This window comes from Ignavibacteriota bacterium, from assembly GCA_016218045.1.
Classification (GTDB): domain Bacteria; phylum Bacteroidota; class Ignavibacteria; order SZUA-365; family SZUA-365; genus JACRFB01.
Window position 1 is genome coordinate 1 of the sequence record JACRFB010000006.1, and the last position, 57,671, is coordinate 57,671.

General features: G+C 62.2%; 49 protein-coding genes and 1 tRNA gene (1 of these 50 running past the window's edge). 25 read left to right on the forward strand and 25 right to left on the reverse strand.

Translation table 11 applies throughout. The annotated features are described in order from the left end of the window. The coding region (locus HY962_01785; GenBank protein ID MBI5645636.1) for a transposase at positions 1–314 on the reverse strand (314 nt) is incomplete at its 3' end. Positions 315–441: 127 nt separating this feature from the next. Here HY962_01785 and HY962_01790 point away from each other — a divergent pair. Next, complete coding sequence (locus HY962_01790; protein ID MBI5645637.1) at positions 442–1,554, forward strand: DNA alkylation repair protein; 1,113 nt, start codon at positions 442–444, stop codon at positions 1,552–1,554. Between the two features lie 154 nt (positions 1,555–1,708). Here the strand turns inward: HY962_01790 and HY962_01795 are convergent, their stop codons facing one another. Next, positions 1,709–3,820, reverse strand: coding sequence for a S46 family peptidase (locus HY962_01795; GenBank protein ID MBI5645638.1), 2,112 nt, complete (start codon positions 3,818–3,820; stop codon positions 1,709–1,711). A gap of 135 nt (positions 3,821–3,955) precedes the next feature. Continuing rightward, positions 3,956–6,133 carry a S46 family peptidase gene (locus tag HY962_01800; protein MBI5645639.1) on the reverse strand — a complete coding sequence of 726 codons (2,178 nt, stop codon included), beginning with the start codon at positions 6,131–6,133 and terminating at the stop codon, positions 3,956–3,958. A gap of 177 nt (positions 6,134–6,310) precedes the next feature. Between HY962_01800 and HY962_01805 the strand changes: the two genes are divergently transcribed. From HY962_01805 to HY962_01830, 6 genes are all read left to right on the forward strand, one after another. Next, positions 6,311–6,748, forward strand: coding sequence for an archease (locus tag HY962_01805; GenBank protein ID MBI5645640.1), 438 nt, complete (start codon positions 6,311–6,313; stop codon positions 6,746–6,748). 90 nt (positions 6,749–6,838) lie between these two features. Then, positions 6,839–7,309 carry a hypothetical protein gene (locus HY962_01810; GenBank protein MBI5645641.1) on the forward strand — a complete coding sequence of 157 codons (471 nt, stop codon included), beginning with the start codon at positions 6,839–6,841 and terminating at the stop codon, positions 7,307–7,309. A gap of 82 nt (positions 7,310–7,391) precedes the next feature. Beyond that, entirely contained in the window at positions 7,392–7,775 is a 384-nt protein-coding gene (locus HY962_01815) for a hypothetical protein (GenBank protein ID MBI5645642.1), read from the forward strand. Positions 7,776–7,785: 10 nt separating this feature from the next. Then, positions 7,786–8,667, forward strand: a complete 882-nt coding sequence (locus HY962_01820) for an NHL repeat-containing protein (protein ID MBI5645643.1) — start codon at positions 7,786–7,788, stop codon at positions 8,665–8,667. 18 nt (positions 8,668–8,685) lie between these two features. Beyond that, a complete protein-coding gene (locus HY962_01825; GenBank protein MBI5645644.1) occupies positions 8,686–9,120 on the forward strand; it encodes a single-stranded DNA-binding protein in 435 nt (144 codons plus the stop codon). Positions 9,121–9,270: 150 nt separating this feature from the next. Continuing rightward, positions 9,271–9,348 (forward strand) — tRNA-Val (locus HY962_01830). A gap of 210 nt (positions 9,349–9,558) precedes the next feature. Here HY962_01830 and HY962_01835 read toward each other — a convergent pair. The 6 genes from HY962_01835 to HY962_01860 form a co-directional block, all read right to left on the reverse strand. Further along, on the reverse strand, positions 9,559–10,374 hold the full coding sequence (locus HY962_01835) for an NTP transferase domain-containing protein (GenBank protein ID MBI5645645.1): 816 nt from the start codon (positions 10,372–10,374) through the stop codon (positions 9,559–9,561). 350 nt (positions 10,375–10,724) lie between these two features. Continuing rightward, entirely contained in the window at positions 10,725–11,609 is an 885-nt protein-coding gene (locus HY962_01840; GenBank protein MBI5645646.1) for a carbon-nitrogen hydrolase family protein, read from the reverse strand. Beyond that, positions 11,609–12,613 carry a Gfo/Idh/MocA family oxidoreductase gene (locus HY962_01845; GenBank protein ID MBI5645647.1) on the reverse strand — a complete coding sequence of 335 codons (1,005 nt, stop codon included), beginning with the start codon at positions 12,611–12,613 and terminating at the stop codon, positions 11,609–11,611. Before HY962_01845 ends, HY962_01840 begins: the two co-directional genes overlap by 1 nt. A 14-nt stretch (positions 12,614–12,627) precedes the next feature. Beyond that, positions 12,628–14,157, reverse strand: a complete 1,530-nt coding sequence (gene xylB / locus HY962_01850; protein ID MBI5645648.1) for a xylulokinase — start codon at positions 14,155–14,157, stop codon at positions 12,628–12,630. A 42-nt stretch (positions 14,158–14,199) separates the two neighbouring features. Continuing rightward, positions 14,200–14,655, reverse strand: coding sequence for a ribonuclease HI (rnhA, locus tag HY962_01855; GenBank protein ID MBI5645649.1), 456 nt, complete (start codon positions 14,653–14,655; stop codon positions 14,200–14,202). A 188-nt stretch (positions 14,656–14,843) separates the two neighbouring features. Further along, on the reverse strand, positions 14,844–15,998 hold the full coding sequence (locus tag HY962_01860; protein ID MBI5645650.1) for a TIM barrel protein: 1,155 nt from the start codon (positions 15,996–15,998) through the stop codon (positions 14,844–14,846). 91 nt (positions 15,999–16,089) lie between these two features. Here HY962_01860 and rhaD point away from each other — a divergent pair, with 91 nt between their 5' ends. Together rhaD and HY962_01870 are read left to right on the forward strand one after the other, a co-directional pair. Next, on the forward strand, positions 16,090–16,866 hold the full coding sequence (gene rhaD / locus HY962_01865) for a rhamnulose-1-phosphate aldolase (protein ID MBI5645651.1): 777 nt from the start codon (positions 16,090–16,092) through the stop codon (positions 16,864–16,866). Positions 16,867–16,974: 108 nt separating this feature from the next. Beyond that, complete coding sequence (locus HY962_01870; protein ID MBI5645652.1) at positions 16,975–18,858, forward strand: hypothetical protein; 1,884 nt, start codon at positions 16,975–16,977, stop codon at positions 18,856–18,858. A 17-nt stretch (positions 18,859–18,875) separates the two neighbouring features. Here the strand turns inward: HY962_01870 and HY962_01875 are convergent, their stop codons facing one another. Together HY962_01875 and HY962_01880 are read right to left on the reverse strand one after the other, a co-directional pair. After that, the gene (locus HY962_01875) at positions 18,876–20,729 is read right to left on the reverse strand and encodes a tetratricopeptide repeat protein (protein MBI5645653.1); all 1,854 of its coding nucleotides are present in this window, start codon (positions 20,727–20,729) and stop codon (positions 18,876–18,878) included. Positions 20,730–20,830: 101 nt separating this feature from the next. Next, positions 20,831–21,175 (reverse strand): hypothetical protein, encoded by a 345-nt coding sequence (locus HY962_01880; GenBank protein MBI5645654.1) that lies wholly within the window; start codon positions 21,173–21,175, stop codon positions 20,831–20,833. A 200-nt stretch (positions 21,176–21,375) separates the two neighbouring features. Between HY962_01880 and HY962_01885 the strand changes: the two genes are divergently transcribed. Both HY962_01885 and HY962_01890 read left to right on the forward strand, forming a co-directional pair. Next, entirely contained in the window at positions 21,376–22,398 is a 1,023-nt protein-coding gene (locus HY962_01885; GenBank protein MBI5645655.1) for a phosphoribosylformylglycinamidine cyclo-ligase, read from the forward strand. Between the two features lie 119 nt (positions 22,399–22,517). Next, positions 22,518–25,484: a S8 family serine peptidase gene (locus HY962_01890; protein ID MBI5645656.1), complete on the forward strand. Its 2,967-nt coding sequence runs from the start codon at positions 22,518–22,520 to the stop codon at positions 25,482–25,484. Here HY962_01890 and HY962_01895 read toward each other — a convergent pair. The 12 genes from HY962_01895 to HY962_01950 all read right to left on the reverse strand — a co-directional run bounded on the left by HY962_01895 (position 25,471) and on the right by HY962_01950 (position 39,785). Then, complete coding sequence (locus HY962_01895; GenBank protein ID MBI5645657.1) at positions 25,471–26,415, reverse strand: hypothetical protein; 945 nt, start codon at positions 26,413–26,415, stop codon at positions 25,471–25,473. The two genes, HY962_01890 and HY962_01895, sit on opposite strands and share 14 nt — an antisense overlap. A gap of 130 nt (positions 26,416–26,545) precedes the next feature. Beyond that, the gene (locus HY962_01900) at positions 26,546–27,040 is read right to left on the reverse strand and encodes a thioredoxin family protein (GenBank protein ID MBI5645658.1); all 495 of its coding nucleotides are present in this window, start codon (positions 27,038–27,040) and stop codon (positions 26,546–26,548) included. Between the two features lie 220 nt (positions 27,041–27,260). Next, complete coding sequence (locus tag HY962_01905; GenBank protein ID MBI5645659.1) at positions 27,261–30,989, reverse strand: molybdopterin-dependent oxidoreductase; 3,729 nt, start codon at positions 30,987–30,989, stop codon at positions 27,261–27,263. Between the two features lie 8 nt (positions 30,990–30,997). Next, complete coding sequence (locus HY962_01910; GenBank protein ID MBI5645660.1) at positions 30,998–32,755, reverse strand: NADH-quinone oxidoreductase subunit NuoF; 1,758 nt, start codon at positions 32,753–32,755, stop codon at positions 30,998–31,000. A gap of 7 nt (positions 32,756–32,762) precedes the next feature. Then, positions 32,763–33,269 (reverse strand): NADH-quinone oxidoreductase subunit NuoE, encoded by a 507-nt coding sequence (gene nuoE, locus HY962_01915; GenBank protein MBI5645661.1) that lies wholly within the window; start codon positions 33,267–33,269, stop codon positions 32,763–32,765. A 15-nt stretch (positions 33,270–33,284) separates the two neighbouring features. Then, positions 33,285–33,779, reverse strand: coding sequence for a hypothetical protein (locus HY962_01920; GenBank protein MBI5645662.1), 495 nt, complete (start codon positions 33,777–33,779; stop codon positions 33,285–33,287). A gap of 576 nt (positions 33,780–34,355) precedes the next feature. Further along, entirely contained in the window at positions 34,356–35,738 is a 1,383-nt protein-coding gene (locus HY962_01925) for a C1 family peptidase (protein ID MBI5645663.1), read from the reverse strand. Positions 35,739–35,838: 100 nt separating this feature from the next. After that, positions 35,839–36,993, reverse strand: a complete 1,155-nt coding sequence (locus HY962_01930; GenBank protein ID MBI5645664.1) for a hypothetical protein — start codon at positions 36,991–36,993, stop codon at positions 35,839–35,841. A 164-nt stretch (positions 36,994–37,157) separates the two neighbouring features. After that, complete coding sequence (locus tag HY962_01935) at positions 37,158–37,862, reverse strand: DJ-1/PfpI family protein (GenBank protein ID MBI5645665.1); 705 nt, start codon at positions 37,860–37,862, stop codon at positions 37,158–37,160. A 28-nt stretch (positions 37,863–37,890) separates the two neighbouring features. Then, the gene (locus HY962_01940) at positions 37,891–38,565 is read right to left on the reverse strand and encodes a DNA-3-methyladenine glycosylase (protein MBI5645666.1); all 675 of its coding nucleotides are present in this window, start codon (positions 38,563–38,565) and stop codon (positions 37,891–37,893) included. Positions 38,566–38,574: 9 nt separating this feature from the next. Further along, complete coding sequence (locus HY962_01945; GenBank protein MBI5645667.1) at positions 38,575–39,378, reverse strand: cytochrome c; 804 nt, start codon at positions 39,376–39,378, stop codon at positions 38,575–38,577. Continuing rightward, positions 39,375–39,785 carry a hypothetical protein gene (locus tag HY962_01950; GenBank protein ID MBI5645668.1) on the reverse strand — a complete coding sequence of 137 codons (411 nt, stop codon included), beginning with the start codon at positions 39,783–39,785 and terminating at the stop codon, positions 39,375–39,377. Before HY962_01950 ends, HY962_01945 begins: the two co-directional genes overlap by 4 nt. Positions 39,786–39,892: 107 nt before the next feature. Between HY962_01950 and HY962_01955 the strand changes: the two genes are divergently transcribed. The 6 genes from HY962_01955 (at position 39,893) to HY962_01980 (ending at position 45,404) form a co-directional block, all read left to right on the forward strand. Beyond that, entirely contained in the window at positions 39,893–40,771 is an 879-nt protein-coding gene (locus HY962_01955; protein ID MBI5645669.1) for a DUF4905 domain-containing protein, read from the forward strand. Continuing rightward, positions 40,768–41,187, forward strand: a complete 420-nt coding sequence (locus HY962_01960) for a YjbQ family protein (GenBank protein ID MBI5645670.1) — start codon at positions 40,768–40,770, stop codon at positions 41,185–41,187. The genes HY962_01955 and HY962_01960 overlap by 4 nt, the downstream gene beginning before the upstream one ends. A 45-nt stretch (positions 41,188–41,232) precedes the next feature. Then, positions 41,233–42,207: a KpsF/GutQ family sugar-phosphate isomerase gene (locus tag HY962_01965; protein MBI5645671.1), complete on the forward strand. Its 975-nt coding sequence runs from the start codon at positions 41,233–41,235 to the stop codon at positions 42,205–42,207. Between the two features lie 4 nt (positions 42,208–42,211). Then, on the forward strand, positions 42,212–44,044 hold the full coding sequence (locus HY962_01970) for a bifunctional homocysteine S-methyltransferase/methylenetetrahydrofolate reductase (protein ID MBI5645672.1): 1,833 nt from the start codon (positions 42,212–42,214) through the stop codon (positions 44,042–44,044). Positions 44,045–44,106: 62 nt separating this feature from the next. Continuing rightward, positions 44,107–44,454: a septum formation initiator family protein gene (locus tag HY962_01975; GenBank protein MBI5645673.1), complete on the forward strand. Its 348-nt coding sequence runs from the start codon at positions 44,107–44,109 to the stop codon at positions 44,452–44,454. Further along, entirely contained in the window at positions 44,451–45,404 is a 954-nt protein-coding gene (locus HY962_01980) for an ROK family protein (GenBank protein MBI5645674.1), read from the forward strand. Before HY962_01975 ends, HY962_01980 begins: the two co-directional genes overlap by 4 nt. 6 nt (positions 45,405–45,410) lie before the next feature. Here HY962_01980 and ppk1 read toward each other — a convergent pair whose 3' ends face one another. Further along, positions 45,411–47,606 carry a polyphosphate kinase 1 gene (gene ppk1, locus HY962_01985; protein ID MBI5645675.1) on the reverse strand — a complete coding sequence of 732 codons (2,196 nt, stop codon included), beginning with the start codon at positions 47,604–47,606 and terminating at the stop codon, positions 45,411–45,413. Between the two features lie 362 nt (positions 47,607–47,968). Here ppk1 and HY962_01990 point away from each other — a divergent pair, with 362 nt between their 5' ends. The 5 genes from HY962_01990 (at position 47,969) to HY962_02010 (ending at position 53,215) form a co-directional block, all read left to right on the forward strand. Then, on the forward strand, positions 47,969–49,363 hold the full coding sequence (locus tag HY962_01990; GenBank protein ID MBI5645676.1) for a bifunctional UDP-3-O-[3-hydroxymyristoyl] N-acetylglucosamine deacetylase/3-hydroxyacyl-ACP dehydratase: 1,395 nt from the start codon (positions 47,969–47,971) through the stop codon (positions 49,361–49,363). Positions 49,364–49,424: 61 nt separating this feature from the next. Continuing rightward, positions 49,425–50,207 (forward strand): acyl-ACP--UDP-N-acetylglucosamine O-acyltransferase, encoded by a 783-nt coding sequence (lpxA, locus tag HY962_01995; protein MBI5645677.1) that lies wholly within the window; start codon positions 49,425–49,427, stop codon positions 50,205–50,207. A 23-nt stretch (positions 50,208–50,230) separates the two neighbouring features. Next, positions 50,231–51,226 carry a Gfo/Idh/MocA family oxidoreductase gene (locus HY962_02000; protein ID MBI5645678.1) on the forward strand — a complete coding sequence of 332 codons (996 nt, stop codon included), beginning with the start codon at positions 50,231–50,233 and terminating at the stop codon, positions 51,224–51,226. After that, positions 51,223–52,068 carry a 4-(cytidine 5'-diphospho)-2-C-methyl-D-erythritol kinase gene (ispE, locus tag HY962_02005; GenBank protein ID MBI5645679.1) on the forward strand — a complete coding sequence of 282 codons (846 nt, stop codon included), beginning with the start codon at positions 51,223–51,225 and terminating at the stop codon, positions 52,066–52,068. Before HY962_02000 ends, ispE begins: the two co-directional genes overlap by 4 nt. A 136-nt stretch (positions 52,069–52,204) precedes the next feature. After that, complete coding sequence (locus tag HY962_02010; protein MBI5645680.1) at positions 52,205–53,215, forward strand: hypothetical protein; 1,011 nt, start codon at positions 52,205–52,207, stop codon at positions 53,213–53,215. 8 nt (positions 53,216–53,223) lie between these two features. Here HY962_02010 and HY962_02015 read toward each other — a convergent pair whose 3' ends face one another. Continuing rightward, positions 53,224–55,593 (reverse strand): hypothetical protein, encoded by a 2,370-nt coding sequence (locus HY962_02015; protein MBI5645681.1) that lies wholly within the window; start codon positions 55,591–55,593, stop codon positions 53,224–53,226. 41 nt (positions 55,594–55,634) lie between these two features. Between HY962_02015 and HY962_02020 the strand changes: the two genes are divergently transcribed. From HY962_02020 to HY962_02030, 3 genes are all read left to right on the forward strand, one after another. Next, positions 55,635–56,024, forward strand: a complete 390-nt coding sequence (locus HY962_02020; protein MBI5645682.1) for a hypothetical protein — start codon at positions 55,635–55,637, stop codon at positions 56,022–56,024. 340 nt (positions 56,025–56,364) lie between these two features. Then, complete coding sequence (plsY, locus tag HY962_02025; GenBank protein ID MBI5645683.1) at positions 56,365–57,066, forward strand: glycerol-3-phosphate 1-O-acyltransferase PlsY; 702 nt, start codon at positions 56,365–56,367, stop codon at positions 57,064–57,066. A 78-nt stretch (positions 57,067–57,144) separates the two neighbouring features. After that, positions 57,145–57,671: the 5' portion of an NAD(P)-dependent glycerol-3-phosphate dehydrogenase gene (locus HY962_02030; protein ID MBI5645684.1), read on the forward strand. 475 nt of this gene lie beyond the right edge of the window; the window shows 527 of its 1,002 coding nt (coding positions 1–527); its start codon is at positions 57,145–57,147; its stop codon lies beyond the right edge, outside the window.

The following is a 57,671-nucleotide window of genomic DNA, read 5'->3' on the forward strand; positions in this document are numbered from 1 at the left end:
ACGCTGACCGTCGATTCGAGAACGAGAATGCGCAGATGTGCATCCGACAAGGCCGCCTGCAACTCCCGTATTTTCTTCTCCTGGGCCTTCACTTTATCCGATTCGCCTTTCATTTCTATCCTCACTATGCGCGTGGTACCATCGTGTTTTCCGAAAGATTTCAGCCACTTTCGGATCGTTGTATTGCCCGTAATGTCGTACAATCGCTTCGCTTCTGCCACCGTCAGTTTTCCGCGTTCGATTTCTCCCACCACCTTTTTCTTGAAGGCAATACTATATCGGAGGATGGGGCGAACCGCTGTAAGTTGCTGCATGGTTGTGCTCCTTGCTAGGGGTGAAACTGTCAACCCCGGCTAGGACGTGACACTAACTCCCAACTCCCAACTCCCAACTCCCGACTCCCGACTCCCGACTCCCCCGTCCCCCGTCCCTCGTCCTGCCATGCCCGAGCCACTCAAGAATCAATTCGGTTTCTCCGTCGCGGAACGTATCGCCAGCGCGGTGACAGCGGTGCATCCAGACTTCGACCGGCGGGCGTTCCTCGAGGATGTGCGTCACGGATACGACGCGCTGGAACTGATGCCGCGCGCGCGGCATATCGCGGACGCTCTTCGGAGGCATCTGCCTCGGGACTATCCGACTGCGCTGCGTCATCTGCTCGCCGCGGTGGCCGGCGGGAGCGTGCCGGCCGCGCACGAAGGTGCATTGACAGGATTTGTGTATCTGCCTGTCACGCTCTTCATCGGCGCCTATGGTCTCGAACATTTTTCCGAGTCGATGGATGCGCAGCGCACCATCACGAAGTTATTCTCGGCGGAGTTCAGCATTCGGCCGTACCTCGAGCGCTACCCCGAAGAATCGCTCGCCCTGTTGCGCCGCTGGGCAACCGATCCCGATCCGCGCGTGCGGCGCCTCGTCTCCGAAGGCACGCGGCCGAGACTGCCGTGGGCGCCTCGCCTGAAGGAGTTTCAGCGCGACCCCGCACCCGTGCTGGCGCTGCTCGAATTGTTGAAGGACGATCCCGACCTCGTCGTGCGCCGTTCCGTCGCGAACAATCTCAACGACATCGGCAAGGACCATCCCGACGTGCTCGTGGAAACGGCCCGGAGATGGATGCGCGGGGCGGATCAGAACCGCGAGTGGATCGTGCGGCACGCGCTGCGCTCGGCCATCAAACGCGGTGATACCGACGCGCTCGCCCTGCTCGGCTTCGGCACAGGCGACGCGCTTGTTGTCCGGCATCCGCGCATCTCCCCGAAGCGCCTCCGCCTCGGCGACGAGGTGATATTCTCCGCCGAAGTGCACAACACCTCGCACGCCGCGGTAGAAGTTGCGGTGGACTTCCGCATCCACTACGTCAAGGCGAACGGCCGGACGAATCCCAAAGTGTTCAAGCTCACGCGCCTCTCGCTCGAGCCGGACGCCGTCTCTCGCATCTCGAAGCGCCTGCTCATCATCGACCTCAGCACGCGCCGTCACTACGCGGGCAGACACAGCATCGATCTCCTCCTCAACGGCACCGTCTTCCCGATCGGAGCGTTTCACCTGGAGTGAAATCCCTCGCTCTCCACGGACGGCCCTCCGGGCCGTCCCATCACATGCGACGCACGGATCACCTCCAAGGACGGCCCTCCGGGCCGTCCCATTTCCCTAATAACACAACGGGCGGAGACCCGCTCCGCCCGTCGTGTTTGAGAATGTCGCGTGATCAGTAAATGATCTTCCCCGCGGTCAATTCGTCCGCGAGACGTCCTGCTTTGTAGATATGGCGCGCCGCCTCGACCATGCCGCGTGAATCCACAGATACGGTGCGGTTGTTGGCATCCTCGGCGAAAATAAATTCGCCGGGCAGGCTTTCAATGTTGCCGTCGAACACGAGTCCGACAACTTCCTTGTTGCGGTTGATGATCGGGCTGCCGGAATTGCCGCCGATGATGTCATTCGTCGAAACGAAGTTCACGGGTGTCGCGAGATTGAACTCCGCGGGCGGTTTCAGCCAGCGCTCGGGAAGTGCCCAATCCTTTTCGCCCGGGAACGAGTAGTGACGGTCGTACATGCCGTAGTACGTCGTGTGTGTCGGGGCCTTGGTGCCGTTGTATTCGTAGCCCTTCACCACGCCATCGGCGATACGCAGGGTGAACGTGGCATCGGGCGGGATGGTGGTGCCGTACACGTCGAACAGGGCGCGGCCGAGAAGGGTCGCGTTGACCTGGTCGCGGCTGCGGCCTTCGTCCGACACCTTCTGCGCGGCTTCCTGACGGGGCAGCGCGAGACGCGCGAGTGCGAGGAACGGATCCTTCGACGCGGCGATCGCGTCGGGACCCTGCGCAACCAGAGCCGCGACTGCGGCGGAATCACCGAGTACGGTTTCACGCAGCATACGCGCCGCTGCGGCGCGATGGTCGGCGCTGGAACCGAACGCGGCCTTGATCACGGGATCGTCGGCGCCGAGAATGTCACGCATCATGCGCAACTGCGCGGCGAGTGCGAGTTCTTCCATGTCCTTGTCCGGCGCTACGGCCTTCGACAGCGTGCGCTTGGTCAGGTCCAGCGTGCGGGCCTGATACGACTTCGCGCGCTGATCCTCGGGCTTGCCCAGTTCCGACGCATACTTGGCGAGATTCGCCGCCTTCGCGAGATGCTCCGACGAACTGCCGCCGCCCATGCCTGCAAAACGGAGCGCGAGCAGATCCTTCGCCACGGCGCGGACGCGCGCGCGGGAAGCCGCGATTTCATCCCAGATGTGTCCGTACTTCGCCTTGAGTTCGGGACGCTTCTCGACTGCCGAGCGGAACTGGCGGTCGAAGTCGCGGCGGCGCTGCATCAGCTTATCGTCGCGCAGTCCGGCCAACTGGCCGTTGTAGGCCTTCTGGCTGTTCGATATGCCGAAGATCTGGTTCATCATCTCTTCCTGCTTCTCGGGATGACGCGCCGCGTATTCGCCCAACACGTCCACCATGTTGTTCAAGATCGAAGCGATGTACGGGAACTGTATGTCGCGGTCGAACTCGAGTTGCGCCGACGTCTTCAGGCGTCCGGTGCTGCCCGGATTTCCGACAACAAACACGGGCTCGCCCGCGGGCGCGCCGGCCTTGCTCCACTTAAAGAAATGCGCGGTCTTCAGCGGCTTGCCTTCCTCGTCGTACACGCGGAAGAACGAGCAATCGAGATCGTAGCGCGGGAACGTGAAGTTGTCCCAGTCGCCGCCGTACCAGCCGAGCTGTGTTTCCGGCGCAAACACGAGGCGCACGTCGGAGTAGCGTTTGAAGATGTAGAGCGAGTACTTGCCGCCGTTGTACAGTGTCACGAAGTCCGCGCGGAGCTTGGTCTCCTTCGACACCTGACCGGTCAGCAGCGTCTTCATGCTGTCGCGGGCCTTGATCTTGTCCTTGTCGTCGGCCTGCAGATCCATCGCGCCGATCACCGCGGTGGTGACGTCGCGGATCTCCACGAGCTGATCGACAAAGAGACTCGGCACCTTGCGCTCATCGGCGAGCGTCGGTGCCCAGAAGCCGTTCTCGAGAAGGTGCTCGCCTTCTTTCGACACTTCTTCCACGCTGTTGCGCGCGCAATGGTGATTGGTCATCACCAGACCGTCGGCGCTCACGAACGAGGCCGAGCAGTACGACGCAAAACGGAGGGCCGACATGCGCACGTCGTCGAACCACTGCTGGTCGACTTTAAAGCCGTACGTCGTGTCGAAGTGCTTTGTGGGGGGAAAGTCGAACGTCCACATGCGGCCGCCGTCGAACGGCCCCGCCTTGACTGCGGCGAGCTCGGCCTGGCGGACCTTTTCGTACGAGGACGATGTGTCGGACATCTGCTGGCTGCCGCCGCATCCCATGGCGATGATGCCCAGGAGCAGCGCGGCACATGCAGCAGCAAAACGAGGTGATCTGCGCATACGTGAATCCTTGATCTATTCGGGTGGTTGAGTGTCGTCAGTGCGGCTGCGTCAGCGGGCGCGCTTGCCGGATTCGAGTTCCTTCACGAGGTTGCTCATCTTGTACAGATGGCGCAACGCCTCCATGATCGCCGACGAATGCACCGAAACGGTGCGGTTGCCGGCATCCTCCGCGAAGATGAAATCGCCCGGCAGGCTTTCCATGTTGCCGTCGAAGATCAGGCCCACGATTTCGCTGTTCTTGTTGATCATCGGACTGCCGGAGTTGCCGCCGATGATGTCGTTGGTGGACGAGAAATTGCAGCGGGTCGAGAGTTTGAACTCGGGCGGCGGATTCTGCCAGTGGGCCGCGAGTTTCCACTCGTCCTTCGAAGGATACGAGAAATGACGGTCGTACAGGCCGTGGAAGGTCGTGAACGGCGGTGCGATGGTGCCGTTGTAGTCGTACCCCTTCACAACACCGTCGGCGATGCGCAGGGTGAAGGTCGCGTCGGGGGGAATGCTCGTGCCGTACACGTCGAACTGCGCGCGGCCCAGCAAGGTCGCGTTCACCTGCGTCTTCGCGTTTACTTCACGCGCGATGGCTCCCGCCTTCTCGACGCGCGGCAGCGCCATGCGCGCCATCACGATGAAGGGATCCTGTGAGGCGGCCGTTGCGGCTGCATGGTCGGCCACCAGGCCCGCGAACGCGGTCGAATCGTTCAGCACGGTCTGGCCGAGCAGACGCTTGGCGGCCTGCTCCTCGGTCTGCCCCTGCAGTGCAAACTGGACTATCGGATCCGAAGCTCCGAGATATTTTTTCATGTACGAAAGCTGCAGCGCGAGTGTGAGAGCGTCCAGTTCCGTGTCGACCTTGCTGAACCTGCCCGCTGCCGCGAAGGTGCGGATGCCGCGCTCACCCTTGTACGCGTCGAGACGGTCGGCCTCGGCTTTCCGCATTTCGCGGTGCAACTGCACGAGCGAAAAACCGCGCGCGAAAATTTCCGATACACCGAGCCCGCCGGCGCGAAGGCCGAGGTTTTCGGGCGCGATTTCACGCAGGGTCTGCATCGACTGGGCGATCTCGCCCCAGATGTGTCCGTATTTCGCCTTGAGTTCGGGACGCTTCTCGACCTCGGCGCGGAAGCTGCGGTCGAAGTCGCGGCGGCGCTGCACGAGCACGTCGTCGCGGAGTCCGGCCAGGCGGCCCTGATACGATTTCATGCCGTTGGCGACGCCCAGCAGTCCGGCGTACAGGTCGGCCTTCTTTTCGGGATGCGTCTTGATGTACGAGGTCAGCATGTCCACGCGCTCGCGCAGCAATTGATATGTAAACGGATACTGCACGTCGCGGTTGTACTCGAGCTGCTCGGCGGTGCTGAGACGGCTGGTGCGCCCGGGATTGCCGATCACAAACACGAGTTCGTCCTCCTGCGCGCCGTCCTTGCTCCACGCGAAGAAGTTTTTGGATTCGTACGGCGCGTCGTTCTCGTACACGCGGACGAACGAGCAGTCGAACGCGTAACGCGGGTAGGTGAAGTTGTCGTATTCGCCGCCGAAATGCGCCGCCTGCAGCTCGGGAGCAAACACGAGACGCAGATCCGTAAAACGCTTGTACAGATACAGCGAAAACTTGCCGCCGTTGTACAGGGTCACAACCTGCGCGCGCAGCTTGCTCTGATCCGACGCCTGCTTCTCGATCTGCGAAATGACCTTGCCGCGGGCTTCGATTTTTTCCTGATCGGTGTTGGCCGCGTCCATGGCCGCCAGCACGTCCTTTGTCACGTCGCGGATCTCCACAAGCTGCTCGAGAGCGGCGTTCGGGATTTTACGCTCTGCCGCGAGGTCGGCGGCGGAGAAGCCGTTCTCGAGGAGATTCTCACCCGGCTTCTGCACGGACGCCAGGAAGCCGCGCACGCAGTGGTGATTCGTCATCACAAGACCGTCGCCACTGACAAACGAGGCGCTGCAGCCGGACGTCAGACGCAGCGACGAAAGACGCGCGTCATCGAGCCATTCCTTCGAGGGACGGAAGCCGTACGCTTCGCCGAAATATGCGACGGGCGGATCGTCGAAGGTCCACATCTTGCCGCCGTCGAAACGGCCGGCCTTCACCTGCTCGAGCTGGGCTTTTTTCGCCGCGTCGTACGACGAGGTCGAAACGCCGGAGCTGCCCGCGCAGCCGGCAAGAATCACCGCCGCCATAAAAACCGGCAGCGCGAATGAGAGGAGTTGTCGCATTTGCTTCATGGGTCGATCCGCTTATGTGAGGAAGAAATCGGGAGAACAAGCAGAGTTGGGCAAAATACGGAAATTCCCCGTTGTGCAGAAACCCGCGTGGAAGCGGGTACGGGGAAACGTTCTGTGTACGCGATTTGAAGGGAAAGGTTTCAGCGATAGCTTGATCCCTGCATCCGGGCATTATCCATGACTGGCTTTTTTGAAGAACTCGATCATACGGCCGACATCGGCTTCCGCGTTCATGCCGAAACGCTGGCGGACCTCTTCGCCGTCTCCGCGCGCGCGCTCTTTCATTTCATCCTCGCCGAAGGCGACCGCGGCGACGAGGAACTCACGCGCGAGGCATCCGTGATCGCCATCGATATACAGGCCGCGGGTCCGGATCTCCTCCTTCGCGAATGGCTGGGCGAGCTGCTCTATCTCCACACGACACGGCGGCTCTTCTTCGACCGCTTCGATACCGATACGTGTGATTCCGTAACGATCCATGCACACGTGTCCGGCCATATGCTGTCGGCCGAACTCGCGGCGCGTGCGACGGAAATCAAGGCCGTCACGTATCACGGATTGACACTTCAGGCCACATCACACGGCTTCGACGCGGTGGTGGTGCTCGACACCTGACCAGTGCACCGGCTTGTATTAATCCGCCCGTTGCCTATATTGCGCACTCGAACACATCCCACCTTCGACTCACAGACCGCACAACGCCACATGACCCGCATCCGTCTCTCCCTCGGCATCCTGCTCGTCTCCGCACTCATAGTCGGCGGCTGTTCGCAGGATCCCACCACGGACCAACTCAGTATCCAGTACAGTTCGGCCGGCGTTTCGCTGGAGAAGCGCGACGGGAAGACGTACGCATCGGTGAATGCGATGGTAAAGCTCATCAATCGCACCGAGCAGGCGATGAGTGTGGCGTTCCTCGAAGGCACGGTGATCGATGCCTCCACCAAGCTGGCGCTGCTCCGCTTCCGTCCCATTATTCCCCAGTCGTACGGCACGATTTCGAGCGCGCAGCTTGTGCCGAAACAGGTGAAGGAAGTCCAGGTCATCGCGCCGCCAGAACTCGACGGTTTTGACGCGGGCAAGTCGCCCTCCGTCATCGTGAAAATCGCGTTCCAAACCACGAAGGGCTATCGCACGGAGGTGGCCACTGGTCCGATTTCCGTCGCTGTTAAATAGAACGCTGTTCCTGCTGCTGCTCGGCGCGGCGCTTGCCTCGTGCGCGCCCGCGGCGGATACTCTGCGCAGCGATGAACTGCGCGTGACGGTTCACGAAACCAGCATCTGGAACAATGTGATGCCCGGTTCCGCGCCGGTGAGCCATGCGCTTGCCACCATCACAATCCGCAACGAGACCGATGCGCCCATACGGCTGTCCGCCGCGGAGGGTCTGGTCAGCGAGGTATATTCCGGCGCGCCTCTGCGCCGCTTCGATGCCGCGCTGCTGACGGACGACGTGGAGCGTGCGGAGGTTGTGATAGACGCGGGCAAGGACCTGCGTCTCACGGCACGGTCGAGGCGCGGACTCGCTCCCCTCGATCCCGTGCGGCATCGCTCGCTGCATCTCTCTTTCCGTATCTCCACCTCTCTCGGCCGCGACCTGGTCTTCCGTTCCGGCCCGGTGGACCTCCTCATCGCGCAGTAACGCTCTGATCATGCGACGGAGTTGTATCATCGGCGCCCTCGCGGCCTTTCTCGGTCTGTCCGGCAGAGTGCACGCGCAGAACGCGGCGGTGCTTGTCGAGGACTACCGCTTCGGATCTTTCATCGCCGCCTCGAACATCGAGATCGATCCGTTCGGCGCGGTGTATGTGACTGATGCGGGCGCGCATTCTCTGGTGAAGTTCGGGGCCGACGGCGCGCCACTCGGTATCGCCGGCGGACGCGGCTGGGCGCTGAGCGAGTTCGATCATCCCTGCGGCATCGATGCGCGGCTCGGCATTGTGTTATACGTGGCTGATCGCGAGAACCATCGCGTCGTGCGCCTTGACAAGGACATCCACGCACTCGGCGCGTTCAGCACCAAGGACAAGCCCGGCGCCGAAAACAGCTTCGGCCTGCCGCGCGATGTGGTGATGACATCGATGGGCGAACTGCTCGTACTCGACGGCGAGAACAGGCGCATCGTCTCGACCAGCGGCTTCGCGGCCGTGGAGCGCAGCTTCGGCGGCGTGGAATCGGGCGAGGGACGGCTGCAGAATCCCATCGCGATGGCGCGCTTCGACGACGATCGTCTTGTCGTGCTGGAATCAAACCGCATCAGTTTCTTCGACGCCTTCGGGAACTATATTTTTTCCGGCGCGTATAATACCTTCGAGGACGCGAAGGGAATCGCCTGCAGCAAGGACCGCGTCGCCGTTGTCGGATCGAACACGCTGCACCTGTTCAAAACCGACGGAACCCTCGAACACACGATATCACGCGAACGCATCGTCTTCGCCGGCGAGACGGGCGCATTTCAGGACGTGGCTCTCGGCGGCGGGCGCATTTTCATTCTCACAGCGAATTCTGTTGTTGTTTTCACACTTTCACAATAATTCTTCAGAGGAGGCAGCATGGCCTACGGTTTGAACAAAGTGATGCTCATCGGACGGCTCGGGAAGGATCCCGAACTCAAGTACACCGCCAACAGCGTGCCGGTGTGCAACTTCACAATGGCGACCAACGAGTCGTATAAAAACCAGGAAGGGGCGCTTGTCGAGCGCACCGAGTGGCACAACATTGTCGTCTACCGCAAGGCGGCTGAAATCATCTCGCAGTACGTCCGGAAGGGCAGCCAGCTCTACATCGAGGGCAAACTCCAGACGCGCAACTGGGAAGACAAGACCCACGCGGGAGTGAAACACTACATCACGGAAATCGTTGTCGACGACTTCATGTTCCTCGACTCGAAGGGCGGCCAGCAGGGCGGAGCGCCGCAGGCCCCCGGTCTGCCCCCCGAACCGGCTTCAGAGCCGAAGGGTGATGTCGGATCGGATCTGCCCTTCTGAGTATCCGACGCAGATCCGGCTTTGAACAGCCGGACACACGGGAAAACGAAGCGGCCGTCCTGAAAAGGCGGCCGTTTCCCTTTCCACCCCCGGCCAAAACGGTGTCCAGATTTTGATTTTTCGAGCCCGTTTTGTATGTTTGGATCGCTTGGACGTTTAGCTCAGCTGGTCTAGAGCGCACGCTTCACACGCGTGAGGTCGCAGGTTCAAATCCCGCAACGTCCACCAAGCCCGCCTCGTGCGGGCTTTTTTTTTCCACCAGCGGGAACGGGAGAGCGGGACAGCGGGACAGCGGGAGAGCGGGACAGCGGGAGTACGGGACAGCGGGAGAGCGGGACGGCGGCACGGAAGGGCAAGAGCCAACACGACTCCTGTCTCCTTCCTCCTGCCTCCTCACACTCCTTGAAAAGATCGATCTACCCATCTACCAACTACCATCTACGCGCCCCACAACGGAACACCGTAATTCTCCCGCAAAAACTCCTCGACCGCAGGAAAATCGCTTGAGCTGGTGAGATCCGGAACATGTTCAGACCAGGGCACCGCCTGCATAGATCGCGGATGATCACGCACCATTGCCGCAATGGCCACGGGCAGTTCCTTTTCGTTACGGCCGGGAGACACCGGGCATGAAAGGAGATACGGGGCGATTCTGCCCGGCTCGACACGCCAGAGGTTCATGCTGACTGCGACGGAGCCCCGGTCCGGCGTCATGGCGGAGATCTGCTCCGGCGTCGGTTTCTCGATGATGTCTGTGAGATAGCCGTCGGCATCTTTGATGGTGACACCAAACTGTGCGATTCTCGCGGTGTCGAAGAGGAGTCCGTCCCTCGCGTAATCGATCCACGCGCCGCAGGATCGTTTGCGGCACAGGGCGGCGATCGCGGAAGTCGAGTAGAGATTGTCGCTGTTGCACACGAGCACGGCGTCCCTGCCCCGCGCTGCGTCCGTATTCAGCGCCCGTTCCAGCGCATCGGCCGTGCCCCAGGGTTTGCTGCGCCCTTCGGGGATGGGTTGAAATGCGTATGTAATACGCAGACCGTGGTAGAGGTTGCCCGCGGGATTTTCGCCGTACACGTCGCGCACCGTATCGTCCCCTTCTCCCACGAGCAGGACAACCTCGCGTATTCCTGCCTCACGGGCATTACACAGCAGATAGTCGAGGAAGGGTCTGCGCTCCGGACCCAGGCGCAGCAAGCCCTTGTTCACGGCCATGCCCTGTCCGCCCATCGACGCGCGCATCCTCGATGCCACACCGCCCGCTAAAATTATCAGAGTCTCCGTATCCACCATCAATCACCTGACCATCTACTGATCTACTTCCCACCAATCTACCATCTACCATCCACTTCCTCCTCATACCCGCGTAAGCATACAGGAGATGGGAGATAATCGTTCCAAGCCGTGTCTCCTTCCTCCAGACTCCTAACGCGAGCGTGAGGAAACAGGAGACAGGAGACACCCGGCAAAATCAACTCCTGTCTCCTGTATCCTGTCTCCTTACACGACCAGAGTAGATCGATCTACCCATCCACCAACTACCATCTACCATCTACCAACTACCATCTACCATCAACCATCTACCATCTACCAACTACCAACTACTAACTCCCCCCTATCCCCTGCAACTCCCGGATATACAACTCCCTCCGATACAACGAGAGCAAATCCTCGCGCATGTGATCCGGCTCGCGCAACAACACACACTGCGATGTGAGACGTATCTCGTCGAGATTCACGTCGGCGATGGCCAGACCATGCCTGCGACCGCTCTGCGCAAGGATATCCCCGTTATGATCGATAATGCGCGCATTGCCCGGCAGGTGCCGGCCGGCGTACGGCGCATAGGGCGGCGCGCCGGCGTAATTCGCCTCGACCAGACACAGCGAGTTGTCGAGCGCGCGCGCACGCGCCTGCACGAGCAGCGACTCCTGCGTCGGACCGTGTGTCATGGTCGGCCAGAAAAGGATTTCCGCACCCTTTAATGCATATATGCGCGCGATTTCCGGGAAGTGGATATCCATACAGAGCATCACCGCGACACGGCCGAAATCCAGCTCGAAGACGGGCAGTGTATCTCCGGGAGTGATGGTGTGCAGTTCGTGGCCGTTGGGCTGCACCTTGTCGTAGCATCCCGCGATGCCGCCGTCGCGCTGGAACAGCGTTGCGCGGCTGTACAGCGTTTTCCCCTCGCGCGTCAGGAACGGCGCGATGATGTGCATTTCATGCCGAAGGGCCAGCGCCGAGAAATGAGTAAACACGGGACCGCCCGCACGCTCCTCGTGCGCCGGATCCAGACCTGCCGAAATAACGGCTTCGGGGAAACAGAGCACGTCCGCGCCCGCTGTGGCGGCATCCGCGGCGTATGCCGTGCAGCGCTCGAGGCGTTGTTCCACGCCGGATACCGCGTCGTCGAGCAGGAATGCCGCGCTCGCGATGCGCACACGACGGCCGTTGGAGGGACCGGTGTTCGGTGAAACGTCCTTCATCACTGTCCCCCTCGTGTGGAAGTATCGTCCGGCAAATCGTCAAGCGGCTGCGCCGTGCCTGTGCGCGCCGCATACAGCGCGCGCAGTAAAATGGCTGTGGCGCGGCGGCCCTCGGCGAAGCCGGTGCGGAACGGCTCGCCGCGCAGGATACCACGGATAAAATGGGCGTTGATGTCCGTAAAAGAGATGTCGGTGTCCGATTTTTGTGTCAGTGTCGACCGCTCGCGGTGCAGGGTCACCGAGGCGAAACGGTCGTGCACGTGCGCGCTGGTGCTGCCGCCCATGAGCTGCAGCGACCACTTCGACACCAGCGGCGAGGTGCCGCCGTCGGCGATAGCGAGCGTGGCGACGCCGCCGTTCGCGAAAAGCAGCGTTGCCGTGAGTGTGTCGATGATATCGAGCCCCGGATGGCGCAGATTGCCGGCCTCGGCCTGCACACGCACGGGCGGGGCGGCGTGCAGCATGCAGACGAGATCGACCAGATGGCACCCCTGCGACAGCACGTTGCCGCCTCCCGCGGCCGGATCGTTCGCCCAGAAATCGTCGGGCCAGCGCTCGTCGCATACCTGCGCGATGACAAGCTGGGGTTCGGGCACATGCGCGGCGGCCGCGCGCACGGACGGGTGGAAACGGTGGTTGAAACCCGTCATCAGGCGCGAGGATGATCCGCGGAGCGCCGTGCCGATGCGATCACAATCCTCCATCGTCAGCGCCAGGGGTTTCTCGAGATAGATGTGTTTGCCGGCTTCCGCGGTGGCAACCGCAAGTGGCGCATGGCTGTCGTGACGGGTGCAGATGTACACCGCGTCAATGTCGCTCGCGCCCAGTATCTCGCCGGCATCACTGCTCCATCGCGCGCCGGGCAACGTCTCCGCGAGGGCTTGCGCCCGCGACGCGTCGCTGTCGCACACGGCGGCGATCCGCGCCTCAGGCATGCCGCGCAGCACGCCCGCGTGTGTGCGCGCAATGCTGCCGCAGCCGAGAATTCCGATGGACAGTCTCATGCGATCATCCGCGGCTATCCGGCAACGGCGTGCAGGGCCGCGAACTCTCCGCGTAAGGCGCGGTACAGCGCGCGGTATCGCGGGTACAGCGCAGCGTAGGCCGGGACGTCGGCGCCCGGAATGCTCGGTTCGCCCAGCACGACCGCGTGCTCCACGGCGGAAAACACAGTGGGGTGCAGGCCGGACGCAACCGCGCCCAGCAGCGCGGCGCCGTATGCGGCACCCTCGGCGACACCCACAGGCGCGACGGGCACGTCGAGCATGTCGGCGAGCATCTGCCGCCACAGTTCGCTGCGCGCGCCGCCGCCCGAGAGGCGCACCGTGTCGGGCGTATAGCCGAGATCGTTGATGCAGAGAAACGCATCCTTTAATCCGAAGCCGATCCCCTCCATGACGGCGCGTGTGAAGTGATGGCGCGTGTGCCGCAGGGTCATGCCGAAAAACACGCCGCGCGCGTACGGATCGGCGTGCGGCGTTCTTTCGCCGGTGAGATACGGAAGGAACAGAAGTCCGTCGCTCCCCGCACCGATGCGCGAGGCGAATTCCGTCATGAGGTCGTACGCGTCGATGCCCGCGGCCGCGGCTTTCTCGCGTTCCTCGGCGCAGAATGTGTCGCGGTGCCAGCGAAAACTGCCGCCCGCGGACAGCATCACACCCATCACGTGCCAGTGGCCGGGTATCGCGTGACAATACGAGTGCACGCGCCCGGCGGGATCCAGGCGGTAGTCGTCCATGCCCGCGAACACGACACCCGAGGTGCCGATGGTGACCGACACTTCGTCTCCGCCCAGCACGCCGCAGCCGACGGCCTCCGCGGCTTGATCTCCCGCGCCACCGGCGATTGGTGTGCCGGCACGCAGACCACACACACGCGCGGCATCCGCCGACACGAAGGCGCTCGCTTCGGTCGATTCGGTGACCTCCGGCAGCACACGGCGCGGAATGTCGAGCGCCGCAAGAACGTCCTCGGACCAGGTTCGCCGCGCGGTGTCGAACAGCAGCGTGCCTGATGCGTCCGATACGTCGCTCAGCAGCGCCCCGCTGAGTCTCCAGCGGATGTAGTCCTTCGGCAGAAGCACGGTGTGAATACGCATGAACAGCGCGGGCTCGTGTGCCTGCATCCACAGCAGTTTCGGCGCGGTGAAACTGGGCAGCGCGGGCTTGCCGCAGATGCGCAGCACACGGTCGGCGCCGATCCGCGTGTGGATCTCGTCGCATTCGGCGACGGTCCGCTGATCGTTCCAAAGGATACACGGTCGCAGCGGCTCGCCGTGTTCGTCGAGCGCGACGAGGCCGTGCATCTGCCCCGTGATGCCGATGCCGATGACGTCCGCTGCTGCTGCCCCAGCATCCTGCATTGCACGCGAGATGCTCGTCAGTGTCGCCTCCCACCAGTCGCGCGGATCCTGCTCGGTCCACAGCGGACGCGGGGTCGACAGGGGATACGGTGTGAATGCCTTCGCCATCACGGCGCCGTCATCACGCACGAGAACCGCCTTCGCGCCTCCTGTGCCGATGTCGATGCCGAGTGTGAGTGGTCGCATGCGATGTGTGCCGTGAGTGGAGGAGTGTGGAGCCGCGCGCCGTCAGCGTGTGTCTTCCGGGAGATCGTCGGCCCTCGAGGCCTCGACGGCAAGTTTGTCGCAACGCTCGTTTAACGGATCACCCGCGTGCCCCCGCGTCCATTCTATCGTGACGAGATGTTTGCCGAGCAACGCCAGCAGCCGTTCCCAGAGATCCGGATTCAGCGCTTCGTCGGTCTTGTTGCGCATCCACCTGTTGCGTTTCCACCGCGCCGCCCAGCCCTTGTTGATCGCGTCCACGATGTAGCGCGAATCGGTGTACAAGGTCACGCGGCAGCGCTCCTTGAGCGCCTCGAGCGCAACAATGGCCGCCGTCAATTCCATCCTGTTGTTCGTTGTCAGACGGAATCCCCCCGACAGTTCCCTTTCCACACCGTTGAACTGCAGAATCGCCGCATAGCCGCCCGGTCCGGGATTGCCGGAACACGCACCGTCGGTGTGGATTATTACATGTTTCACGCGGGGAACGAGGATTTAGGATTTAGGATCTAGGATCTAGGATGTAGGAGAGGTGGCGGAACTGGGAAGTAGGGACTGCGCTGAGTTCGATATTCTGAATTCTGAATTCTGGATTCTGAATTCGGAAATATACTCCGTCATCCTATGGCACAAAACACCGACCTCAACCCACTCCTAGATCCTAGTTCCTAGTTCCTGACTCCTAGCCCCGTCAGGGGAGGAAGCAGTTCCGGTCGCGAGGCCCGCGCGCGAAGGAGATACGCCTCGAGCCAGCCGCGCGAGGCGGCGGGGGACGTGGTGGCGCGGATGATGGATGCGTGGTCGAGACTGTTGATCCGGTCGGCCGCGGCCCGCGCGGCGTCGATGTTGATGCGTATGGCCGTCTCGACGGGCATACGCTCGGGATTGATGTCGATACCGAACCACCCGGAGTAGCTGTGCATTTTCAGGGTGTAGAGCAAGGCCTCGAATAATTCCGGATGAACCACTCCGATATTGAGGTCCTGGTCGTAATTGCCCGCGGGCTGGCTGTTGACGTGCAGATGCGCGAGGCGTCCTTCGGAGAGCGGCCAACTGTAGGCGTACGGCAGGTCCTCGTATCCCATCAGGACATGTCCGATCTCGGGATTCATGCAGCAGAGGTGATGGCCTTCCGCGAGCAGGGCGAGATTCGTTCCGTCGCGCAGCAGCGACTCGACCTGATGGCACAGCAGCATTCCCTCGGCAGTGGTCCCGAACAGGATGCGTCCGCGCGGCTCGTAGGGTTTGGGTTCGAAAGCCACACGCACGCCGGGCACGGCATCCATCGCCTCGGCGAGACCTTCCACAAAGCGCGCGCGCATCGACGCGAAGTCGATGCCGAAGGGATTTTCGTAGCCGTCGATACCGGGCCAGACCACGGCGAAATCCGTGTCCAATTCCCTGTTGAGGCGCAACGTCGCGATGGTCCTGTCGATGGCGGCGCGCCGGGGGATCGGATCGGGATTCGAGAGTGATCCCCATTCGAACTGCGCGTCGTGGAACAACAGGGGCACGACGGTGACGATGCGTATGCCTGTCTCGCGGGAGAAGGTTTTCCAAAGATCGAGATTCTCCTCGTTGATCTCGTTGGGATAATGCGCCTCCATGCCGCCGAGCCCGTACGGGGCGAGTGACGCCGCGACGTCGAGCCGCTCCACGATGCTCCTCTCGCGGCCGTACCGCGCATGGAAACGTCCGCCTCCCGGCGCGAAATACCAGATGCCCGCCGAAAACTTCGGGACGAGGGTAAAGGACTGCAGGTGCCGGACGAGTTCGTCGGGATCGCGGTGTGTCGCCTGGGGACGCAGATCTGCTAGGGGCATGGGACGTGTGTCGTGGAAGTGTGTGAGTAAATGAAGGTACAGAATAGTACCTTGGAGGAAAAGAACCGCCGGCAACGGCACGGAGAATACCATGCACCAACATCTCCTCGACGACGTTGCGCGCACCGCGGCCCTTCTCGATGCGCGCGGCTGGGCAGAGAGCAGCGCGGGCAACATCTCGGTCATGTACGACGGCCCTGCCCCGGGTATCGCCATGCCCGACGGACTGGTCCATCTGGGCCAACCGCTCGTGGAGCTGGCAGGACGGCACATGCTCATCACCGGCAGCGGCACACGCATGCGCGACACCGCGGCCGATCCGGCCTCCTGCCTCGCCGTCATGCATATCGCGGCCGACGGAACAACAGCGGCGCAATACTGCGCGGTCGAGGGCCAGCACAGTCGTCCGCCATCGTCGGAGTTCCACACGCACGCTGCGGTACACGCGTTCCTTGCGCGGAATGGCAGGGACGAGTCCTGCATCGTCCATACTCATGCCACAGAGATCGCCGCGATCACGCATCACGAGGATTTCCTGAACGAGGATGCGCTCAATCACCTCGTCTGGAGTATGCAGCCTGAAGCCGCGCTGTTCATCCCCGAGGGTCTGGGTCTTGTGCCCTACATGATTTCCGGCACGGCCACTATCGGCGAGGCAACGGTGGAGGCACTCGCCGCGCGCAGCGTCGTGGTCTGGGAGAAACACGGGATCCTTGCCGTGGGCCGCACCTGCGAGGCCGCCTTCGATCTCATCGATGTGGTTGCCAAATCGATACGCATCTACCTGCTCTGCAAGAGTGCCGGCTTTGTGCCCGAAGGTCTGTCGAAGGCCGATATCGACGCGCTGCGCAAACGCGCCGCCGGATGACGGCTGGAATCCGCCGATACACACCAACACAACGACCGTGTGATGCACTCATCTGCTGATGCGTTCAACTCCCGTTTCCCCTTTCCTCACACTTGCATGCGTGTCGTCATGTCTCGCACACTCGTGATGTTCCTGCTTCTGTCCGCTTCCGCGCTGGCCCAGGTGCCTGCGGAGTACGCCGAGAAACCGCTCACGCGATGGTGGTGGTTCGCATCGGTCATCGATACCGGCGCTGTGGCCGCGCAGCTCGACTGGCTGAAGTCGAACGGCTTCGGCGGTGTCGAGATCGCCTGGGTCTATCCCCTGCGCGGCGATTCCGCCGCGCAACGAGACGGCTGGCTCTCACCCGAATGGTCGCGCAAAGTCGCCTCTGCAAAGCGCCATGCAGCGTCGCTCGGACTGCAATGCGACTTCACATACGGCACGCTCTGGCCCTTCGGCGACAGCCGCGTGCCGCCCGGGGACGCGACCACATTCTACGGCGACACAACCACGCGTGGATCAATGCGGCTGACCTGGGAACATCCTCAACGCGGCCGTGTTGTGAACCACCTCGACAGGAACGCGTTTCTGCGTTACTCCGCTCGGATCGGCACCGCGCTCGCACCCGCGCTTGCCGGCGACCCCTCGGCGCTGTTCTGCGATTCGTGGGAAGTGGAGACGCGCAAGCTGTGGACGCGCGGACTAGAAAATGACGTGCTGTCGCGCGTCGGGTATGATATACGGCCGTACATGGATTCGCTGCTCGTTCCCCGAAACGCGGGCATTTTCTACGACTACATGTCGGTGTTGTCGTCGCGTGTGGTGCAGAATTTTTATGCAACCTTCACAGCCGAGGCACGCGCGCGCGGCGCGTTCTCCCGCGCACAGTGCGGCGGCGCACCGGCGGACCTGCTCGACGCATTCGCCTTTGTCGACGTGCCCGAATCCGAAGCCGTCCTCTTCGATCCGCCCTTCTCGCGTATCCCCGCCTCGGCCGCGGCACTGTACGGCAAACCGGTCGTCACCGCCGAGAGTTTCACATGTGCATACGGATGGAAACGATGGCCGGGACCGGGTCCGCATCAGGGCGAAGAACGCGTGGCCGATCTGAAACTGATCGCCGACGCGCTGTTCGCCAACGGCGTCAACGGAATCATCTGGCACGGTATGCCGTTTAATCCGCCCGACCGCAACGAGCTGTTCTACGCGTCGGTGCATGTCGGGCCCCACTCCCCCATGGCGCCGCGCTTCGCGGACTTCAACGGCTACCTCGCCACCGTGTCGGCGGCGATGCGGCGCGGACGCACATACACCGACGCCGCAGTGTATCTCCCGACCGAGGACGCGTGGATGGACGGCGAGTATCCCGACTCGCTGAAGCTGCCCTGGGCCTGGGGCGCGTACGAGATGCGCACCGCGCGCGTGCCCGCGCCGCTCGCGGGCAGAAATCCGATCTGGATCAACGGGTCCGCTCTCGCGGATGCGTCCGTGCAGGACGGTGTCATCGTGTTCCGCGAGTGCCGTTTCCAGTTCCTCTACGTCGATGCGCGGTACGTCTCGCCACGCGCGCTGCTCGCCATGATCGCACTCGCGGAACAGGGCGCGCGCATCGTGCTCGTGCGTGAACCGCGCTGTCCGGGCCGCGTGCCGGATCCCTCCTACCCGGCCCTGCTCAAGCGCCTGCGTGCCTTCCGCACCGTGGCGCGCACGCTCGATGCGCTGCATTGCGCTCCCGCGCTAGTCGAGGGCGACGATATTCCGGAATACTGGGCCCGAATATCCGATACCGGGACCACGATCTTTTTTGCCCACCCCGCCTCGAGACAGGTGAAACATCCGGTGCCGTACGGCTGGGGCGATTCGTGTCCGCCGGCGGAGCGGCGCCTGCGCCTGCAGGCGTACGGCGCCCGGCATGACGTCGTGCTGCGTTTCGATCCCGCACAGTCGGTGCTTCTCACCATCGGACGGGACGGAACGCTGCGCTACGAGGACGTGGTTTTCCGCCCCTGAAGCGCCGCGCGATGTGTTCAGCGCGGAGTTTTCACACGCACGCTGTCCTGCGACGGCGCCGTGTCTTCCGCTTCGATGACCGACGGCGACTGCGCCGCCGGCGTGGAACCTTTCATAAGCGCATGAAGCGCCGCGGCCCGCTGCGCGTCGATCTGGGCCAGTTCGGTGTGGATGCGCGCCACCTCCTCGGTCTGCCCCGTCTTGAGCAGGACTTCGCCCAGCGTCGAGAGCACACGGCCATCCTTCGGCAGCGCGCGTTGCGCCGTGCGCAGCGGCGGCACCGCCTCGTCGTAGCGCTGCAGATCGCGCAGTGTCGCACCCAGCAGCAGGGCCGGTTCCACGAAGGTGGAATCGAGCCGCAGGGCCGAGCGCAACGGATCGACCGCCTCGGCCTTGCGGCCCGCAAGCGCGAGCGCAAGTCCCAGATTCGATTGCACCGATGCATCGTCCGGCGCGGCGGCCGCGGCGCTCTGCAGCGGTTCAATGGCATCGAGCGGACGCGAGGCCCGGATACGCAGCACGCCCAGATTCTTCAACGCCTTGAGGTGACGCGGATCCTGACGCAGCACCGCGAGGAATGTTTCCTCCGCCTCCTTCGATTTTCCGGACAGATCCTGGGCGACGCCGAGAGAAAAACGGAGCGTGGTGTTGTCCTTTGCATGGACCAGCGCCGCCTTCAGCACGGCGATCGCGGCTGGATATTCCTTGCGCCGCATGCGGAGATCGGCCAGCGACTGCGCGGCCTTCACATTGTCGGGTTTCAGCGCGAGCGCGCGCTCGTAGGCGCCGGCGGCGCGTTCCGCGTCGCCCACACGCTCGAAGCACAAGGCGGCGTTGACCAGCGCCGACACACCTCCGGACGGCAGTGCCTCGGCCGCCAGAAATGCCTCGGCCGCATCCTTCCACTGCTCGAGCGCAAAGAGAGATTCGCCGAGTTTGAGCGAGGCCTCGGGGAAAGGCGTGCGCACACGTATCCCGCCACGAAATGCATCGGCGGCATCCGCGTGTTTGCCCTGCGCGGCAAGCGCGACTCCGAGGTTGTACCATGCGGCCGCGGTGCCGCCCTTGACGGCGACGGCTTTGCGGAAGGCCTCCGCCGCGCCCGCCGGATTCCCTTTCGCCGTGTGCGCCTTGCCCGCGAGGTACCAGAGTTCCGCTTCGTCGGATTTGAGAGCGGTGCCGCGCGCGGCAAGAGCGAGCACGTCATCATAGCGTTTCGCCCGGTCGTAGAGCGAGGCGAGATTCACCATCGCGTCGACATAGTCGCCGCGCACGGTGATCGCCTTTTCATAGGCGCGCATCGCCTCGTCGGGACGTTTGGCGTTATCGGCCGCGATGCCGAGCGAGTACCAGATGCGCGCGTCGTCCGGACGGAGCGCTGCCACGGCCTTCAGCGGTCCGAGCGCCTCCTCGTACCGCTTCGTCTGCACATACGACACACCCAGATTCAACAGTGCCTCGGGGTACGACGGCCGCGCGGCTATCGCCGCCTTGTAACTCGCGATTTCTTCATCCGTTTTTTTCAGTTTTCCGTACGCGAGGCCCAGCGTGTATTGGATCTCTGCGGCATCCGTCGCAAGGGGCACGGCCTTGCGCAGCGACATCACCGCCTCGGAATATTTTGCCGCCTTGAAATAGGCCTTGCCCAGATTGAAGTGCCCTTTCGACTCCGAGGGACGCAAAGCCGTGATCTCGCTGAAGGCGCGGATCGCATCGTCGTAGCGGTTCTCCTGCATCGCGGTCACGCCCTTGTCGTACAGCTCCGCGACCTGGGCCTGATCCGGCTGCGCAACCGCCGTCACCGTGCAGAGCATCAGCACGCACACCGTTGCAACAGCCACCGACCACCCATCACAACACAGCACTTTCATTCACACTTTCACTTTGATGGTACACACTTCTTTCTACCTCTTCCCTCATCCAACGTCTCCCTTCCCTCTTCTCTCTTCATGCTTCACACCTGGCAGCACGTCTAGCGCTCCTCCGACTCAACCTTTAACTCGGGAGGATTCGTGTTGGTCAGCACCACCGTGTACCGGTAATCGTTTTTTGTTCCGAAGGTCACAGTCGGCGCGGTGTTTTCGCCCTGCACGGATGCCGTGGCGGTGAAGGTGGTTTCACTCACGTCCTGATACGCGGTGGAGGTGTTCGGCGCCACATCGTTGATGTTGATTGTGTTCCCCGCCGCGGGTTTCAACTGAACGTTCGTCTTTTTCGAATAATCGTTCCGGACGCGCAGCGACGGAGCTTCCTCAGAACAACCCTGGGCGAGCAAAAGCACGGCACACAGCGCCATTGATGCAAAAATCCGTTTCATGTGTCCTCCTGGCAGGGTGGTTGGTGGCAGAATGGTGTGCGCCGCACGGCATGTTCCGATGCGGCGCGCAGGGATAAATACGCCAATACACAGCAAATATGAAAGCCCCAAAGCCGCCGCACATGGAAATAACTTCCGAAGCCGCGCCGTCGGACCCGCCGCCATGGCATTGGAATTGCCCGCGCATCGGAGTATTTTTGATGTTTCAACCAATTTTTGGATGTGCAGTGAGTCTTACGTACAAGGTTGCAGGAGTTGACATCGATGCGGGCGAGGAGACGGTGCGCCGCATTGCCAAGGCCGTAAAGGGCACACACTCGCCCCTCGTGTTGAACGACATCGGCGCCTTCGGCGCCTTGTTTGATGCGGGCTTCAAGGATTACGAGCAGCCCGTGCTGGTGTCGAGCGTCGACGGCGTGGGCACCAAGCTCAAGATCGCCTCGATGTGCGGGAAACACGACACTGTGGGCCAGGATCTTGTCAATCACTGCGTGAACGACATCCTCACCACGGGCGCGCGGCCTCTGTTTTTTCTGGATTATTTCGCGACAGGCCGCCTCGATCCAAATGTGGCGGAGCAGGTGATCCTCGGCTTCGTGAAGGCCTGCACCGAAAACGGCTGCGCCCTGATCGGCGGCGAGACGGCCGAGATGCCCGGCATGTACGCGCCCGACGAATACGACATCGCCGGCACCATCGTCGGGATTGTGGAGAAATCACGCATACTGAACAAGACCCACGTGTGTGACGGTGATGTGCTGATCGGACTCCCCTCGACGGGCCTGCACACCAACGGCTATTCACTGGCGCGTGCCGTGCTGCTGCCGCATTTTGACGTCACGGCACATATCGATGAATTGGGCGGCACGCTGGGCGAGGCCCTGCTGGCTGTGCACCGGTCCTATCTTCACGCGATACTGCCGCTGCTGCCCGGCGGCGGCGTACACGCGCTCTCGCACATCACGGGCGGCGGCATCATCGGAAATACGCGCCGCGTGCTTCCCGAAGGACTCGCCCTCGACATCCGCTGGGACGCATGGACACGCCCTCCCCTTTTCTCTTTGATGCAGAAGCTCGGGGATGTTCCCGAAGAAGACATGCGTAGAACCTTCAATCTCGGAATCGGCATGATTGTCATCGCCGATCCTGCACATGTTGACGACATACTGCGCGCGCTCGCGCCCGAGCATCCCGTCGTCATGGGTTCCGTAACCCGCTCCTGATCGGCATTGTCATCTTCATAGGGCGGACGTTCCCACGTCCGTCGCCGCACGGCGGGCACCAAGCCGCCGCCCGCGGTGTTTGTCTCCTGAAACGCCCCTTTCATACACCGGTGACGTCCATGCAGCGTTTTCGTTTCCTCGTTCTGTTTCTCCTTGCCGCCGTTTCTGTTGCACCGCGCCTCACAGCAGCGGGTAATCCCGGTTCCGCGGATCCGAAAGAACGCCTTGCCGCGCTGCGCGGGGGCGAATGGGCACAGGGTATAGTCGTCGTCAAATACGCGCCGGCAGCGCGGGCATATCTGTCAAAATCCTCCGCGGCACTTCCTGCAGCGAGCGCTGCGTTTCTGCGCTACGGCGTACACGAGACGGTACAGATGTATCCCTCGCACAGGCAGTCGTTTGCGCCTGACGGACGTGAACTTGGTCTCGATCGCATGTACCGGGTCAGCTATTCGTCGACGGCGGATCCCATCGAGGTCGCGCGCGCCTTGAGCGAGATTCCGGGCATCGAATACGCCGAACCCGAGCGCATCCACCGCCTTGCGTATGTGCCCGACGACGCGATGCTCTCGTCGCAGTACGCGCTCGATCTTATGGACATCAAACGCGCATGGGACATCACCAAGGGTTCGCGCTCCGTCGTCATCGGCGTGGTCGACAGCGGCGTATTGTGGACGCACGAGGACCTTCGCGAGAACGTCTACATCAATCCAGGCGAAGACACCAACGGCGACGGGAAATACACCACCGCCGACAACAACAGCAAGGACGACGACAACAACGGATATGTCGACGATGTGATCGGCATCGATTTTGCGGGCAAGGACGGCAACGGCGGCGGCGCCTACTACGACAACAATCCATCGCCCACCGCCACGGGAAACCCACACGGCACACATGTCGCGGGCATCATGGCGGCCATCGGCAACAATGCCAAGGGTGTCGCGGGAGTCGCCTTCCAGTGCCGCTACCTGCCCGTCAAATGCGGCACCGATAACGCGGGCGACCGCATCCTGCGAGGGTACGACGGCATCATGTACGCCGCCGACATGGGCGCTACCGTCATCAACTGCAGTTGGGGCGGCGAGGGCGGTTACCTGCAGAGTGAAATCGATCGCATCGAATACGCGCTCGGCAAGGGCGCCGTGGTGGTTGCCGCAGCGGGCAATAACGGACGCGACGGCATCTTTACGCCGGCCGCCTACCCGAATCTCCTGAGTGTCGCCAGCGTGGGGTCCGGCGACCGTGTAAGCAGCTTCTCGAACTACTCCACGTGGGTCGACGTCTCCGCACCGGGCGACAACATCATGAGCACGCTCAGCAGCACCACATCGGCCTACGGAGGCATGTCGGGCACCTCGATGGCGAGTCCGAACGCCGCCGGCGTTGTGGCGCTCGTCGCGAGTCACAGACCCGAATTACGCGGACGCGCCCTGCTCGAGCAGGTGCGTGTCACGTCCGACAACATCGACGCGGGCAACAACGCCCGTTACACACGCAAGATCGGCTACGGACGCGTCAACGCCTACAGCGCCCTCACCAAATCGCTCCCCTCCGTGCGCATGACCTGGTCGCAGATCAGCGACACCGCGCGCGGCAACGGTAATGCCGTGTTCGACCGCGGCGAGGTGCTCGAGGTCGCGATGCGATGGAAGAATTTCCTCTCCACCACAAAAAACGCGACGGTGACACTCACAACAAAGAGCCCGCACGTCACGATACTGAACGGGACCTTCCAGCTCGGCGCGCTCGCGGCCGGAGAGGAGACGGGCAACACCGCCTCGCCCTTTATCATTCAGCTCGCGGATGTCGAGGCCTATAACGAACAGATCGACCTCTTCTTCACCATCACCGACGACGGTTACGACGACTACGGCGGCATCTCCTTCATCTGGCAGCCCACGTATCGCGACCACACCGTGAACGACGTCACCACCACAATATCCAACGACGGCAACATCGGCTTCGACGATTTCTCGGGTGTGCGCGGGAAGGGCTTCATCTATCGCGGCAACGGTGTGAACGTGCTGTTCGAAGGCGGCCTGATGATCGGCGCCAAGGTGGCGGGTATTCCGATGGTGGTTGATGTCGTGCGGAATGAAAGCGGCAGCGTGCAGTGCGCGGACTTCATCGGCGCCTCACCCGTGGACATGCGCACCCCGGGCGCGCGCGCGGCGCAGGAAGGTGAAACAGAATTCACCGACGACAACGCGCCGCTCGGCAACAAGATCGGACTCCGCGTGCGTCTGCATTCCTACGAGTTCACCGATACGGAACTCGCGAACGCGGTCATTCTCCGCTACACGATACACAACACCTCGCAGGACGTACTCGAGGACCTGCACGCGGGCCTGTACTTCGACTGGGACATCGGTCCCAGCGCGTCGAGCGACATATCGGACTTCGACACCACCACACTCACGGGCTACGCGTACGACATCAACAAACAGGTGCCGACCATGATCGGCACCACGGTGCTGACGCGCGAGAAGCCGACGCATTTCATGACCATCGCCAACCCGGATCCCGACACCGATCCACCCGTGTTCGGCATACACAACGGTTACACGAAGGACGAAAAGTGGCGCTCGATCAGTTCGGGCATCTGGCACACGCGCAGCGTGTTCACGGATATTTCGCAGGTCATCGCCAACGGCCCGTACACGCTGCGGCCGGGCGATTCGGCCGTGCTGGCCTTTGCGCTCACCGCCGGACTCAAGGTTGCCGATGTTCTCGCGACCACACCAAAAGTCCTTGACAAGTGGCGCGAAATCATCTCCGTGACAAGCGTGTCCGATCCCGACTTCGCCATACGCGGCCTGCGTATTCTCTCGATCGCGCCGCATCCGCTGCGTGCCGACGATGGTGCCGGACTCATGCTGTCGTACTCGCTCGATACCGAAGGCAGCGTGGACGTGGCGGTGTTTGATGCACTCGGCCGCGTCGCCGCGCGTTTCCCTGCCGTGGACCGGGTCGCGGGCCTGCACACGGAACGCCTCCCGCTGCGCGGCCTGGCTGCCGGCAGCTACCTCGTGCGTGTTTCGACGCAGCGTGCCGCGGCGTCGGCAAAACTTATCGTGCGGTAGAGACTCCCAGCGCCGCCAGCGCTGCCTCGGCCTTCCCGGCGAGCTGCTGCGGCGAGACATCGTGCCAGGCGCGGATCAATTCCGCGCCGGTGCGTCGCAACACGGGATCCCAATGGATGCGCGGTCTTGCGAAGGTTTCGCATATCGCGCGCCGCAGTTCCGGATGCTCGATCGGAGTGCACGTATTCAGAAACGACGCGAGGGCGCCGTGGTTTCCGTACATCACGGCCGAACGCAGCGCGAGCGTGATCGCCGCGTACACGTTAGTATTGCTGATCGCCTCGAAGGTCGGGGGCAGCAGCGCAAGCGCCTCCGCGGTATAATCGGCATGCAGCGACATAAGTCGTGCCGCGACGACAAGCGGCAGCAGCTTGCGCCATGCCGCCGGCTCGGCGGCGATTGTCCGCAGTTCCGCCGCGTCCACGGGAAAATCGCGCACGTACCGCTCGAGGAACACGTGGATGATGCAGTTGCGCGCGTCCACCCAGTCCACACTCGAATCGAGCATGGGCACGAGCTGTGCTGCCACCTGCGGCTGTTCGTCGGTGTACGCGCCGAGCACCATACAGGCGATCTTACGCAGATGGAGCACGCCGTACTGGAATCCCCGCGCCATGCCGAATTCATTGGCCGACGGAATCGCGACGTAGTGCAGCGGCGCGACATCCCACAGCCACGAACAGAAATCGAGTCCATTCGGCGGCAGTCCTGCAAAACCCTGCCGCAACCCCCGCGCGATGCGCTTGGCGAGATCGTTCACCTGTAAACGGCCGTCCTGCAGCGCGGGAGGATCCTCGAGCTGCACGATGATGTCCACCAACGCCGTCTCGAAATCGCCACCGATGATGCGCTGGCTGTTCAGCACATTGCGCCCGAAAATCTCGCGCGCGAGACCTTCGTCGATGTGGGCGACTGTGAGACGATCGTGCATGTGCTGGAGGCGGAAGCTGGGGTGAGGAGAGAGGTCGGAAACCGTGGATCAACGGATCAAGGTTTGCTGCGTACGCGGGTGCGTGACGGAGACACGGCCCTCGTCGCGCGGACGTCCGCCGGACCGCCGGTCAGTTCTCCAGGTACTGTTTCGCGTCGAGAGCGGACGGCGTCCATTTCGAAAGGAAGGTCAACACCTTCTCGGGCGAATGCCCCTTGCCGTCCTCGAGAAAACCGGAATCCTGCGTGTGCAGACGGGTGCCGCGCGCATCGAGCACCACGAGCACAGGGAATCCGAACCGCTGCGGATACCCGAGCCGCTCCAGCGTCGCCAGATTTTTGTTCTCCTTGCTGTAATTGACGCGGATAAAGACGTAATTATCCCGAATCGCGCGCGCGATCGTGTCGTTCGAGGCGAAGAGTTTTTCGAGGCGGATGCACCACGGACACCAGTTCCCGCCCACCTGCACGAGCACGTGTTTCCCCTGCTGTCCGGCTTCGTGGAGGGCGTTGTCGAGTGCCGCCGCGGCATCCGCGGAGGGGTCGTAGATGCGCGCGTCGGTCGCGTGCGGCTGCGCCGCGCACACCGCCGCGGCGAGAAGAAACAGGATGACGATTCTGGTCATGGTGTATGGATCTCTGCTGCGCTAGGTCGGTGATGTCTTGTGATCGGGTGCAAGATACTCCTTTTGGGAGAAAAAAAAGGACGATTATCACGACCGGATCAACGTGCACTGTGACATGTCGGAATTGGACCGAGGAATGAGTGGACACAACGAAAAGGGCCGATCGTCGCCGACCGGCCCTCTGGTGATCCGTGTTGTAAGACCGGATGGATACGCCCGGTCAGGCCTTGATCTGTTTCACCCTGCCGGCCATGCGCGCGTCGATTTCAAGCACATGCGGCGCGGTGGCGGGGGTCGCGATCACCTGATCGGAGTAAGGTATGAACTGTGCCTTCCCGTCGGGGGTGACAAAACCGCCGTCGAGCCGGCCGGAGAACCCGGAACAGGCCTCGAAGGCCGCAAGCTCGCGGAAGGCGTCGGGGATCAGACCGATGCCGTCGCGACCGGCAATGATGGACGCGAGGCGCGCGATGATGTCCGCCGAACGCAGACCGTTGACGGGCTCGCCGATCGGATTGATCTGCTGCCGCATGCCGCACCAGTTGGTGAGGTGGCCGTCGGTTTCGAGATACGTCGACAGCGGAAGGAACACGTCCGCGTTCTGTGCTGTCTCAGTGAGGAAGAGATCTGCGACAACGAGGAATTCGAGATTGCGGATGAAGCCGCCGAACTGCTCGGTCACCGCCGGATTCTCTCCGAGTACGAAGGCGGCGCGCACACGATCCTCGCGGATCTTCCGGGCCAGGCTGTGTCCGCCGAACAGGGCGTGTGTGTCGACGCCCCACAGTTCCGCGACCTTCGACGAGGCCGCCGCGTTCGCGGGCAGCGCCCCGCCGGGCAGCAGCTTCGGATCGAATCCCGCTGCAAGCATGCCGGTGTGGTTGCACTGGCTGCTCATCAACGCGAGACCACTACCGGGCACGCCGATCTTCCCGAGTGCGAGCAGCAGCGTGGCCAGCGCGCGGAGGTCGTTGGTCGCGCGGTCGATGCGGCTGTCGAGATTATACCAGGCCACGACGCGCTTCGTCGGATCGGCGAGCAGTGACGCGATGTCGCGGATCGTATGCTCGGCCACACCCGTGATGGAACTGACGTCCTCGAGATCCACGGCATCGAGATGCTGCAGCAGCCGGTCGAAATGATCGGTGCGATTCGCGATGAACTCGCGGTTGATGGCGCCGCGGCGGATCAGTTCCGACAGAACTCCGTCGAGAAGCACCGTGGCCGTGCCGCGACGCGGATCGGCCCACACTGTCGCGTGCGGCACAAGATCGATACGCGCGGAATTAATCACGATGGCCTGTGCGCCGTGACGCATGCGCCGCTTCATCTGCCAGCCCAGCACGGGGTTCTCGGCGGTCGGATTCCCGCCGAGGAAAAGATACACGTCGGCGTTCTGCACGTCGTCGACGCCCACAGTCGACACAGTGGCGCCGAGCATGTCGTCGAGTGCGTGGTAATCGGCCTCGTTCACGAGATGATGGAACGAGGCGATGTTGTTCGTGCCCACGTACGCGCGCGCGAATTTCCCGGCCAGGTACAGTTCCTCATCGGTGAGTTTCGGCGACGCCGACACGAGGATGGTGTCGCTGCCGTGATCCTCGATCGCCTTCTTCATGCCGCGTTCCACGGCGGCAAAGGCCTCGTCCCACGACACGTCCACCAGCTCGCCGCCCTTGCGCACCATCGGGCGCGTCTGCCGCGTTCCGTCGAGGTAATGCTGATACCCGAAACGGCCGCGCACACACAGCTCGCCGCGGTTCGGCTCGGCATCGGGAGCGGCGCCGGTCACAAAAAAGATGTCGGGCGTCTTCACGCGCAACGTCACGTTGCAGCCGACGGAGCAGTAGTTGCAGACGTTGAACACGGCGTCCATCTTCCATGGACCCGACCGCTTGTACGGCATCTTGTCGACCAGCGCGCCGGTCGGGCACACGTCGATGCAGTTGCCGCAGGCCACGCAGTTCGTTTCGTGCAGCGCTTTGTCAAGTGCCGGTTTGATGATGGTGCGGAATCCGCGGTTCACAAAACCGAGCGCCGACACGTTCAGGATTTCAGAACAGGTCCCGACACAGCGTCCGCAGCGGATGCACTTGTTGGAATCGATGCGGATGAAGGGATGGCGGTTGTCGACCTTGTAGCGGTTGAACTCGCCAACAAAGCGCGTCTGATCCACGCCGTATTCGGTGCAGTAATCCTGCAACTGGCAGGCGAGGCCCACGTCACACCCGCACTCGGCGCAGCGCAACGCCTCCTCGATGGCGGTGCGGTCGTCGTACGCCATCTCCACTTCGTTGAAGTCCTTCACACGCAATTCCACGGGACGTTCGGGCGCGTGATGCTGATGCGACCGCTCGATGGGCGGAAGATCCTTCTCGGTCAGCTTGTGGAAGTTGTCACGTTTGCTTTCGAAGCGCTGCGTAAGCGGATGCACCTCGCCGCGCTCGATGAAGGCGATGATCGCGTCCGCGGCCTTCTTGCCTGCGGCAATCGCGTCGATCGCGTCGGCGGGCCCGGTCACCACGTCGCCGCCCGAAAACACGCCCGGACGCGCGGTGTCGAAGGTACCTTCCTTCGCGACGATCGTTTTCCACTTTGTCACCTTCAACTGCTCGTCGCCCGTCACGCCCGTGAGATCGGGCTCCTGGCCGATGGCCGAAATCACCCAGTCGCACTGCAGCGTGTATTCGGAATTCGGCACTTCGACCGGACGGCGGCGGCCGCTCGCGTCGGGCTCTCCGAGTTCCATGCGGATGCACTGCATCGAGACGAGCCGGTCGTTCTCCGCATTCACCCGCATGGGCGCCGCGAGGAATTCCATGCGTACGCCTTCGTGCTCCGCCGCCTCGATCTCGACCATGTTGGCCGGCATCTCGTTCCGCGTGCGACGATACAGCAGCACCACTTCATCGGCGCCCAGGCGCAGCGACGTGCGCGCGGCATCGATGGCCGTGTTGCCGCCGCCCACAACCACGACGCGTCCGCGTACGGGCGGATTCGTTTTCAACTGCACCTGCTGCAGGAATTCGACGCCGCTCAACACACCCGCTACGTCTTCGTTTTCGACCTGCATCGGCTTGCCCACCTGGGCGCCAAGACCGACAAAGACCGACTTGAAACCGCGCGTGAACAGATCGTCGATGCTGAAATCGCGTCCGAGCTTGGTGCCGAGATGTACGTCGACGCCGAGGTTCGTGATCCAGTTGATCTCCTTGTCGAGCACTTCCTTCGGCAGACGGTATTCGGGAATACCGTAACGCAACATGCCGCCGAGTTCCGGCAACGCCTCGTAAATGGTCGGTTCGTATCCCTCGAGCACGAGGTAATACGCCGCCGTGAGTCCCGCCGGACCGCCGCCGACGATGGCCACCTGTTTGCCGTTCTTCGGCTTCACTTCGGGCGTCCACATGCCCGTGGCCATGTCGAGATCGGAGGCGTACCGCTTCAGGAAGTCGATACCCACGGGTTCGTCGAGGAGATTGCGGCGGCAGTTGAGTTCGCATTTGCGTGTGCAGACGCGGCCGCAGACGGAGGGAAGCGGATTCTTCTCCTTGATCAGTTCCACCGCCTCGGTGAACTTGCCCATCGATATCAGGGACATGTAGCCCTGGATGTCGATGTCGGCCGGACAATTCAGACGGCATGGTCCGAAACAGTCCGCGTAATGATCCGAGAGCAGCAGTTCGAGGCAGGTCTTGCGCGCGGCGCGCACCTTGTCCGACCGCGTCTGTATCACCATGCCCTCCGCCACGCGTGTCGAACACGCGGGGAAGAGGCGCGAGGCCCCCTGCACTTCCACGACGCAGAGGAAACACGAGCCGAAGGGTGGAAGTTTGTCGTCGTAACAGAGGGTCGGGATCGTGTCGAGACCCTGCTCCCTGCAGACGGTAAGGATGGTTTTATCGGGGGAAGCGGTGACAGTCTGTCCGTTGATCGTCAGAGTTACCATGGCGCACCTCAGTCCTTAACCACCGCATCGAAGCGGCAGACAGTGAAGCATTTTCCGCATTGAATGCATTTCTCCTGCTCGATCACGTGCAGGACCTTCTTCGCGCCGGTGATGGCCTCGGTCGGGCACGCGCGTGCGCACACCTGGCAGCCGGTGCACAGTTCGTTGATCGTGAATGTGAGCAGCGGCGGACACACATGCGCGGGACATTTTTTGTCCACGATATGCGCGATGTATTCGTCCTTGAAATACTTCAGGGTCGTTACCACTGGATTCGGCGCGGTCTGCCCGAGGCCGCAGAGCGAGGCCGCCTTGATCTGTCCGCTCAGTTCCTCGAGATTGTCGAGATCGGCCAGTGTGCCCTCGCCCGCGGTGATGCGCTCGAGAATTTCGAGCATGCGTTTGGTGCCGATGCGGCAGAACGTGCACTTGCCGCAGGACTCCGCCTGCGTGAACGTGAGGAAGAACTTGGCGACATCCACCATACACGTCGTCTCGTCCATCACGATAAGACCGCCGGACCCCATAATGGCGCCGGTGCGGTTGATCTGCTGATAGTCGATCGGCAGGTCGCACATTTCGGCGGGGATACAGCCGCCCGAAGGTCCGCCCATCTGTACGGCTTTGAACTTCTTGTCGTCGGCGATGCCGCCGCATACGTCGAAGATGATCGAGTTGATGGTGATGCCCATCGGCACCTCGACGAGGCCTGTGCGCCGCACTTTGCCCGCCATGGCGAATACCTTGGTGCCCTTCGAATCGGCCGTGCCGTAGGCGGCAAATGCGGCGCCTCCGTTGAGGATGATCCAGGGGATGTTCCCGAAGGTCTCGACGTTGTTGATGTTTGTGGGCTTGCCCCAGAGGCCGGCTTCCGCGGGGAACGGCGGCCGGAAACGCGGCATGCCGCGGCGTCCTTCGATCGACGCCATGAGGGCCGTCTCCTCGCCGCACACGAAGGCGCCCGCGCCTTCCTTGATTTTGATCGCGAAATTGAATCCGCTCCCGAGGATGTTCTCGCCGAGCAGCCCGCGTTTCTTGCACTGCGTGATGGCCTGTCGCAGGCGCGCCACGGCCTTCGGATACTCGGCGCGGCAGTAGATGTATGCCTCGTCGGCGCCGATTGCGTAGCCCGCGATCATCATGCCCTCGATCACCGCGTGCGGATCACTCTCGAGCACCGAGCGGTCCATAAACGCGCCCGGATCGCCTTCGTCGGCGTTGCAGATGATGTACTTCTTATCGCCCTTCGCCTGGCGTGCAAGCTTCCATTTGGTGCCGGTCGGGAAGCCGCCGCCGCCGCGCCCGCGCAGTCCGGACGCGAGAACTTCATTGATGACGTCCTCGGGTGTCATGGTGGTGAGGGCCTTTTCAATGGCCTTGTAGCCGCCCGATGCGACGTACTCTTCGTACGATTCCGGATCGATCACGCCGCAGTTGCGGAGCACGATGCGCACCTGATTCTCGAAGAAGCCCGGCTCGCGCCCCTCGCCGATGACGATCCATTCGTCGATGGCCGCTCCGCCGAGTATGTCCTCTTCCACGATACGTCCCACCTTTTCGGGACTGACGTCGCCGTAGGTGTGCGACACGCCGTCGCCGTTCGAGATCTCGACCAGCGGCTCGCGGTAACACATGCCGATGCAGCCCGTCTCCTTGAGCACGAAGCTGCCGGGTCGTTCGCGCAACTCGTCCTGGAAGGCCTTGTACGTTTTTTCGCCGCCCGCGGAAATGCCGCAGGTACCGAGTCCTATGGTTACAGTTTTCATGGTCTCCTCACTCCGCTGCCGCGTCGGCGGTGGCGCGCGCCTGCCGCTTCGCGTCTTTCATGGCTTTCCGGGTCTTCTGCGCGTTGAGGCGTCCGAATGTCTCGCCGTTGATGGTGATCACCGGCGCGAGCGAGCAGCAGCCGATGCACGCCACCGAGAGCAGCGAGAACTGGCCGTCGTCGGTTGTCTCGTCGTACGTGATTGCGAGCTCGTCCGCGATTTCGGAATACACCGCCTTGGCGCCGTTGACGTGGCAGGCGGTGCCGTTGCAGATCTTCACGACATTCCTGCCCAGCGGCCGCGTGCGGAACTGGGCGTAGAAGGTCACGACGCCATAGATCTCGGCAGCCGGGATGGCCGTGACGTGGCTGATGTAGTCGATCGCCTTTTCGGAGACGTAGCCGTATGTGTCCTGTGCCGACTGCAGCAGCGGGATGAGTGCGCCCGCGTGCCCGTCGTACTTCCACAGCTCGACGTTGAACGGCTTGAAGTCGAGGGTGTGCTGTTCTTCCATGAGAACCCTGCCGGTCTAGAGGGTGGTGAGATTGATGACCCAATCGTGTTTGTATCGCAGAATGCCGCTCATGCCGCGCACCGAGACGTCGATGAACGAGAGTACGCTCTCGAAGGTCTCGCCTTTCAGGAGCGCGATCAGATCACACTCGCCGGAGGTGGGGGCGCAGAAAACGACATGTTCGTCCTGTTTTAACGCGGTCCGCACCTCGTCACGCAGCTCGGGATCCGTGTCGAGATACAGATACGCGTGGCGCAGCGCGTGGTCGCGCGGTGCCCCGTCCTCGTCGTCGGTCTCGATGTCGTAGCGGTGCAGCTCGGCGACACCCGGGAGATCGGCGACGGCGCGCGGGAGTTCGGCTCCGGCAAGACGCACTTTCAAAACGAGGTGCGCCGCGCCTTCGACGGCGTCCCAGCGGGTGACGGACTCCGAGGCGGAAAGCGCCTCGACCGCGGGCAGGAGGGATTCAGGATCGGAGAAGCGCGTCACAACATACGCGGTGGAAGTCATGCGAAGCTCCTGGTCGATGAAGGGAAGGAAGCCGGAACGACATAGCCGCCCCGCTTCTCGAAATGCTCGAGGAGGGAAATGGGAAGAACGGTCTCGGAAGGAAAAAATAAGGGATGCAAATGTGCGGCTGGATGGGAGGTGCGTGACGAGGGTGACATGTGATGCACGATAGGACGTACACCGGACCTATGTCATGGAACGTACCAAAAATAACTCGCAGGGAACCGCAGGAAAACGCAGGGCAATAATGCGGAATCGGACAATATGGAACAAATCACTATCGAAAATGAGAAAATCGGACACCGTTTAACCGGAATGAAAAAAATGTGGAAGGTGGAAAGTGGAAAGTGAAAGGTGGAAGGTGGAAAGTGGAAAGTGGAAGGTGGAAGGTGGAAATTGAAAGGTGGAAAGTGAAAGGTGGAAAGTGGAAGGTGGAAAGTGGAAAGTGGAAAGTGGAAAGGGTCCTGAGCTGGACAGCCTTTCCACTTTGCTACCTTGCTACTTTGCTACCTGCAACGTGTCACGTGAAACGTGTAACGTGTAACATGAAACGTGTAACGTGTACCGTCACCTACCCTAGTCGTTCCACATCGAAAACATCGGATCCCACGGACCCAGCTCCACCGCCTTTTGAGAGAAGATGGCGGCGACATCCTTCGGCAGATATTTTTTGTGGATGATGACGGCGTAGTTGTACTCTTCGAACCAGGAGTTGTACATCGTGAAGAGACCGGCGTTCCCCGCCTTCGCACCCCAACTGTTTTCCACGAGCCATTTCTCGGGCTTGCCGTCCACCACGTCGACGCCGATGATTACCATCGCGTGCGACGGAACACCCTCTTGATACAGCACACGCGTCTTTTTGTCCATGCGCATGTCCACGCCGTACAGCGACTCGTAGTCGTACAACCCGAGTTTCATCACGCCGAGCTTCGAGTCGGATTCGCGGCCAACGTCGCAACCGAACCAGACGGGATCGTTGCCGAGCACCGATTTCAACGTGAGGTCACGCATCACATCCATGGGTACGTTGGCAAACGTCATGTTCGGCGCGTCCACCAGGTTCCGGTCGTAGCGGATCTGATACAACGCGTTGAAGGGATGCGCGGGGTAGCTGTACAGACACACGTATTCGTCGAGCTTCATGCCCACGTGCGCCGCGTAAAACTCCTTCGGCGTCCACGTCTTGCGCGGTGACACGGTGCCGTCGGCGTTTTCATAGCGCCATTCGAAGGATGCGGGAGGCACGCCGAGGTGCATCGCCAGCATGCGGTACACGTTTTTCAGCATGCCGATTTTCTCGGTGCGCAACGCCTGTTCGTCCCTGCCGGGCGTGCGCAATTGCGACGCGCACTTGCGCAGGTACTGCGAGATCGTGCCGTTCATTGCCCCGGTGTTGCCGCTCGATTCCGTCTCGGGCATCACATCGGCGGGCACGGCCCCGTACTTGTCGATGAGCGCGAGCACCATGTTCCACTGCCCTCCGTCGGGGAAGGGATTCTTGAGCAGCCACTCCACGTCGCGATCGTCCACCGGACGCGCACGCGTCGCGATGATCGATTCGAGAAAGAGGTTCGCCTTCTCGAGTTTGTCGTAGAAAAAGAGGAAGTTCTGCGAAAACTCGAAGCCCCTTTTCTTCAGCGAGGTCATCGCGACGGGCCGCATGATGTTGAGACCCGCATACAGCCAGCAGCGGCCGCTGCTCTTCTGATCCGTGACGCCGTCGGTCTTGATCCGATGTGAAAAATACGCGTCGGAGGATGTCGACACTGCCCGGTCGAGCGCGAGGGAACGAATCCCGTTCGCGGCCAGGGCGTTGGTCACGGCCTTGTTCGGCGTATATGATTCGCGCAGTCCGCGCAGTATATCAGACGTGAGCGCGCCTGTCTGCGCGTACATGCCGGACGATAATACTAGGAAAACGAGGAGTGTGGCTGAAGGAAGAAACGAACGGCGCATGACGTACTCCGATGTTGGACTCAATAGCGCGGCAATGTAGCACGGCGGATGCACGCCCCACAAACAGCGAGGCGCGGCCGCGGCGCGGTCGTTCCGGTGTTTATCGCGTGATGGTCACCGCGCGGCGGAGAATCTCGCCGTTGCTGCGCACCTCGGCCTGATACAGGCCCGCGGGCAGGGCGGGCAGCCGCAGGGCGCGCCCTCTCTGACCGGTTGCGGAAAACACGCGGTGGCCGATCATCGAGTACAGGGCGAATTCCATATGCCCGCTTCCTTCGACCACGAGGTGATCGGAAGCCGGATGCGGGTACACACCAAACACGCTGGGCGGCGCTGGTTTGTCCACCGCCGTGCTCCGACGGTTATGCCGCGAGAAAAATTCCCACAACACGTCGGCCATCACGATGGGATGATTCCTGCCGTTCGGGTAGTTGTGATCGAGCCCCGCCTCGATAACCACGATGAACTCCGTGGGTGCGGCGCCGGGCTGCGGCGTGGCGAAACGCCGCGAATACGTGAGCGGTGTGACAAAGGGCGTGGAGACGGTGTCGAGTCCCTGGCACGCGATGTAGCGCCGCACCGCGCGGCCCAGAATGGTGATGCCGGTATCGTTCATCGGGAGCGACCGCCCAGCGGCCTCGACGATGTTCCGATCGTCCGCCCCCATCGAGAACAGTATGCCCACGGGATACGGCGCACGCGCGGAATCGAGGTGATTCATGGCGCCGCCCGCCGGTCCGACCGCCGCAAAAATGTCACCCGCATCCACCGCAAGTTTCGAGACAAAGACGCCGCCGTTCGAAAAGCCGGATGCGTAGATGCGCGTACGGTCGATAGGCAGTGTCGCGACGATGGTGTCGATCATGATGCGGACAAACCGCACGTCGTCCTTCATCGTCTGATCCGCGACGAGTTTCTCGAGCGACTCGCCGCAATTCCACTTCGTGACGCGCGCGATCTGTGTGCCGACGGTGTCGTCGTAAAAACGGTAGGCCAGCGACGACGGAAATACTGTCACAAAATTCTCGGCGGCGCCCTTCTCCTTCCAGCCGGAAATGTTGTAGAATTTTTCGCCGTCGCCGGTCGTGCCGTGAAACATCACCACGATGGGCCAGCCGCCCGGCGGAGGAGTCGATGATGGTATCGAGACGATAAAGTCGCGCGGAATCGAATCGACAACAATCTGCACATCGCGCCGCGTCTGTGCGGCTGCGATCGACGTCGCGATCATCAGCAGGAGTACCGTGTATTTCATGATGTGCACCTTTGTTCTGGTGTGGGCGGAATTGCGGCTGAAACAGGCGTTCCACGCCGTGTAGAAACGGCGGCGCTGTGTGGCGTCGTAATACGGATATATGCTTGAATATATATCCGATTTATGATGCGGACAAGTATCCAGCGTTCTGCACGGAGTCCGTTTCAGCGCCCTGTCGCCGGTTTTCCCGTCCAGTACTCGTAGTCCATGTATGCCGCGGTCAGGCGCGCCGTCTCCGCGCCGTACAGCCGCGACAGGACATGCAGCGAGCCGTCGATGCCCGCCGAAATCCCCGCCGTGGTGACGATCGTGCCGTTGTCGGTCCACCGCACCCCTGTCCGCGTTTTGATGGCGGGCGACACTTTTGTGAGTCCGCGCAGCGCTCCATGCCATGTTGTCGCCTCGCACCCGTCGAGCAGGCCGAGTTTCGCGAGTATGAACGCGCCGGTGCACACCGACAGCACGATGCGCGCGCCGGCCGCCTGCGCGCGTATCCATGCCGCCACGGCGCTGTCCTTCTCGGCCGCCTCCCTGTCCCCACCGGGCACCACGAGAATGTCGGCCTGGGGGCAGTTCGCAAAGCCGTGCGCCGGTGTGACGCCGAGGCCGCTGTGCGCGTGTATCGGCGCGCCATCGGCCGAGACGGTGAACACCTGCAGCGACACCGACGTATCGGCGAGCGCGGCATCGGTGAACACTTCCATCGGACCGGCAAAGTCGAGGAGGTACACTCCTTCATACACGAGGATGCCGACGCGCATCGGCGCCTGTTGTGCGTGTGTTGTCATGGTCTGAATTCCGGAGAGTGCGAGAAACAAACCCGCCGCGCAGCGGAGCAGAGTGAGCTTCAGGGTTTGATGATCTGTCATGGTGTGTGGAGGACGCGGTGGGGCGGTATTATGTGACTGGAACATCGATATGCTCGCGTGGTCCGCGAGACACATGCGGATTGCCGCGGATGTACAAGCGCCAGGGCAAATCTGCTGCGCGCCGTATGCCCACACGCGGCGAACGGGCAACATCCGCGTTGTCGATCGCGGGTGCGTCGAGAAGGACGACGTCGCCGCGACCGTGTAACGACAGGCCATTGTGCTGCGGACCGATACCGAAGGCCTGGCAGCATTTTGCCGGTCCGTTACACAGCGACTTCATGGTCGCAGCCGTGCCGCGGTTCCGGAGCATGCGCTGCTCTCCCGCGAGCGGTTCGATCGCACGTATCAGGACCGCTGCGCCACGGCCCGCGGTTTCGGTGACAACGTTCATACAGTAGTGCATGCCGTAGGTGAAGTACACGTACAACACGCCGCCAGCCTCGAACATGGCCGCGTTCCGCTGCGTGCGTCCGCGGAAGGCGTGTGAGGCGGTGTCGCCCTCGGGAGTGTAGGCCTCCACTTCGACAATGCGTCCCGCGATCACATCGCCGTCGACGTGTCGCAGAAGTATTTTCCCGAGCAGTTCGCGCGCCACCACGAGAGTCGGCCGAAGGTAGAACCCCTGCGCCAGCGGGGATCCGCCAATGCGCGTCCGCGTGTGTAAACGGGACACAGCGCCGCTTTCCGCCGTTCTCACCATCGCGGCACTCTACCGCGCCGCCCGGAGTATGTACTCGCGCAGGTCGGCGATATCCTGATCGCTGAGACGGTCGCGTGAGAAAAACGGCATGGCGTCGGATCCTCCGCGTACGAGGGCCGGGATACGATCGGCATAGTCGCGCAGACGGCGCAGGGGCGGACCGCTCCCGCGTGCATTGTCGCCGTGACACAGCGCGCAAGCGGCCGAGAACAGTTCCATTCCCCGCTCCGCGTTACCGCGCAGCCGGAGTATCGACTCCATCTCCCTGACAAACGCCTCCTTCACAAATCCTTTCTGACCGGGACGCGGCGGTGTCTCCCAGCGAAGCGTCTTTGCCTCCGCGCCCGTGGATATCGCGGCGAAGTACGCGAGCAGCGCGGCCGCTTCCTCGGGGGCCAGCGCCGCGCGGAGCGATTCGCCCCGCTCCTGATATTCGTGCGCACATTTTGCGGCACCGGCGGCCGTCGCCGCAATGTCCGCGCCCATGAATTCCCCGTTCCACACCGAAGTTCGACCCGCCGCACCCACAAGCGAATGCCCCGCGCGCACGACACCCTCGATGACGACACTTTCGTCGGCGTCGCTGTGGCAATCGGCGCAGGCGACGCCGGTCCGCCCGAATTCCGGATCACGATAATGCCGCTCGCCGTTACGCGCCAGTCGCGCGTCAAAGGCGGGCAGTTTCCTGTCGCTCTCGCCCCGCGGCACGCGATCGCCGCCTTCGCCGCCGCAGGCGGCAAGGACGAGGAGCAGCAGGCCGGGCAGCCACAACACCGCCCTGCCGCCGGATTTGTGAACAGCCGGACCTGTCACTCGTCGTCGTCTCCGTAGCCGGGTTTCGGTTCCCACAACTCGCCGTCGCAGGGTATGTACTCCTCCGTCACATGCTCGTCGAGCTTGGCACAGAGCACACCCGTCTCCTCGAAGTGGCGGCACGAGGCGCAGAGTGTGCCCGAGAGGACCTTCCGTGTCTCCTCGCGGTAGAGCCGGTACTGGACCTGTATCGGATGCACGACAAATGCGTAGAGGGAGACGGCCGTGATGCCCCACCACAGGGAATAATCGATCCAGCGCAAGTATTCGAAGGCCAGCAGCGCGACGAGCACCACGAGCGCGGCGCGCAGCAGGGCCCACGCGACAATGCTGCCGATGGTGTTCCTGTAGGTCTTCTGCGGCCCGGGCGGTGTGCCCTGATACGAATCGTGTGTGGAGGGGTCCATCGTGTCGTTTTCCGCGGACGCATCCGTGTCATTGATTCGACACGGAGAAACCGCTACCTTTCTCTTTCGCGACAAGATGGATTTTCGCACCGTCAGATTCAAGTCACATGGCCCTCTTTGGCAAAAAACCCCGCTTTTTATGGCCCCCCGCGTGGACGTACACGGGAGACGGCCTGTTGTGGCTGCTGCGTTTCTCCCCCGCGGGCAGAATCGTGGGCGAGGTGCGCCACCCTGCCGAGAGGACCGTGCGCTACTTCTGTCTCGACGAACGGAGCGGCGAGCCGCTCTGGGAGAACCGCGGTTTTGACGAGCCGTGGTGGATCGGCGTCGAAGACGTGACCGCGGACCGGCTGTACCTGCACCGCTTCCGCAAGCCCGACATGCCCCAGCATCTCGGCATCCTCGCGCTCGACATCGAGACCGGCGCCCTGGTGTGGGAAAATCCGGATTTTACATTCCTCTTTGTCCGAAACGACACGATCTACGCCGCGCGCCAGGGTTTCGAGGCGATGAAGTACTACGCGCTCGACGCCGTCGACGGATCCGTGCGGCGGGAACTCGGCACCGACACGGGACACATCAATGCGCTGCGCACCGAGATCAACGCCATCGACTGGTTCGCGGGGTACGCGTATCCCGAACCGCTCCCCAACTCCCACGACGCGCACGGCGAGGCCGACCGCCTTCTCCGCGCGCAGGTGCGCCAGGAGGAACTGCGCGGCCCGGTCGACGTGCTTCTCACGCCCGAACTCCTCGCGGCGAGCTGGCATGAAACACTCGCGGCCGCCGGCGGCGGATCCGCGACGCTGTCGCAACGATTTGCGGCGTGGCGGAGGCGCGACGGCGCACTGGCCTTCGAGACGGAACTCGGCAGGGGCATGAGCGCGCCGGGTCCCGATTCGTTCTTCACAAAAGATGGACAACTCTTTTATATTCGCGACGGCATTACACTCACGGCCCACACGCTTCCGGGAACACTGGCATGACGGTTCGCACAGATACTCTCCGCATCGAAACGCGCGGCTCCAACGACATGATCGACATCACCGAACGGCTGCAGTTGCTGCTCACGAAGCACAAGCTGAAAGAGGGCTCGATGACGGTGTTTGTTCCCGGTTCGACCGCGGGACTGACAACCATCGAATACGAACCCGGCTTGAAGCAGGACTTTTCGGCGCTCATGGAGCGCATCGCACCCCGCGCCGCGCACTACTTTCACGAGGAGACCTGGAACGACGGCAACGGCCACTCGCATGTGCGCGCCTCGCTGCTGGGCGCCTCTCTCACCATCCCCTTCGTCGAGGGACGGCTGTGCCTCGGCACGTGGCAGCAGGCCATCATCGTCGATTTCGACGTGCGCCCTCGCACGCGCAACCTCGTCGTGCAGTGCCTCGGCGAATGACGGCGGGACGCGACGGACGCAGACATCACTGAAGACACAGGACTCATGGATCATTCCAACACAATAGAAAGCGGCAGGACCGTGGTGCGCATCGAGGCCCGGGCGCTCGCGACGCTCGAGCGCCGCATCGACGATTCCTTCGCCGCCGCCGTCGAACTCATCTTTGCCAGCGACGGTCGCGTCGTTGTGACGGGAGTGGGCAAGAGCGGACTCATCGCGCGGAAAATCGTCGCGACGTTCAATTCCACCGGCACGCCCGCCATCTTCCTGCACCCCGCCGACGCGATTCACGGCGACCTCGGCATGGTGCGCAGCGAGGATGTTGTGATCATCCTCTCGAAAAGCGGCAACACCGAGGAGATCAAGAACATCTATCCCCTCTTCAAACAGATCGGTGTGCGTATCATCGCGATCGTCGGCGCGACGGATTCCTTCCTCGGAAGCACCGCCGACGTGGTGCTCGACGGCAGCGTCGAGGAGGAGGCCTGTCCGCACGATCTGGCACCGACGGCGTCAACCACTGTCGCGCTCGCATTGGGAGACGCGCTCGCCATCGCCCTCCTCGAGAAGCGCGAATTCACGCCCGAGGATTTTGCGTTCTACCACCCGGGCGGGAATCTCGGCAAACGTCTGCTCCTGCGCCTCGCGGAGATCATGCTGAAGGGCGACGCCGTGCCCGTCGTGCACGAGAACGTTCCGCTCGGCACCGCGATCATCGAGATGACCAGCAAACGGCTCGGCGCCACCTGCGTGGTGGACGACGACGGCGTGCTGCTCGGCATCATCACCGACGGCGATCTGCGACGGCTGCTCGAGAAACAGTCCGACGTACACAATGTGGTGGCGCGCGACGCCATGACCCGCAATCCGAAGACGATCATGTCGCAAGCGCTCGCAAGCTCGGCCCTCGAAATCATGGAGCAGTACAAGATCACGCAGCTCATCGTGCTCGACACGCGCCGCCAGCCGGTGGGCATCGTGCATTTGCACGACCTGATTCAGCTCGGCCTGAAAGGGTAGCGGCATGCCACGAAAACCCTTCCTGAGCGCCCTCGAATCACGCGTCGTGTTATTCGACGGCGGCATGGGCACCGAGCTGTACAACCGCGGCGTGTTCATCAACAAGTGTTTCGAGGAACTGAACCTCACGAATCCGGGCCTCGTGGCGCAGGTACATGCCGAATACCGCGACGCCGGCGCCGACGTGATCGAGTCCAACACCTACGGTGCCTCGCGCCACAAACTCGAGGCCCACGGGCTGCTCGACCGTCTGTACGACATCAACCTTGCAGGCGCGCGCCTCGCCCGCGAAGCCGCGGGTGACGAAGGATATGCAGCCGGTTCGATAGGACCTCTCGGTCTGCAAATCGAACCTCTCGGACCGCTATCGCGCGAAGAGGCGCGAGAGATGTTCAAGGAACAGGTCCGCCCTCTCCTCGAAGGCGGCGTTGATCTCTTTATCCTCGAGACGTTTATCGTGCACGAGGAATTGCAGCAGGCCGTGCGTGCCGTGCGCGAACTCTGCGACCTCCCCATCATCGCGCAGATGACGATCAACGACGACGCGAACGCGCTGACAGGCGCCGAGGCCGAGGTGATGGTCGGAGAACTCGAAGCCGTCGGCGCCGATGTGATTGGCGTGAATTGCACCGTCGGACCGAACGTCATGCTCTCGTGGCTCGAGCGCGTGCGCGGGCTCACCGAACTCCCCATCTCCGTCATGCCCAACGCGGGGAAACCGCGCAACATCGACGGACGCAACATGTATCTCACGTCGCCCGAGTACCTCGGCGAATTCGCGAAGCGCTACATACAGGCTGGCGCCAATGTGATCGGCGGCTGCTGCGGGACGCGTCCCGAGCACATCCGGCGCATGCGCGACGCCGTCGCGGTGTACTCGCCCATGGCCCGCACGACGCGCACCGAACTTCGCGGCTTCGAAAAACCCAGGGACGTCGAAGTCACGCCCCTCGAGGAGAAGTCGCGCCTGGCGCGTCGCCTCAACGACAAACATTTTGTCACCTTCGTCGAATTGCTCGCGCCGCGCGGCGTGTCCGCCGAGAAGGAAATCGAGAGCGCGCGCAAGATGTATTTCTACGGTGTCGATGTGATCAATATCCCCGACGGACCGCGGGCCAGCGCGCGTATGTCGGCGCTTTCGCTCGCCGTGCAAATACAGCGCGAGGTCGGCATAGAAACCGTCCTGCACTATGCCTGTCGCGACAGGAATGTGATCGGCATTCAGTCCGACCTCCTCGGCGCACACGCACTCGGACTCCGCAACATTCTCGCGGTGACGGGGGATCCGCCCAAGCTCGGTAATTATCCCGACGCCACCGCCGTGTTTGATGTCGATTCGATCGGCCTGGTCAACATCCTTGCGCGGCTGAATCACGGACTCGACATCGCAGGCAATCCCATCGGCGCACCCACCTCCCTGCACATCGGTGTCGGCGTAAATCCGGGAGCGACGAACCTCGACCAGGAACTGCGCCGCCTTGATTGGAAGGTGGATGCCGGCGCAGAGTTTATCGTGACACAACCCGTTTTCGACCTCGACGTGTTTTTTTCCTTTGCGCGTCGCGTCGAACATCTCCACCTTCCCTTGATCGCCGGAGTCTGGCCCCTCGCGTCGCTGCGAAACGCCGAGTTCATGAATAATGAAGTGCCCGGATGCAGCGTGCCTGATTCCATCATGGCCCGTATGCGGGCACATCAGGATTCAAAGGAGGCGGGACGCGCCGAAGGTATCGCCATCGCGCGCGAAACGCTTGCACTCATGCGCCCCGCCATCGCGGGAGTGCAGATTTCCGCCCCCTTCGGGAGAGTGGACGCGGTGGTGGACATCCTGTCCTGATCATTTCAACCATCACCTGATACACCCTTTACAATTGCCTTGAAAATGTGTATGTTGGGTTCATGGCGTCGTTCGGATATCGTGAGCATAGCGAACCCACCGCGTTTATCAAGCTTCTTAAAAACCGGAAGCTCACGATACTCGTCGGTATCGCGAGTGTCGCCGTGCTGCTCGTGATGTTCAGCAACAAGGGATTGCTGCGGCGTGTGATGCTCGAGAGCGAATTGCGCGAGAAGGAAACACGCATCGCGGAGTTGCAGCAGGACCTCGCGACGCTCGAGAAGCGCAAGACGCTGCTGTTGCACGACCGCAAGACGATCGAACGTGTCGCGCGCGAAACGTACGGGATGATCCGTCCCGGAGAATTAGTGTATCGCGTCCGTCCCGCGGAGCCGCAGTCCGTCGAATGACCGTCATTGGTATCGACATCGGCGGCACGAGTATCAAGGGTGCTCTTGTCGATGCAGCATCGCGAAAGATTCTTTCGCAGACCGCGCAGCCGACATGTGCGGACGAAGGTCTCGATCGTGTTGTGGGCCAGATACACAAGGTTGTTGCGGCGCTGTTGGCATTGCCCGGCGGGGCGGAATCGCGGGGCATCGGCATAGGCGTGCCCGGCTCCGTCGACGTCGCGCGCGGACTCGTTCTGCATCCGCCGAATTTGCGCGGCTGGGAAGAGGTGCCCCTCGGCGCGCTCATCGCAGACGCTTGGGCGTTGCCCGTGTCGCTTGACAACGATGCGAACTGCGCCGCGCTTGGTGAAGCCACCTTCGGCGCGGGAAGCGGGATACGGGATTTTATCGCGCTGACCCTGGGTACCGGTGTCGGATCCGGCATCATTCTCGACGGCCGCATCCATCACGGCGCGCGCGGGTACGGCGGCGAATTCGGTCACATGACCATCGATTACAACGGGCCGATGTGCGGCTGCGGCAATTACGGCTGCGTGGAGGCGTATGTCGGCAATTCGTACATCGTCGCGCGCGCGCGCGCCGACATCGCGGCGCATCCCGAATCCGCGCTCTATGCCGTGGCGATGCAGCACCCCGAGGATGTGACACCAAAACTCATCGCCGAAGCGGCGCAGTCGGGAGATTCATGCGCCCAGCGGGTGCTGTACGATACGGGCGACAAGCTCGGCGTCGCCATTGCCTCCGCGGCGAATCTGCTCGATGTCACGACCTTCATCATCGGCGGCGGCGTGTCGGCGGCCGGCGCGCCGCTCTTCGACGGAATCATGTCGGGCGCCCGCACACGTGTCCTGCGTGTGCATCGCGACGATCTCCGCATCCTGCCCGCGGCTCTTGGAAACGACGCGGGTGTGCTGGGAGCCGCGTCCCTGGTCCTAACCGCGGGGTAACGTCCCCTACTCGTCGGTGTCGTCGTCGCGGCCGTTGCTCTTCGCGGCGCGGTACGCGGCGTCTGTGATCTTGATGAAATGCTCCATGACGTTGAGCGGTGCGCCTTCGCGCGGCACCGACAGGACGTAACTCCCGTCCTCGAGCAATTCGTACGCCTCGGTGCGCGGATCGAGGTACGGTGGAAGAATCGATTCCAGAATGCGGCGGACGACGTCTTCGTCCTCGACCCGTGTCATGACCTCGACGCGGCGGTTCAGGTTGCGCGGCATCCAGTCGGCGCTCGAGATGTACACCTCGCACTCATTGTCCTCGCCGAACACAAACACGCGGCTGTGCTCGAGGAAACGTCCGATAATGCTGCGCACGCGGATGTTTTCCGACACGCCGGGAAGTCCGGGACGCAGGCAGCATATGCCGCGCACCGCGAGATCGATCGACACGCCCGCCTGCGAGGCGCGGTACAGCGCGCGGATAATCTGCGAGTCGACCAGGGCGTTGAGTTTGGCGATGATGCGGCCCCGCCCCCCCTCGCGCTGTTTCTCGGCTTCACGCTGTATGAGGCCCAGCAGCTTCTGGCGCATCGAGATCGGCGCGACGACGATCTTGTTCCATTCGGACTGGTGGGAATATCCCGTGAGATAATTGAAAAGGCCCGAGGCCTCGTAGCCGATGTCCTCCCTGCAGGTGAGCAGGCCGAAATCGGTATACAGTTTTGCTGTGCTTTCGTTGTAATTGCCTGTGCTGAAATGTGCGTAGGTGCGCAGGCCCTTTTTCTCCTTGCGCACGACGATGGCGACCTTGCAGTGTGTCTTGAGGCCCATGATTCCATACACCACATGCACGCCCGCGTGTTCGAGCGCGCGCGCCCAGATGATGTTGTTCTCCTCGTCGAAACGCGCCTTTAATTCCACAAAGGCCGTCACCTGCTTGCCGTTTTCGGCCGCGCGCGCAAGCGCCTTCACGATGGCCGATTCTCCGCCTCCCGCGCGGTAGAGCGTCTGTTTGATCGCGAGCACGCGGGGGTCGTCGGCGGCCTCCTCGATAAATTCCACCACCGGTGTGAATGAATCGTAGGGGTGGTGCAGGAAGATGTCGCGCGCCTTGATCGCGTCGAAGATGTTCGGATCGTTGCGAAGCTGCGGCACGGGACGGGGCGCGTGCGTGCGGTCCTTCAGGTGCCGCTTTGGCAGCTTGATCAGGTCCATAAAATCCGCGAGGTTCATCGGCCCCTCGATCGTGTACACGTCGCGTTCCGCCACGTGCATCGCGCGCATCAGCAGCTTGCGCTGCTTCTTGGGCATGCGATGATCGACTTCGAGACGCACAACGGCGCCCCAGCGTCGGCGCCGCACCTGCTCCTCGATGGTCTTGAGGAGGTCCGACGCCTCGTCGTCCGCGATCTCGAGATCGGCGTTGCGCGTGACACGGAAACGATGCCACTGCTTCACCTGCAGGCCCGGGAACAGGGCGTCGGCGTTGGCCGCGATGATTTCGCCCAGAAGCACGAAATGTTCGCCCTTTTTGTAGGTCGGAATCGACACGAGCCGCGAGATGATGGGCGGCACCTGCACCACGGCGATGCGCTCGTCGCCCGTCACGGGATCGCCGATCGTCATCAGGAGGTTCAGGGATCTGTTCAACAGATGCGGGAAGGGATGTCCGGGATCGATGGCCAGCGGCGTGAGAACGGGGAACACATCATCGTAGAAATACTGCTCGCACCAGTGGCGCGCATGCTCGTCGAGCTGTTCGCGGGAATGGATGAACACGTTCTCGGCTTCGAGGCCGGGCACGATGTCGCGGAGGAAACAGTCCGACATCGCCTTCATCATGCGTGTAACCCGGGAGTGGATCTCGTCGAGCGTTTCCTCGGGAGTCATGCCGTCGGGCGGCACGTCGGGCACGCCGAGCGCAAGCTGATCCTGCAATCCCGCCACACGGATCATAAAAAATTCGTCGAGGTTCGACGAGGTGATCGCCAGGAACTTCAGGCGTTCCAGCAGCGGCACGTCGGGATCGAGCGCCTCGTTCAGCACGCGCGTGTTAAAATCGATCCAACTCAATTCGCGATTAAAGTACAACGAGGAATCGTACAGGTTCACCGCCTGTATCCCCTGCTCCGCCACGACGCGGATCCCTTCGTGATCCGCCTCGCCGGGCAGCACCGCATCGTACGCCGCATCCTGCTGCTTGGCGTACATGTGATGGATGTTTGTCGTGTTTACTGAATCAGGCATCGGTCCACCGCGAAATACTGTGTCCTGAAAGATACGCAGATTTTGTGAGCGGAGTGTGAGGGACTGGTAGATGGGTAGATGGTAGTTGGTAGTTGGTAGATGGTAGTTGGTAGGAAATGAATTGGTATTGGGCGGCGTAAGGAGACAGGATACAGGAGACAGGAGACACGGATCGAATCAGCTCCTGTCTCCTTACTCCTGTCTCCTCACCCGGTCGGACCAGATCGATCTACCCTCTACCATCTACCATCTACTCGGCTTTGTATTCCTCCACATTTCCGCTATTTTTACATGATACGTCAAAACTGAAGCAAAAACGGAGATACATGCTCGTACAACAGCGGACAATCAAAGAAAGCGCGTCGTTTTCGGGCACCGGACTCCACACCGGCGCGATGACCACGCTGACATTCCGGCCCGCGCCGGAGAATTACGGCATCCGTTTCATCCGCACGGATCTCGGAGGAAATCCTGAGATCCCCGCCCTCGTCGATTACGTCGTCGACGTGTCGCGTGGCACGACGCTCGGACATGGCGACATCAAGGTGTACACCGTCGAGCATGTGCTCGCCGCCGTCGCGGGACTGCAGATCGACAATCTCGTCATTGAACTCGACGGCATCGAGCCGCCGCTCGGCGACGGCAGCGCGCATCCCTTTGTCGAGGCGCTGCTCCGCGCGGGTGTCGTCGACCAGTCCGCCCCGAAAGATTATCTGATCATCGACAAGACCATTCAGTACTCGAACGCCGAGAAGGAAATCGACATCGTCGCGCTTCCGCTCGACGACTTCCGCGTCACGGTGATGGTCGATTACAAGAATCCGGCACTCGGCAGCCAGCACACGGGGCTCTTCAATCTCGAACAGGAATTTGTGTCGCAGTTCGCGTCGTCACGCACCTTCTGCTTCCTGACCGAGGTCGAAATGCTGCACGACGCGGGTCTGATCAAGGGCGGCACGCTCGACAGCGCCGTGGTGATCGTGGACCGCGAACTCGACGCGCAGCAGTTGAAACTCCTGCAGAAAAAATTGTCGATCGACGAGACCATTCACCTGAACGACCACGGATTCCTGAACGACATCACGCTGCGCTATCGCAACGAACCCGCGCGGCACAAACTGCTGGATCTCATCGGCGACCTGTCCCTCGTGGGTGTGCCGTTGAAGGCGCAGATCCTCGCGGCGCGGCCCGGTCACGCGAGCAACGTCGAATTCGCGCGCATGATCCGCAAGCTCTACCTCGAGAAACGTCTCGTGAAAAAGTACCAGGTGGCCAAAAAGGAGGGCATCGTCTACGATATCCAGGCCATCATGGAGATACTGCCGCACAGATATCCGTTCCTGCTCGTCGACAGGGTCATCAGTCTCGAGATCGAGAAGAAGATCGTGGGCATCAAGAACGTGTCGATGAACGAACCCTTCTTTCAGGGACATTTCCCCGGACGCCCGGTCATGCCCGGCGTGCTTATCATCGAAGCCATGGCGCAGTGCGGCGGCATCCTGCTGCTGAACAGCATCGAGGATATCAAAACGAAACTTGCGTTCTTCTCCACCATCGACAAGGCGAAATTCCGCCGGCCCGTGCTTCCCGGCGACCAGATCGTCCTCGAGGTCGAGCAGGTTCAGCGCCGCCGCAACATTCTGCACATGCGCGGCCGTGCCTTCGTCGACGGCCAGCTCGTGGCCGAGGCCGAGATGATGGCCGCCGTCGTCGACCGCTGAGACAGCGGCGGAAATCGCCCCTGCGCACCACTCCCATCCGCAAACACCCGCCTGAAGACACATGCCACAGATTCATCCGACTGCCATCGTCAATTCCTCCGCACAACTCGCCGACGACGTGATCGTCGGCCCTTTCACCATCATCGAAGCCGACGTCCGCATCGGCGCGGGCACCACGCTCGGCGCACATGTCTTCGTCGATAACGGCGCGCGCATCGGCGCCAACGTGAAGATCCATCAGGGCGCGGTGATCGCGACGCCGCCGCAGGATCTCAAATACCGCGGCGAACCGACCGAAATGTTTGTGGGCGACAACACCGAGATCCGCGAGTACTGCACGCTGAACCGCGGCACCATCAACACGCGCAGATCGTCGGTCGGTAAAAACTGTTTCCTCATGGCGTACGCGCACGTGGCGCACGACTGCACCGTCGGCGATCACGTGATCCTGGCCAACGGCGCTATGCTCGGCGGACACACGGTGCTCGGCGACTGGGTCATTGTCGGAGGATTGACCGGAGTCCACCAATTCGCGCACATCGGCGCGCATGCCATGGTGGGTGGCGTCTCGAAGGTTGTGAAGGACGTGCCGCCGTACTGCCTCGCCGGCAGACTGCCCGCGCGTTTCGAAGGCCTGAACTCGATCGGGCTGCGCCGCCGCGGTTTCTCGCGCGAGACCATCGACGCGCTCGACGCGGCCTACCGCGCTCTGTACAACCAGGGAATGAACGTGTCGCAGGCCGTGGAATACATCGGTCGCAATGTGCCGATGATTGCCGAGGTCCGCTCGCTCCTCGAATTTATCGCCGCCAGTTCGCGCGGCATCATCCGCGCCGGCGGCTGAGCCGGCGCCCCATCCGGATTTCCATGACCAACGCACCTCTCCGCATCGGCGTGATCGGCCTGGGCCACCTCGGCTCGCTGCACGCGAAAATGCTCTCACAGTCCCGCAACGCCGTCCTCTCGGCCCTCTTCGACACCGACGCGGCCAAGCGCGAGACCGTCTCCACGCAACTCGGCGCGCCCGCGGTCGATTCGATCGACGCCCTCTTCGACGCGGTCGACGCCGTCTCCATCGCCACTCCCACCACCACGCATTTCGAGATCGCCTCGCGCGCGATCGAGCGCGGACTGCACGTCTTCATCGAGAAGCCCGTGACAAAGACGGTGGAGGAGGCGCGTGCCTTGAATTCCCTGGCCGCGCAACACGGGCGCCTGATCCAGGTCGGCCACATCGAGCGCTTCAATCCCGCCATCGTGGCGCTCGACAACCACGCCCTCGCGCCGCTCTTTGTCGAGTCGCATCGTCTGGCACAATTTAATCCGCGCGGCACCGACGTCGCGGTGGTGCTTGATCTGATGATACACGACATCGACATCATCCTCTCGCTCGTGAAAAGCGAGGTGACCGACATCGACGCCAGCGGCGTCGCCGTCGTGTCGGGCTCGGCCGACATCGCCAACGCGCGGCTCAAATTCGCAAACGGCTGTGTGGCGAACATCACGGCGAGCCGCATCTCGCAGAGCCGCATGCGCAAGATGCGCCTCTTCCAGCGCGACGCGTACATCTCGATCGATTTCCTGCAGGGCACGTCCGGTGTGTTCCGCCTCGTCGATGCCGACGCCGCGGGTGTCGTTCCTACGCCGATGCTGGGCCAGATCGAACAGGGATCGGTAAAACGCACGATCATCTTCGAGCAGCCGCCCGCTCCGGCCAACCACAATCCCCTCGCCTACGAATTGCAGTTGTTTGTGGATGCCGCCCTTGGCGGCGCCCCGCCCGTGGTCGACGGACTCGCAGGCCAGCAGGCGCTCGAGGTTGCGGAACGCATCGTGGCGATGATAGGCGACGCGCGGCCGTGACCGTCTCGAGTCACGCCAAAATCAATCTCGGCCTGCACATCCTCCGGAAACGGGAGGATGGATATCACGACATCGACACGGTGTTTCATCGCATCGGCATGGCCGACCGCGTGACGCTGCGCCGCGTGGAACGCGGCATACGCTGCCTCTGTTCCGATCCCGCGATTCCGACCGACGAGCGCAACCTCTGCGTCCGCGCGGCGCGCGCCCTGCTCGACGCGACGGGAAACGACGCGGGCGTGGTGATAGATCTCGAAAAGACCATCCCCGCGGGCGCGGGGCTGGGCGGGGGCAGTTCCAATGCCGCGGCGGTGCTGCGCGCGCTTCCCTCCCTGCTCTCGATCGACATCGCGGAGGACGATCTTTTCCGTATCGCCGCCGGACTCGGATCGGACATCCCGTACTTCCTGCACCCCGGCAGCGCACATGCCACGGGCCGCGGCGAGCGCCTCTCGTACTTCATGCTCGAGGTCCCGTACTGGATTCTTGTCACGGTCCCCCCCGTCCACGTCTCCACCGCGTGGGCCTATGGCGCGTTCACCGTCGACCCCTCGCTGCCGGTGCGGAATATTCGGACTCTCTTGTCCGATAATATCCACAACGCCCGCGCGCTGGTGAACACGCTGCGAAACGACTTCGAACCCGTCGTGTTCGCCGCATACGAGGAGGTGATGCGGACGAAGGAGATACTGGTGCGCACCGGAGCCGATTTTGCGCTGATGAGTGGGAGCGGCGCCGCGGTGTTCGGCCTTTTTGCCGACGAGGCCTATGCGCGCGAGGCGGCGGACTTCTTCGCAAAACGCCACCCGGTGTCCCTGACTCCGCCGGGACACACGTTCTGACCGCGAAGCGGCGCCCTTTCGGCTTGTGCGTGGCGGCGGCCGAACGTACTTTCATTTCTCCACGAGCGGCCATGTCAGGATTCGCCGCCGCCGGAAGTCGTTGACACAACGTTCCCCGATCATTCACGAGCATTCCATGACCCCGTCCCTTGCACGCGCCGCACTCCTCGCCCTCGCCTGTGCCGCCCTCATAGGCGGTTGCACGCCCGATGACGACAACCCTCACGTGCGGCACTATAATAATCCCGCCTGGACATCGGACGGATCGGTCATTGTTGCCGGCTACGCGGACTACTCACTGCTGGATGGGGTGAACGGCGGACCCGCGGGCGCGCCGAACCTCGTGGTGCACACCGTGGCGACGGGCGCCGAAAACCCCGTCCGTCTCGACGGGTTCTCGCATGAGGACAGGTTCTGGCTCGTTCCGCGCACAAACATGCTCGCAACGGCAAACGGGCCGGTGCGCTTCTTCCGCTTCGACGGCTCATTCCTTGGCAGCTTCATACACACGGCGACGGGCACGGCGCCCACACACCTGGCCTTCGATACCACCGGCACAAGCTACCTGTGGGGGTACAGCACCGGGAGCCGCATCGTTATCGGACAGAACACCTTCGGTAACGAACCATGGAATCCCACACGCTCGACCGTCCTGCTCGACACCGCGCTGGGCACCCGTCTGCTCGATATTGTCTGGATCTCCCCCACGACATACGCGATACACATGTCGGACGGGGCGGTGCCCGTGTTCGGTACCGACGGTGATCTCATCGCGCAGTTTCAACTCCGCCCGCGCAAGGACGAGGACGTCCATCACACGCGTCTGCACGTGTCGGACGAGCCGTCGCGCCGGCAGCTCTATGCTTTGGACGACAGCGGCATCGTCGCGTTCGACATCACACGTGTTGCGACGCGCCTGATCGTCAAAGGCACGGTGATCAATCTCTCGGTTTCGAACAGTTCCCAATTCATTCTTTTCGAGACACGGACAGGCGATTCCTGGCTGGCAACCAAGGAGGGTTCGCCGTTGACCCGCTATCCCCAGCACATCATGGGTGCATTCTCGGCGAATGGAAAATCGATCGCGGCCGTGTCACGCCTCAGCGTCTACCGGGATTCGCTCTCGATATCCACGTTCCTGCGCTGATCGACAGACTATTTCCGCGGCCGGGGATGCCGTGCTCGTTGTTCCGCCAGCTTCCAGAAATAGCGTGCTATAACCACACCGTTGAGTTCACGGTCCGCAAGCGACACATCGGCCTCGCTGAGCGTCTGCAGCAGAACTGCTTCGCGTTCGTACTCCCCTGCCTCGTGATATAACATCGCCGCGAGTCGCAGGCAGTCGATCTGGAATTCACCCGGTTGCGCATCCTCGAGCAGAGAGCGCGCGGCTGTTTCCCCGTGACGGTCTGCACAGCGTTCAGCATAGAGCAGCCGCGCGAGATTGTTCCCCGGATCGACGGAAAGCGCGCGTGTGAGATCGAGGCTGTCGCTGCGTCGCGCATACGTCTCGTTCCGCTGCGGCCGGCGTGCGCGCGCAAGCGTGTTGATAATCGCCTCACGAGAGACGGACCGACGAAGCGCAGCGCGGAAACGCCGTGCGTCCTCCGCGGCCCATCCGCCGAGTGATGCGCGCACGACCCGCGTCACTTCTTCATCCGCGCGGGCACTGTCGCCGGTGTACCAGGCGGCAAACGCGCGCCAGATGCGCACGGGAAATATTGTGTGGGCCCGGGAGGGATCCGCGAGCAATGTTCCCGTCCATTCCAGCACCTCCTCGTGCCGCTCGAGATTCAGGAGCGACAGCGTACGCCCGAACACCGCTGTTGCACTCGGCGCGAGCGCCTCGGAAGCGCGATACAGCGAGTCCGCGGCGACGAAGTCGCCCGCACGGAAGGCCTCGCGTGCGCGACGATTGGCCTCGGTGACGGCACGCGGACATATCTTGCGCGCAAGCGGAGGGCGAAGGAAGGCATACCGGATCGCCTCGCTGTCGGGAAGAACGCGCGGCACCTTTCGAAGATACGCGCGCCATTCTTCGTCCAATTGTTCGAATGAACGCCCGACCGCTGCCTCGACGTTGTCGTCACTGTACGCGCGCTTCACGACGTCGAAACCCCGCGTTTCGAGCAGCCAGTGAGTAAAAGAGCCGCTGGCGATGTATCCGGCGGACGAGGCGCCGGACAGAAATCCCTGCGTAGTCATACACGCGCGGGCCGACGGCAGCAGATCCTGTGCAAGCATACCTGCCGCCTGTTCATGCGGCGTCCGGCCCTCACGCGCCCATTCCACGGCCACTGCGAGTCCCTCCGTCAGTCCGAGACAACGGAACACCGGCGCCCCGAATGGTTTCGGACCGAAGGATGCGGCGACCGCGTGCACGAGTTCGTGTGTCAGTGCATCGCTCCATCCCGCGAGCGAAAGATGAAGCTCGCGCGTCCAGGGTCGCGCGATCTGTGACGATTCCGTCCCTATGAGCCGGCGCTTCGAGGCCGCGTCCGGATACAGGTACGTCGTGATGTGCACGGCACGTTTGACACTGAGCGTGGAGACGACCCGCTGGAGCTGGAATTCGTGTTCGTCCGCAATCCGCGCGATCTCCTCGCGCGGCACACGTGTGGAGTCGTACACGATGGTACAGTGCCTGGTCTGAAACACCGCGCCGAGTTGCGCGCGAGCGTATGCGGCGCTGTTCGAAAATCCGAGGTGATCGCTGGCCGCAAAACCCGCTCCGATGACTCCTGCCGATACAACGAAGGCGAGGAAAAATCCCGCGCGAAATGTGCCGCGCAGATATTCTCTGCCGCGTTCCGTCAAGACAAAAGACACCTGTATGAGAGCCACGCAGTACGCGCAGGTGAGAACACGGTACAGCAGCAGCGTGCCGAGAGGCGGACGCGCTTCGTCCCACGAGAAGCCCACAAACAGGCCGAACAGATGATTATATGCGTACAGTTGCGGTTGCGAATAAATCTGCGCCACCGGATGCAGAAGCAGCGCCGCGATCACTGCCGTGTATGCGGCGTACGCGCGCCAGGAGCGGAACAGCCGCGTGCAGAGCGCCGCGAGCGCGGTACCGAACAGCGCGGTGAGGCCCGGAATCAACACGAAGAATGCGGCCCCTTCGAGCGGTGTGCAGTTGGGCACAAACCACGCGTTCGCGATCAGAATACTCATCGGAAGAAGAAGCAGTATCCACACCGACGCGGCGACACGAACGATTCCGGCCATGTGTGCGCGGAAGGGTGAAGCGGTCGTATCTTGACCGCCTACGGGTGAGGGCTGTAAGCGGAACGACGCGATGGCGAAAGGGCCTGCTGTGAGGCCGACACAGAGTCCGGCCAGGACGGCGAATTCATACCCGAAGGTCCGAAATAATGGGAGCTGCGTGCACACGATCCCGAAGGCGAGATACATGGTGCCGAGCACTGCGGAGCGGACCGAATAGATCAGACGGAACATGCGGGAAAATACACATACGCTGATCCGCGTCCATCCCTTGTGAACGAGATCGGAACGATGCATGTTTCCATTGGCACACATACTCGTCAGGACTACGACCACACATGGCCATACATCACGATTCCCCGTCACTCATCCCAAGCGACTTCCCACCGGCACTGGCCGAGGATATACGCCAGGAGCTGTCCCGCGCGGGCGCGAGCGCTCCGGTGTCCGTGCATCCGGGGAGATTGCGCGCCATCTGTCGCAGAGCGGCGGGGATTGCCCTGCGCGCGGTACACGATGACGCTGCATCGGAGGAACATGGTTCGAGCGCAATAGGACTGTTGGAGCGTCTGGCCACGGACCAGCACGCGCCCTCCGATGTGGCCGCAGCCGCAGCGCGTCTTCGCGCAAAAAGGGAGGGCGACGACACCTCAACAATGTCGCCGGATCCGCTCGCCGATCTTGCTCGTATCCTTCATTACTGCGCGGGCATGTTGTCCAAGCCCTGATCTCACGGAAGACCGCAATACCCGGTACTCCTTCGAATGTGCTCCGGTTTTCATGCACTGCCGTCGAAGGCCTGAACGCGGAGACTGAAACACTTGTGAACATGGGATACCGGGCGTTTGTACCGCTGCAAGTGTCAAAATATTGCCTGCACGAAACGAGGCGTGAAAATTCTTCAAGGTTCCCGGGAAATGGGTCTCACAAATCCGCGAAATCACATATATTTATGTTCGAAAGCCGGGTGACATTATTTTGACACTTCCCCGGATGAATCGTTGACTTTCCCTGCCGCATCGGATATATTACTGTGTTGCAGGAATTGAGTCGAAAAACGGACTGCCCATGTATCTCCTCAGTCTTATCATCATCCTCAGTTATCTCGTCGGATCAATTCCAACCGGATTGATTATCTCCCGATGGGTAAAGGGCATCGATATTCGCAAAGCGGGAAGCGGGAATATCGGGAGCACCAACGCGATGCGCGTGCTTGGATGGAAATGGGGGCTTGTCGTACAGGTTGTCGATATACTGAAAGGATTGACCGCCGTGCTGGTGATTGCGAACCTGCATTACGGCGATTTCCCTTTCAACAACAAAACACCTTTTGACGATTATGTTGTGGTGCAGATCATCGCCGGTTTGGCAGCCGTGTTGGGTCACATTTTCTCCGTGTTTCTGAGTTTCCGCGGTGGCAAGGGAATAAACACGGCCGCGGGCATGCTGGTCGGCATCGCGCCGATCGACATATCGATCGCGCTGATCGTCTTCCTGATCGTCCTTTTCTCGACAGGGTATGTGTCGCTTGGCTCCATCAGCGCCGCGACAGCGTTCCCGACGACATTGTTTGTGCGCTTCAACATCTTCAAGGACAGCATCCCGAGTTACCACACGCTGATCATTTTCAGCATCGCTCTGTCCGTCCTGTTGATCTACGCGCACCGGTCGAATATCCAGCGACTCCTCGCCGGCTCCGAGCATCGATTCCATAAGCTGAAGATCCTCGGGAGGAAAGTTGGCGGATCGATGCGGACGATGATTTTCTGATACAACCGGCATGCGGGCGGGCGCCGCGCATGCGATGATCGGTGTTGTTGTGCGCTCCTGGGCCTTCATGGCAATCTCATGAACATTGGTGTCATTGGTGCGGGTAGTTGGGGAACCACACTCGCCGTCCTCCTCCATGAGAACGGTCATACTGTCACGCTGTGGAGTTTTGTGCCAGCCGATGTCGAGACCATGCGCGCGACACGCCGCAACCTCTCGTACATGCCCGAGCTGGAACTGCCGGCAGCGCTCGAGGTGACGGACGACATATCACGCGCCGCGTCCGGCAAGGATCTGCTCCTGCTGGCCACACCGTCGCAGTTCCTCCGCGGAGTGCTTCAACAGGCCGCCGCGTCTATCAGCGGTGATCCGATTCTGGTGAATGTTGCAAAGGGCATCGAGACCACCACGCTGCTGCGCATGTCGGAACTTGTGGCGGACTGCCTGCCCGCGTCCTCGCCCGACCGCTACTCCGTTCTGTCAGGACCCAGTCACGCGGAGGAAGTCGCGATTGGAAAGGCCACATCGGTGGTTGCCGCCTCCGTATCTGCCGACACTGTGCAGGCCGTGCAGAAGGCCTTCATGCAACCGGCCTTCCGCGTCTA

Bases quoted from the DNA above. Each gene is read 5' to 3' on its own strand.
- HY962_01870 (MBI5645652.1), top strand. From the start codon at position 16,975: ATGTCTCGCACACTCGTGATGTTCCTGCTTCTGTCCGCTTCCGCGCTG.
- HY962_01795 (MBI5645638.1), bottom strand. From the start codon at position 3,820: ATGTCCGACACATCGTCCTCGTACGAAAAGGTCCGCCAGGCCGAGCTC.
- HY962_01955 (MBI5645669.1), top strand. From the start codon at position 39,893: ATGGCCCTCTTTGGCAAAAAACCCCGCTTTTTATGGCCCCCCGCGTGG.
- HY962_01935 (MBI5645665.1), bottom strand. From the start codon at position 37,862: ATGACAGATCATCAAACCCTGAAGCTCACTCTGCTCCGCTGCGCGGCG.
- HY962_01990 (MBI5645676.1), top strand. From the start codon at position 47,969: ATGCTCGTACAACAGCGGACAATCAAAGAAAGCGCGTCGTTTTCGGGC.
- HY962_01800 (MBI5645639.1), bottom strand. From the start codon at position 6,133: ATGAAGCAAATGCGACAACTCCTCTCATTCGCGCTGCCGGTTTTTATG.
- HY962_01965 (MBI5645671.1), top strand. From the start codon at position 41,233: ATGGATCATTCCAACACAATAGAAAGCGGCAGGACCGTGGTGCGCATC.
- HY962_01810 (MBI5645641.1), top strand. From the start codon at position 6,839: ATGACCCGCATCCGTCTCTCCCTCGGCATCCTGCTCGTCTCCGCACTC.
- HY962_01820 (MBI5645643.1), top strand. From the start codon at position 7,786: ATGCGACGGAGTTGTATCATCGGCGCCCTCGCGGCCTTTCTCGGTCTG.
- HY962_01940 (MBI5645666.1), bottom strand. From the start codon at position 38,565: ATGGTGAGAACGGCGGAAAGCGGCGCTGTGTCCCGTTTACACACGCGG.
- HY962_01825 (MBI5645644.1), top strand. From the start codon at position 8,686: ATGGCCTACGGTTTGAACAAAGTGATGCTCATCGGACGGCTCGGGAAG.
- nuoE (MBI5645661.1), bottom strand. From the start codon at position 33,269: ATGGAAGAACAGCACACCCTCGACTTCAAGCCGTTCAACGTCGAGCTG.
- HY962_01960 (MBI5645670.1), top strand. From the start codon at position 40,768: ATGACGGTTCGCACAGATACTCTCCGCATCGAAACGCGCGGCTCCAAC.
- ppk1 (MBI5645675.1), bottom strand. From the start codon at position 47,606: ATGTACGCCAAGCAGCAGGATGCGGCGTACGATGCGGTGCTGCCCGGC.
- HY962_01905 (MBI5645659.1), bottom strand. From the start codon at position 30,989: ATGGTAACTCTGACGATCAACGGACAGACTGTCACCGCTTCCCCCGAT.
- HY962_01890 (MBI5645656.1), top strand. From the start codon at position 22,518: ATGCAGCGTTTTCGTTTCCTCGTTCTGTTTCTCCTTGCCGCCGTTTCT.
- HY962_02010 (MBI5645680.1), top strand. From the start codon at position 52,205: ATGACCCCGTCCCTTGCACGCGCCGCACTCCTCGCCCTCGCCTGTGCC.
- HY962_01885 (MBI5645655.1), top strand. From the start codon at position 21,376: ATGTTTCAACCAATTTTTGGATGTGCAGTGAGTCTTACGTACAAGGTT.
- xylB (MBI5645648.1), bottom strand. From the start codon at position 14,157: ATGCGACCACTCACACTCGGCATCGACATCGGCACAGGAGGCGCGAAG.
- HY962_01970 (MBI5645672.1), top strand. From the start codon at position 42,212: ATGCCACGAAAACCCTTCCTGAGCGCCCTCGAATCACGCGTCGTGTTA.
- HY962_01805 (MBI5645640.1), top strand. From the start codon at position 6,311: ATGACTGGCTTTTTTGAAGAACTCGATCATACGGCCGACATCGGCTTC.
- HY962_01875 (MBI5645653.1), bottom strand. From the start codon at position 20,729: ATGAAAGTGCTGTGTTGTGATGGGTGGTCGGTGGCTGTTGCAACGGTG.
- HY962_02000 (MBI5645678.1), top strand. From the start codon at position 50,231: ATGACCAACGCACCTCTCCGCATCGGCGTGATCGGCCTGGGCCACCTC.
- HY962_01925 (MBI5645663.1), bottom strand. From the start codon at position 35,738: ATGCGCCGTTCGTTTCTTCCTTCAGCCACACTCCTCGTTTTCCTAGTA.
- HY962_01930 (MBI5645664.1), bottom strand. From the start codon at position 36,993: ATGAAATACACGGTACTCCTGCTGATGATCGCGACGTCGATCGCAGCC.
- HY962_01950 (MBI5645668.1), bottom strand. From the start codon at position 39,785: ATGGACCCCTCCACACACGATTCGTATCAGGGCACACCGCCCGGGCCG.
- HY962_01975 (MBI5645673.1), top strand. From the start codon at position 44,107: ATGGCGTCGTTCGGATATCGTGAGCATAGCGAACCCACCGCGTTTATC.
- HY962_01860 (MBI5645650.1), bottom strand. From the start codon at position 15,998: ATGCCCCTAGCAGATCTGCGTCCCCAGGCGACACACCGCGATCCCGAC.
- rhaD (MBI5645651.1), top strand. From the start codon at position 16,090: ATGCACCAACATCTCCTCGACGACGTTGCGCGCACCGCGGCCCTTCTC.
- HY962_01790 (MBI5645637.1), top strand. From the start codon at position 442: ATGCCCGAGCCACTCAAGAATCAATTCGGTTTCTCCGTCGCGGAACGT.
- lpxA (MBI5645677.1), top strand. From the start codon at position 49,425: ATGCCACAGATTCATCCGACTGCCATCGTCAATTCCTCCGCACAACTC.
- HY962_01920 (MBI5645662.1), bottom strand. From the start codon at position 33,779: ATGACTTCCACCGCGTATGTTGTGACGCGCTTCTCCGATCCTGAATCC.
- HY962_01845 (MBI5645647.1), bottom strand. From the start codon at position 12,613: ATGAGACTGTCCATCGGAATTCTCGGCTGCGGCAGCATTGCGCGCACA.
- HY962_02020 (MBI5645682.1), top strand. From the start codon at position 55,635: ATGGCCATACATCACGATTCCCCGTCACTCATCCCAAGCGACTTCCCA.
- HY962_01895 (MBI5645657.1), bottom strand. From the start codon at position 26,415: ATGCACGATCGTCTCACAGTCGCCCACATCGACGAAGGTCTCGCGCGC.
- HY962_01840 (MBI5645646.1), bottom strand. From the start codon at position 11,609: ATGAAGGACGTTTCACCGAACACCGGTCCCTCCAACGGCCGTCGTGTG.
- HY962_02015 (MBI5645681.1), bottom strand. From the start codon at position 55,593: ATGCATCGTTCCGATCTCGTTCACAAGGGATGGACGCGGATCAGCGTA.
- HY962_01880 (MBI5645654.1), bottom strand. From the start codon at position 21,175: ATGAAACGGATTTTTGCATCAATGGCGCTGTGTGCCGTGCTTTTGCTC.
- HY962_01980 (MBI5645674.1), top strand. From the start codon at position 44,451: ATGACCGTCATTGGTATCGACATCGGCGGCACGAGTATCAAGGGTGCT.
- HY962_01910 (MBI5645660.1), bottom strand. From the start codon at position 32,755: ATGAAAACTGTAACCATAGGACTCGGTACCTGCGGCATTTCCGCGGGC.
- HY962_01900 (MBI5645658.1), bottom strand. From the start codon at position 27,040: ATGACCAGAATCGTCATCCTGTTTCTTCTCGCCGCGGCGGTGTGCGCG.
- plsY (MBI5645683.1), top strand. From the start codon at position 56,365: ATGTATCTCCTCAGTCTTATCATCATCCTCAGTTATCTCGTCGGATCA.